Source organism: Caulobacter vibrioides (assembly GCF_002858865.1).
Lineage (GTDB): Bacteria > Pseudomonadota > Alphaproteobacteria > Caulobacterales > Caulobacteraceae > Caulobacter > Caulobacter vibrioides.
The window spans coordinates 110,085-167,527 of sequence record NZ_PJRR01000007.1; the positions used below are offsets into that span (position 1 = coordinate 110,085).

General features: G+C 66.0%; 47 protein-coding genes and 8 pseudogenes (2 of these 55 cut by a window edge). 36 read left to right on the top strand and 19 right to left on the bottom strand.

The features are described from left to right. Positions 1-95: the final stretch of a universal stress protein gene (locus CVUC_RS03640; protein ID WP_096033096.1), read on the top strand. The gene continues 718 nt to the left of window position 1, outside the view; the window shows 95 of its 813 coding nt (coding positions 719-813); its start codon lies beyond the left edge, outside the window; the stop codon is at positions 93-95. Between the two features lie 31 nt (positions 96-126). Next, complete coding sequence (locus CVUC_RS03645) at positions 127-501, top strand: hypothetical protein (protein ID WP_096033097.1); 375 nt, start codon at positions 127-129, stop codon at positions 499-501. Here CVUC_RS03645 and CVUC_RS20260 read toward each other — a convergent pair. From CVUC_RS20260 to flmG, 5 genes and pseudogenes are all read right to left on the bottom strand, one after another. Then, positions 493-597: pseudogene (locus CVUC_RS20260) on the bottom strand (hypothetical protein); the annotation flags it as partial. The gene CVUC_RS03645 and the pseudogene CVUC_RS20260 overlap by 9 nt on opposite strands. A gap of 38 nt (positions 598-635) precedes the next feature. Next, entirely contained in the window at positions 636-1,451 is an 816-nt protein-coding gene (locus CVUC_RS03650; protein WP_010919330.1) for a hypothetical protein, read from the bottom strand. Positions 1,452-1,549: 98 nt separating this feature from the next. Continuing rightward, positions 1,550-2,419, bottom strand: coding sequence for an AAA family ATPase (locus CVUC_RS03655; protein WP_096033098.1), 870 nt, complete (start codon positions 2,417-2,419; stop codon positions 1,550-1,552). 108 nt (positions 2,420-2,527) lie between these two features. After that, entirely contained in the window at positions 2,528-3,109 is a 582-nt protein-coding gene (gene pseH / locus CVUC_RS03660; RefSeq protein WP_164468112.1) for a UDP-4-amino-4,6-dideoxy-N-acetyl-beta-L-altrosamine N-acetyltransferase, read from the bottom strand. A 160-nt stretch (positions 3,110-3,269) separates the two neighbouring features. Then, positions 3,270-5,060: a glycosyltransferase FlmG gene (gene flmG, locus CVUC_RS03665; protein ID WP_096033100.1), complete on the bottom strand. Its 1,791-nt coding sequence runs from the start codon at positions 5,058-5,060 to the stop codon at positions 3,270-3,272. 198 nt (positions 5,061-5,258) lie between these two features. On the opposite strand from flmG, the gene flbT reads away from it, so the two are divergent. The 12 genes from flbT to CVUC_RS03725 all read left to right on the top strand — a co-directional run bounded on the left by flbT (position 5,259) and on the right by CVUC_RS03725 (position 15,994). Next, entirely contained in the window at positions 5,259-5,684 is a 426-nt protein-coding gene (flbT, locus tag CVUC_RS03670) for a flagellar biosynthesis repressor FlbT (RefSeq protein WP_010919334.1), read from the top strand. After that, the gene (gene flaF / locus CVUC_RS03675; protein WP_010919335.1) at positions 5,644-6,006 is read left to right on the top strand and encodes a flagellar biosynthesis regulator FlaF; all 363 of its coding nucleotides are present in this window, start codon (positions 5,644-5,646) and stop codon (positions 6,004-6,006) included. The genes flbT and flaF overlap by 41 nt, the downstream gene beginning before the upstream one ends. 247 nt (positions 6,007-6,253) lie before the next feature. After that, a complete protein-coding gene (gene fljL / locus CVUC_RS03680; protein WP_010919336.1) occupies positions 6,254-7,075 on the top strand; it encodes a flagellin FljL in 822 nt (273 codons plus the stop codon). A 276-nt stretch (positions 7,076-7,351) separates the two neighbouring features. After that, positions 7,352-8,173 carry a flagellin FljK gene (fljK, locus tag CVUC_RS03685; RefSeq protein ID WP_010919337.1) on the top strand — a complete coding sequence of 274 codons (822 nt, stop codon included), beginning with the start codon at positions 7,352-7,354 and terminating at the stop codon, positions 8,171-8,173. A 112-nt stretch (positions 8,174-8,285) separates the two neighbouring features. Continuing rightward, positions 8,286-8,654, top strand: a complete 369-nt coding sequence (locus CVUC_RS03690) for a flagellar protein FlaG (protein WP_010919338.1) — start codon at positions 8,286-8,288, stop codon at positions 8,652-8,654. 179 nt (positions 8,655-8,833) lie between these two features. Further along, positions 8,834-9,670 carry a flagellin gene (locus CVUC_RS03695; RefSeq protein WP_012640244.1) on the top strand — a complete coding sequence of 279 codons (837 nt, stop codon included), beginning with the start codon at positions 8,834-8,836 and terminating at the stop codon, positions 9,668-9,670. 65 nt (positions 9,671-9,735) lie between these two features. Next, the gene (gene pseH / locus CVUC_RS03700) at positions 9,736-10,290 is read left to right on the top strand and encodes a UDP-4-amino-4,6-dideoxy-N-acetyl-beta-L-altrosamine N-acetyltransferase (protein ID WP_096033101.1); all 555 of its coding nucleotides are present in this window, start codon (positions 9,736-9,738) and stop codon (positions 10,288-10,290) included. Between the two features lie 79 nt (positions 10,291-10,369). Beyond that, complete coding sequence (gene flaEY, locus CVUC_RS03705; protein ID WP_096033102.1) at positions 10,370-13,234, top strand: regulatory protein FlaEY; 2,865 nt, start codon at positions 10,370-10,372, stop codon at positions 13,232-13,234. Between the two features lie 61 nt (positions 13,235-13,295). Further along, entirely contained in the window at positions 13,296-13,985 is a 690-nt protein-coding gene (locus CVUC_RS03710; RefSeq protein ID WP_096033103.1) for a hypothetical protein, read from the top strand. A gap of 17 nt (positions 13,986-14,002) precedes the next feature. Further along, positions 14,003-14,401, top strand: a complete 399-nt coding sequence (locus CVUC_RS03715) for a hypothetical protein (RefSeq protein WP_010919342.1) — start codon at positions 14,003-14,005, stop codon at positions 14,399-14,401. A gap of 256 nt (positions 14,402-14,657) precedes the next feature. Beyond that, positions 14,658-15,161 carry a single-stranded DNA-binding protein gene (locus CVUC_RS03720; protein WP_096033104.1) on the top strand — a complete coding sequence of 168 codons (504 nt, stop codon included), beginning with the start codon at positions 14,658-14,660 and terminating at the stop codon, positions 15,159-15,161. Between the two features lie 152 nt (positions 15,162-15,313). After that, positions 15,314-15,994, top strand: a complete 681-nt coding sequence (locus CVUC_RS03725; protein ID WP_164468113.1) for a hypothetical protein — start codon at positions 15,314-15,316, stop codon at positions 15,992-15,994. A 353-nt stretch (positions 15,995-16,347) separates the two neighbouring features. On the opposite strand, the gene CVUC_RS03730 is transcribed toward CVUC_RS03725, so the two are convergent. Next, positions 16,348-16,884 carry a GNAT family N-acetyltransferase gene (locus tag CVUC_RS03730; RefSeq protein ID WP_096034762.1) on the bottom strand — a complete coding sequence of 179 codons (537 nt, stop codon included), beginning with the start codon at positions 16,882-16,884 and terminating at the stop codon, positions 16,348-16,350. A gap of 321 nt (positions 16,885-17,205) precedes the next feature. On the opposite strand from CVUC_RS03730, the gene ppdK reads away from it, so the two are divergent. Both ppdK and CVUC_RS03740 read left to right on the top strand, forming a co-directional pair. Beyond that, on the top strand, positions 17,206-19,896 hold the full coding sequence (gene ppdK, locus CVUC_RS03735; RefSeq protein WP_096033106.1) for a pyruvate, phosphate dikinase: 2,691 nt from the start codon (positions 17,206-17,208) through the stop codon (positions 19,894-19,896). 116 nt (positions 19,897-20,012) lie between these two features. After that, positions 20,013-20,499: pseudogene (locus CVUC_RS03740) on the top strand (hypothetical protein). Here CVUC_RS03740 and CVUC_RS03745 read toward each other — a convergent pair. Further along, positions 20,453-21,151: a pirin family protein gene (locus tag CVUC_RS03745; RefSeq protein WP_096033107.1), complete on the bottom strand. Its 699-nt coding sequence runs from the start codon at positions 21,149-21,151 to the stop codon at positions 20,453-20,455. The pseudogene CVUC_RS03740 and the gene CVUC_RS03745 sit on opposite strands and share 47 nt — an antisense overlap. Before the next feature lie 125 nt (positions 21,152-21,276). Between CVUC_RS03745 and CVUC_RS03750 the strand changes: the two genes are divergently transcribed. Next, complete coding sequence (locus CVUC_RS03750) at positions 21,277-22,173, top strand: LysR family transcriptional regulator (RefSeq protein WP_096033108.1); 897 nt, start codon at positions 21,277-21,279, stop codon at positions 22,171-22,173. Between the two features lie 6 nt (positions 22,174-22,179). Here the strand turns inward: CVUC_RS03750 and CVUC_RS03755 are convergent, their stop codons facing one another. Together CVUC_RS03755 and CVUC_RS03760 are read right to left on the bottom strand one after the other, a co-directional pair. After that, positions 22,180-24,450, bottom strand: a complete 2,271-nt coding sequence (locus CVUC_RS03755) for a hypothetical protein (protein WP_096033109.1) — start codon at positions 24,448-24,450, stop codon at positions 22,180-22,182. 89 nt (positions 24,451-24,539) lie between these two features. Further along, complete coding sequence (locus CVUC_RS03760) at positions 24,540-25,880, bottom strand: Hsp70 family protein (RefSeq protein ID WP_096033110.1); 1,341 nt, start codon at positions 25,878-25,880, stop codon at positions 24,540-24,542. 153 nt (positions 25,881-26,033) lie between these two features. On the opposite strand from CVUC_RS03760, the gene CVUC_RS03765 reads away from it, so the two are divergent. Continuing rightward, entirely contained in the window at positions 26,034-27,215 is a 1,182-nt protein-coding gene (locus tag CVUC_RS03765) for an NAD(P)/FAD-dependent oxidoreductase (protein WP_096033111.1), read from the top strand. A 131-nt stretch (positions 27,216-27,346) separates the two neighbouring features. Here the strand turns inward: CVUC_RS03765 and CVUC_RS03770 are convergent, their stop codons facing one another. Together CVUC_RS03770 and CVUC_RS03775 are read right to left on the bottom strand one after the other, a co-directional pair. Beyond that, positions 27,347-29,572 (bottom strand): DEAD/DEAH box helicase, encoded by a 2,226-nt coding sequence (locus tag CVUC_RS03770; protein ID WP_096034763.1) that lies wholly within the window; start codon positions 29,570-29,572, stop codon positions 27,347-27,349. Positions 29,573-29,844: 272 nt separating this feature from the next. After that, positions 29,845-30,258, bottom strand: a complete 414-nt coding sequence (locus CVUC_RS03775) for a DUF1761 domain-containing protein (protein WP_096033112.1) — start codon at positions 30,256-30,258, stop codon at positions 29,845-29,847. Positions 30,259-30,429: 171 nt separating this feature from the next. Between CVUC_RS03775 and metG the strand changes: the two genes are divergently transcribed. Together metG and CVUC_RS03785 are read left to right on the top strand one after the other, a co-directional pair. Then, a complete protein-coding gene (metG, locus tag CVUC_RS03780; protein ID WP_096033113.1) occupies positions 30,430-32,139 on the top strand; it encodes a methionine--tRNA ligase in 1,710 nt (569 codons plus the stop codon). A gap of 1 nt (position 32,140) precedes the next feature. After that, positions 32,141-33,355 carry an MFS transporter gene (locus CVUC_RS03785; protein WP_096033114.1) on the top strand — a complete coding sequence of 405 codons (1,215 nt, stop codon included), beginning with the start codon at positions 32,141-32,143 and terminating at the stop codon, positions 33,353-33,355. A 13-nt stretch (positions 33,356-33,368) separates the two neighbouring features. Here CVUC_RS03785 and cysN read toward each other — a convergent pair whose 3' ends face one another. Together cysN and cysD are read right to left on the bottom strand one after the other, a co-directional pair. Beyond that, positions 33,369-35,276, bottom strand: a complete 1,908-nt coding sequence (cysN, locus tag CVUC_RS03790) for a sulfate adenylyltransferase subunit CysN (protein ID WP_096033115.1) — start codon at positions 35,274-35,276, stop codon at positions 33,369-33,371. After that, positions 35,276-36,256, bottom strand: a complete 981-nt coding sequence (gene cysD / locus CVUC_RS03795) for a sulfate adenylyltransferase subunit CysD (protein ID WP_164468114.1) — start codon at positions 36,254-36,256, stop codon at positions 35,276-35,278. Before cysD ends, cysN begins: the two co-directional genes overlap by 1 nt. A 218-nt stretch (positions 36,257-36,474) precedes the next feature. On the opposite strand from cysD, the gene CVUC_RS03800 reads away from it, so the two are divergent. From CVUC_RS03800 to CVUC_RS03810, 3 genes are all read left to right on the top strand, one after another. Then, complete coding sequence (locus CVUC_RS03800) at positions 36,475-36,693, top strand: hypothetical protein (RefSeq protein WP_010919358.1); 219 nt, start codon at positions 36,475-36,477, stop codon at positions 36,691-36,693. Between the two features lie 172 nt (positions 36,694-36,865). Continuing rightward, on the top strand, positions 36,866-39,514 hold the full coding sequence (gene tipN, locus CVUC_RS03805; RefSeq protein WP_096033117.1) for a polar localization protein TipN: 2,649 nt from the start codon (positions 36,866-36,868) through the stop codon (positions 39,512-39,514). A gap of 14 nt (positions 39,515-39,528) precedes the next feature. Further along, positions 39,529-40,089, top strand: a complete 561-nt coding sequence (locus CVUC_RS03810; RefSeq protein WP_096033118.1) for a sugar transferase — start codon at positions 39,529-39,531, stop codon at positions 40,087-40,089. On the opposite strand, the gene CVUC_RS03815 is transcribed toward CVUC_RS03810, so the two are convergent. Further along, positions 40,086-41,534 (bottom strand): mannitol dehydrogenase family protein, encoded by a 1,449-nt coding sequence (locus CVUC_RS03815; protein WP_096033119.1) that lies wholly within the window; start codon positions 41,532-41,534, stop codon positions 40,086-40,088. The genes CVUC_RS03810 and CVUC_RS03815 overlap by 4 nt on opposite strands. Before the next feature lie 86 nt (positions 41,535-41,620). Further along, positions 41,621-43,129 carry a UxaA family hydrolase gene (locus CVUC_RS03820; protein WP_096033120.1) on the bottom strand — a complete coding sequence of 503 codons (1,509 nt, stop codon included), beginning with the start codon at positions 43,127-43,129 and terminating at the stop codon, positions 41,621-41,623. A gap of 160 nt (positions 43,130-43,289) precedes the next feature. Here CVUC_RS03820 and CVUC_RS03825 point away from each other — a divergent pair, with 160 nt between their 5' ends. The 9 genes and pseudogenes from CVUC_RS03825 to CVUC_RS03860 all read left to right on the top strand — a co-directional run bounded on the left by CVUC_RS03825 (position 43,290) and on the right by CVUC_RS03860 (position 52,953). Beyond that, positions 43,290-44,363 (top strand): LacI family DNA-binding transcriptional regulator, encoded by a 1,074-nt coding sequence (locus CVUC_RS03825; RefSeq protein ID WP_010919363.1) that lies wholly within the window; start codon positions 43,290-43,292, stop codon positions 44,361-44,363. Positions 44,364-44,470: 107 nt separating this feature from the next. Next, positions 44,471-45,934 carry a glucuronate isomerase gene (gene uxaC / locus CVUC_RS03830; protein WP_010919364.1) on the top strand — a complete coding sequence of 488 codons (1,464 nt, stop codon included), beginning with the start codon at positions 44,471-44,473 and terminating at the stop codon, positions 45,932-45,934. Between the two features lie 24 nt (positions 45,935-45,958). Beyond that, positions 45,959-46,798, top strand: coding sequence for a 5-dehydro-4-deoxy-D-glucuronate isomerase (kduI, locus tag CVUC_RS03835; protein ID WP_096033121.1), 840 nt, complete (start codon positions 45,959-45,961; stop codon positions 46,796-46,798). Beyond that, a pseudogene (locus tag CVUC_RS20775) lies at positions 46,783-46,896 on the top strand (hypothetical protein); the annotation flags it as partial. The gene kduI and the pseudogene CVUC_RS20775, both read left to right, overlap by 16 nt. A gap of 55 nt (positions 46,897-46,951) precedes the next feature. Beyond that, complete coding sequence (kduD, locus tag CVUC_RS03840) at positions 46,952-47,719, top strand: 2-dehydro-3-deoxy-D-gluconate 5-dehydrogenase KduD (protein ID WP_096033122.1); 768 nt, start codon at positions 46,952-46,954, stop codon at positions 47,717-47,719. 186 nt (positions 47,720-47,905) lie between these two features. After that, positions 47,906-50,635 (top strand): phosphoenolpyruvate carboxylase, encoded by a 2,730-nt coding sequence (gene ppc, locus CVUC_RS03845; RefSeq protein WP_096033123.1) that lies wholly within the window; start codon positions 47,906-47,908, stop codon positions 50,633-50,635. 154 nt (positions 50,636-50,789) lie between these two features. Then, positions 50,790-51,172 (top strand): annotated as a pseudogene (locus CVUC_RS03850) (hypothetical protein). Next, positions 51,166-51,840 carry a bifunctional 4-hydroxy-2-oxoglutarate aldolase/2-dehydro-3-deoxy-phosphogluconate aldolase gene (locus CVUC_RS03855; RefSeq protein WP_010919369.1) on the top strand — a complete coding sequence of 225 codons (675 nt, stop codon included), beginning with the start codon at positions 51,166-51,168 and terminating at the stop codon, positions 51,838-51,840. The pseudogene CVUC_RS03850 and the gene CVUC_RS03855 overlap by 7 nt, the downstream one beginning before the upstream one ends. 6 nt (positions 51,841-51,846) lie before the next feature. Then, a complete protein-coding gene (locus tag CVUC_RS03860; RefSeq protein WP_096033124.1) occupies positions 51,847-52,953 on the top strand; it encodes a sugar kinase in 1,107 nt (368 codons plus the stop codon). Here the strand turns inward: CVUC_RS03860 and CVUC_RS03865 are convergent. Further along, positions 52,943-53,188, bottom strand: a complete 246-nt coding sequence (locus CVUC_RS03865) for a hypothetical protein (RefSeq protein ID WP_096033125.1) — start codon at positions 53,186-53,188, stop codon at positions 52,943-52,945. The two genes, CVUC_RS03860 and CVUC_RS03865, sit on opposite strands and share 11 nt — an antisense overlap. Here CVUC_RS03865 and CVUC_RS20265 point away from each other — a divergent pair. After that, positions 53,165-53,319, top strand: a pseudogene (locus CVUC_RS20265) (hypothetical protein); the annotation flags it as partial. The gene CVUC_RS03865 and the pseudogene CVUC_RS20265 overlap by 24 nt on opposite strands. A gap of 137 nt (positions 53,320-53,456) precedes the next feature. On the opposite strand, the pseudogene CVUC_RS20270 reads toward CVUC_RS20265, so the two are convergent. The 3 genes and pseudogenes from CVUC_RS20270 to CVUC_RS03875 all read right to left on the bottom strand — a co-directional run. Then, a pseudogene (locus tag CVUC_RS20270) lies at positions 53,457-53,576 on the bottom strand (hypothetical protein); the annotation flags it as partial. Beyond that, a pseudogene (locus CVUC_RS20780) lies at positions 53,571-53,726 on the bottom strand (hypothetical protein); the annotation flags it as partial. The pseudogenes CVUC_RS20780 and CVUC_RS20270, both read right to left, overlap by 6 nt. Positions 53,727-53,986: 260 nt before the next feature. Then, complete coding sequence (locus tag CVUC_RS03875) at positions 53,987-54,298, bottom strand: DUF1244 domain-containing protein (protein ID WP_096033126.1); 312 nt, start codon at positions 54,296-54,298, stop codon at positions 53,987-53,989. A 210-nt stretch (positions 54,299-54,508) separates the two neighbouring features. Between CVUC_RS03875 and pip the strand changes: the two are divergent. The 3 genes and pseudogenes from pip to CVUC_RS03890 all read left to right on the top strand — a co-directional run. Continuing rightward, positions 54,509-55,594: pseudogene (gene pip, locus CVUC_RS03880) on the top strand (prolyl aminopeptidase). A gap of 154 nt (positions 55,595-55,748) precedes the next feature. Then, positions 55,749-57,113: a cation:proton antiporter gene (locus CVUC_RS03885; protein ID WP_164468115.1), complete on the top strand. Its 1,365-nt coding sequence runs from the start codon at positions 55,749-55,751 to the stop codon at positions 57,111-57,113. A 111-nt stretch (positions 57,114-57,224) separates the two neighbouring features. Then, positions 57,225-57,443, top strand: partial view of a helix-turn-helix transcriptional regulator gene (locus CVUC_RS03890; RefSeq protein WP_010919375.1) — the start only. 504 nt of this gene lie beyond the right edge of the window; the window shows 219 of its 723 coding nt (coding positions 1-219); its start codon is at positions 57,225-57,227; the stop codon falls past the right edge of the window.

The following is a 57,443-nucleotide window of genomic DNA, read 5'->3' on the forward strand; positions in this document are numbered from 1 at the left end:
CGTTCGGTCACCCGCGACTGCAGGAGTTCATCTTCGGGGGCACGACCAGAACCTTGCTGAACAGCGACGGTCCGTCCCTGTTCCTGTCGCACTAGATTATTGAAATCATAAAAGAAAGGGAGGCTTATGTCTCTTTCCCGGATCGTCATGCGCCTGGCGCGCAATCCCGGCACAGAGTTCGCCGGCGGCGACGACCATCGTGGCTACGCCCTGACCGCGCCGCTCACCGAGGACGGCCATATCGATGAGGGCGAGTACGCCAAGCTCAAGGCGTCCTGCAGCGTCCGCCGGTTTGCGCCCGACGAGGACGCGGTCGATGGTCGCCTGAACAAGCGCGGCCAGCGCTGGTTCTTCGACTATGACGCCGCCGACGAGGCGGACGACGAGCCGCTGCATCGCCTGGGCGAGCACCGGTTCGCGCTCGGCGAATATGTCACCGTCACGGACGAGGACGGCCGTCCGCTGACCTACAAGGTGATGGAGGTCGCGCCGCTACAGTAGGCGTGGAAAGCCCTCTTCCTTCGACAAGCTCAGGATGAGGATTTCGTGTGAACCGGGGCTGACAGCCGCCCTCACCCTGAGCTTGTCGAAGGGCGAGCGCGTTTCTGGCGGCGAACCGGGCCCCTGGCGCCGGCTCAGCCGCCGACGTTGTGGCGGACGAGCGCCTTCATGTCCTTGAACAGGTCATGGTCGTCGGTGTTGCGGTTCTTGGCCTTGACCACCGCAACGGCCAGGGGGCCGCCTTTGGGGCCGCGGGCCTCGTAGCCCGCCACGCGGTAACCGTTCGGCGCCTTGTCATTGGCCAGGATCAGCGTGGAGCGCACCGCATCGCCGCTCTTTGAGGCGCGGATTTCTGCGCCATTGTCGTTGGCCTTGATGGTGACGTCGCCCTCTTGGGCGTCCTGGGCGTTGACATTGACCGAGGCCTGACCGCCGTCAGTCTTGATGTTGACGTTCTTGTTGACCTTCACCTCGGCGGTCTCGCCATCGCTGTTGATCGTCAGGTGGCCGATGCGGATGTCAGCGGTGTCGCCATGGGCGTCGATGTGTACGCCCGGCAGGTGGATGCTGGTCTTGTTTTTGCCGTCCTTGCCGCCCTGGGCTTCAGGAGGCTTGGCTGGCGCTGAAGGAGTCGGAATCACGCCCTTCAGTTCAGCCTCGATGGGAGCCAGGGCGGCCTCGGCGTCGCCGCCGTTCAGGCGAACAAGGCGCAGATCGACCGTTCCCTCACTCGAGGTGTACGAACACGACTGTCCGTCAGCGGCGGCGCTGATCCGAGTGAGCCCGCCCTGGCGCTCGGGACAATCCAGGCGCTCGATGGCACGGATGGCGTCCCGACCCAGGTGGGGCTCAGCGCGGTGATCCTTGTCGGACGCCGCAGGCTGACAAGCGCTCAAGGCTGCGCCCACGCCGATCAGCAGCGTCGCAAACCGCCAGTTCGAATGACGCATGGTGTTTCCTCGGCCGTCCCCTGATGGGCGGGAAGGTGGCCGCGCGTCTGGCGCGCGTCCAGTGAAATCCCGGTAACGGCCGTTTCGCCGCGGACGCCTTACTGGCCCGGACGAGCGCCCGAGCCTTCGCGGCGGGCGAGGAACGCCAGACGTTCGAACAGATGGACGTCCTGCTCGTTTTTCAGCAGCGCGCCATGCAGCGGCGGGATTAGCTTGGTCGGATCCTTCTCGCGCAGGACCTGATCGTCGATATCCTCGACGAGCAGCAGCTTCAGCCAGTCCAGCAGTTCCGAGGTCGAGGGTTTCTTCTTCAGGCCCGGCACCTTGCGCATGTCGTAGAAGATGCGCAGCGCCTCGGCGACCAGCTTCTGCTTGATGCCCGGGAAGTGGACATCGACGATGGCCTGCATCGTCTCGGCTTCCGGGAAGCGGATATAGTGGAAGAAGCAGCGGCGCAGGAAGGCGTCAGGCAGTTCCTTCTCGTTGTTCGAGGTGATGATCATCACCGGCCGCACCTTGGCCTTGATGGTCTCGCCGGTCTCGTAGACGAAGAACTCCATGCGATCGAGCTCCTGCAGGAGGTCGTTCGGGAATTCGATATCGGCCTTGTCGATCTCGTCGATCAGCAGCACCGGGCGCACGTCGCTCTCGAAGGCCTCCCAGAGCTTGCCCTTCTTGATGTAGTTCTTGACGTCCTTGACGCGCTCGTCGCCCAGCTGGCTGTCGCGCAGGCGGGTGACGGCGTCGTATTCGTAGAGGCCCTGCTGGGCCTTGGTCGTCGACTTGATGTGCCAGGTGATCAGCGGCGCGCCCATCGCCTTGGCGACCTCATAGGCCAGGACGGTCTTGCCGGTGCCCGGCTCGCCCTTGATCAGAAGCGGGCGCTCCAGCGCCACGGCGGCGTTGACCGCGACCTTCAGGTCGTCGGTGGCCACATAGTCGGAAGTACCTTCGAAGCGCTGGCTCATGCCTATCTCCGCCGGAATCGGATCCGGTTCGAACAGTTGTTCAAATTTAGCGGATCAAACTACCGGCGCTCGCGCGCTTGGCAAGGGTGTCGATAGGGAAGGTGGCGTTCAGGCCGCGCGGCAGGTGAGATCGGGGATCGCGTAACCCTTGGTGCGCAGGCGCTCGGCCATGGCGTCGCGTCGGGCGGCCCAGTCGCTGGCCAGCAGCCCCAGGCCGATCACATCGACCTCGTGGCCCTGCTTCATCACATGTTGCCGGAACAGCGCCTCGCGCTGGAAGCCGTACAGTTCGTGCAGCCGCCAGACGCTCTCGTTCGAGATCAGCACCTCGCACCACAGCTTGTTCAGGTGCAGTTGGTTGAACACGTATTCGATGATCTGGAACTCGACGAATGATCCAACGCCGAGGCCGCGCACCTTGGGGCTGGCCAGATAGTAGGCCCAGGCGCAACGACGGTGAACGAGATCGATATCGGCCAGATTGGCCAGACCCACGGGCTCGCCGTCGGCCTCAATGATCCAATAGCGTCGGCGCGGATCGTGCCGCGCGACATCGAACCAGTGGTCGTGCTCCTCGTGGCCGATCTTGTGGTCGGAGTACATATAGGCCGAGACGTCCGGGCTGTTGCGCCAGATCAGAAGCCTCTCGCGATCGCTCTCGACGAGATTCCGCAGTCTCACCGCCACCATGGTCCTCATCCTGAACCCTCGCGCTGTCGGCGGTTCGGGGTTCGGGCCAGGAACACGCCGCCAAACGCTGTTGCGAACAGTCGAGGCAAAGCCCCGACCGCGCACCAGTCTGTCGCGTCCGACGGGGCAGGCTTTGATCCGTCTCAAGTAGGGCGGGCGGTCAGGATGCGGCGAAATCGCGCAGAGCGGCGGCGACGCGACCCATGGTCGGTTCCCAGACCCCGTACTGCTCGGTGACGAAGCAGCGAACGCTCGGATACCAGGGGTAATAGTCGGTGCCGAGGCGGGTCCAGGACGAGGCGCCGGTCAGCATGAAGATCGGCGTCCCCACCGCACCGGCCAGATTGATCGTGGCGTTGGAGAACCCGATCACCAGGTCCACCGCCGCGCAGAGAGCGGCCACGTCGTCGAGGTCGGCCTTCAGATCAATGCCTTCCGGCTGCCAGATCTCCACGCCCAGCTCTTGCTTGGCGAAGGCGATCTCTTCCTCGCAGTCGCCATACTGCAGGTTCACGAACACCAGGCCTGGCGTGTGCAAAACCGGCTCCCACAGGTGGAAGGGCGAAAACTGCCGCGCGCGTTCCGCGTTCAGTTTCAGGCTCTTCCAGAGCAGGCCGACTTTCGGGCCGGGGCCAAGCTTCTCGAGCTCGGCCTTCCAGTGGGCCACCCGCGCCGGATCCGGCTGCAGGAAGGCGTTGCGCTTGGGAAACGCCTCGGCGGTGGGGCGAAGGCTCGGCAGGAAGTCGCCGATGGCCGCCCAATAGTCGAAGCGGTCCCAGTTCTCGATATAGGGCGCGGCCCGGAACACGCGGCCTTCGTAGGCGATCGTACGGTGGGCGGTCACCTCGACCTTCGGGAAGGTGCGCTCGAACAGCGGTGCCAGACGGCGCTCGACCGCCAGGGACAGGAAGCCGTCTGGGCCCAAGGCTTCGACGATGTCGGGCAACATGTTAGCGAACATCACCTCGTCGCCCAGGCCCTGCTCGGTGGTGATCATCAAGCGCTTGCCTTTGAGGTCCTGTCCTGACCAGCGGACGCCAGGAATTTGGAACCGAGGCGCGTCGCTCAGCGCCGGCGAGAAGCGTGACTCATAAGCCTCCCAGCCTTCGCCGACGCGGCCTAGAGCCAGTAGAATCGTGGCGCGGGCGAACTGCATCATCGCCAGATCTTCCGGCGAGCCGGGGCTGCGCATGGCGGCTTCGCAATCGGCCAGCGCGGCCTCTATCTCGCCCAGATCGAGCCTGGCGAAGGCGCGGTTGTGATAGGCTTTCGAAAAGTCGGGCGCGAGGCGCAGGGACTCGTCGAAGAACACGATCGAGCCCGCCGCGTCGCCGATATTGCAAAGCACCGTGCCCAGCGTGTTCCACAGCACCGCAGCCTCGGGGTTGGCGCCCAGGGCGGCCTTGAGGACTTCGATGGCTTCGCTTTCGCGATTAAGCTCGCGCAGGGCGCACGCCAGGTTGTTGGCGCCCTCGACATCGTCGGGCCGAGCGAGACGGTAGTGTGCGAAGAACTTGGCCGCCAGCTCCGGCATGTTCATGCGGAAGGCCAAGCGGCCCAGGTCGCCGGCGACGGGGCCATGGTCGGGCAGCAGAGCCAGCGCGGCTTCATAGGCCCGCAGCGAGGAGGCGAAATCGCCGGTCTTCTCGCGTGCAATCGCCAGGATGTGCCAGGCTAGGCCCAGTCGCTCGTCCTTCTCCAGCAGCTTCAGGGCCAGCTTGTCGGCCTTGGCGTAGTCCTGCAGTTGCACGGCCTGGATCGCGCGCGCCAAGTGCTTGGCGTTGTCGACGTTCTTGGTGTCCTGCGCCGCCCGATTCAGGCGCTCCAGCGCCTCGGCGGACGCCGAATCGCCCATGGCGTCGGCGATAACACTGGGGTGGATGCCCGAAGCGCCGACATCGGCCTGGGCCAGGACGCTTGCCGAGGATTCCAGGGCGCTTTTACGGGACATGGCGGAGGCCTTAGACTTTGCTGTTAACCATGTTTTGAGGCGCTATGCTTAACTGAGTCCTAAGCTGCGTCTTACGGTCGCAAGCGCGGTCGTTCGGGGTGGCAAGGTGGCGTTAACACGTGTTCGCCTAGCTTGCTGTCCAAGCCGCCGCCCTGGCGGATCTGGGCTCGCAGCGTCAACGAAAGGGAGCGGCATCAAGTGCCTTTGAAGCTGTCGCTGAAGCCTGGGGAAAAGTTCGTTCTTAACGGCGCTGTCGTGCAGAACGGGGATCGACGCGGTGTTCTGGTTCTCCAGAACAAGGCGTCCGTCCTTCGGGAGAAGGACATCATGCAACCGGATCAGGTGACGACGCCTGCGCGTCACATCTATTTTCCGGTGATGATGATGTATCTCGACGAGGTCGGGGCGGAGAAATTTTACGAGGAATTCGCTACGCGCCTTAACGAATTCATGGGCGTTGTGCGGAATCCTGTGGTCCTCCAGGACTGCATCGCCATCTCCAAGCACGTGATGGCGCGAGAATACTACAAGGCTCTGATGTTGAGCCGGAAGCTTATCGAGTACGAAGACGAGAGGTTGGGGCATGTCTCTTCGGGCGTATCAGCAGGCGGCGACGCGGGCTGAGAATCCCCGTGAAATGGAGTACCGCCTGTTCGGGCAGGTGACGCGCGCCCTGATGGATGCGTCGCAGGCCCCGGCGGACGACATCGCCACGCGGATCGATGCGTTGGACTGGAACCGCAAGGTCTGGTCCGCGCTCGCGACCGACTGCGCGCTTCCTGAGAACCAGCTCCCGATGGAGCTGCGCGCCAGCATCATTTCGCTGAGCCTCTGGGTGGGGCGTCACTCCAGTGCGGTCATGCGCAAGGAGGAGGATTTTGAGCCCCTCATCGAGATCAATCGCATGATCATGCAGGGGCTGGCTGGCCGCGCCGACGCGGCCTGATTCTGCCTTTCGGGCAAGGCTGTATGTCTTGCCCAGTCATTCTGGAAAAAGCTGCCGCCCGGCGAATTTTGCATTCGCCGGGCGGTTTTGTTTTTGGCCGATAGCCCCCAAAAAGATCAGCAAAAACAAATAGATATTTTTCCTCGATTTTGGCGCGGGGCTGGCCCGCCGCTTGCGATGGTTCGCGCGGGCAAAACGCCAGCCCGGCAATACGCCGGAAAAATCCCACCAAAACGGTAGGTATCAAATGCTGAACTCGATCAACACCAATCCTGGTGCGCTGCTGGCGCTCCAGAACCTGAATTCAACTAACACGGAGCTCGCCGCCACTCAGGGCCGTATCAACACCGGCAAGAAGGTCGCTAACGCCAAGGACAATGGCGCGATCTGGTCGATGGCCAAGATGCAGAGCGCGACCGCGTCATCGTTGAACTCCGTGAAGGACTCCCTCCAACGCGGTCAGTCGACGATCGATGTGGCGCTCGCTGCAGGGGACACCATCACCGATCTGCTCACGAAGATGAAGGAAAAGGCCCTGGCCGCTTCCGACACCTCGCTGAACACCGCCTCGTTCAACGCTCTCAAGGCGGACTTCGAGTCTCTTCGCGACCAGCTTCAAAAGGCCGCGACGAACGCGAAGTTCAATGGTGTCAGCCTCGCTGACGGCAGCACCACGAAGTTGTCCTTCCTCGCCAACGAGGATGGCAGCAACTTCACGGTGACTGCTCAGACCCTGTCCCTCACGGGCATTGGTCTGACGGCGACCTCGACCTTCACCGACGCCGCTACGGCCAAGACGATGATCGCGACGATCACTACCTCGTTGCAGACGGCGACGAACAAGCTGTCGTCCCTGGGTACGTCCTCTGTCGGTCTGGACACGCACCTGACCTTCGTGGGCAAGCTGCAGGACAGCCTGGACGCCGGTGTGGGCAACCTGGTCGATGCGGATCTGGCCAAAGAAAGCGCCAAGCTCCAGTCGCTGCAAACCAAGCAGCAGCTGGGCGTCCAGGCGCTCTCGATCGCCAATCAGACGCCGCAGACGATCCTGTCGCTGTTCAAGGGGTGACCCCGATACGCCGGACGGCTGTCAAAAGCCGTCCGGCGCCTCTTTCCTGCTGGGTGCGCAGATAGTGCCCGGCAACAATTTCCCATGGCGAAAGGCTCTCGGCAGAAATTGCCGGGAGCCTTCGTCGTTAATGGAACTATAACGCATATTTTTCAGTGATTTAGCGCAGCTTTGCTGGTGGGCAGAATTGGCCCGGCAATTGCTTCAGGTCCTACCGAGCAAAATGCTCCCGGCAGCCAAAATGGCGTCGGACACCTTGAAAAGGACTCTTTCGTTATGGCGCTGAACAGCATCAATACGAACGCGGGCGCGATGATCGCCCTGCAAAATCTGAATGGCACGAATTCCGAGCTGACGACCGTTCAGCAGCGGATCAATACCGGCAAGAAGATCGCCAGCGCCAAGGACAATGGCGCCATCTGGGCGACCGCCAAGAACCAGTCGGCCACCGCCGCCAGCATGAACGCCGTGAAGGACTCGCTGCAACGCGGCCAGTCGACGATCGACGTCGCGCTCGCCGCCGGCGACACCATCACCGACCTGCTCGGCAAGATGAAGGAAAAGGCCCTGGCCGCTTCCGACACCTCGCTGAACACCGCCTCGTTCAACGCCCTGAAGTCGGACTTCGACTCGCTGCGTGACCAAATCGAAAAGGCCGCGACGAACGCCAAGTTCAACGGTGTCAGCATCGCGGACGGTTCGACCACCAAGCTGACCTTCCTGGCCAACTCGGACGGCAGCGGCTTCACGGTCAACGCCAAGACCATCTCCCTGGCGGGTATCGGTCTGACGACCACCTCGACCTTCACCACGGCCGCCGCCGCCAAGACGATGATCGGCACCATCGACACGGCGCTGCAGACGGCGACCAACAAGCTGGCCTCGCTGGGCACCAGCTCGGTCGGTCTGGACACTCACCTGACCTTCGTCGGCAAGCTGCAAGACAGCCTGGACGCGGGTGTGGGCAACCTGGTGGACGCCGACCTCGCCAAGGAAAGCGCCAAGCTGCAGTCGCTGCAAACCAAGCAGCAGCTGGGCGTCCAGGCGCTGTCGATCGCCAACCAGTCTTCGTCCTCGATCCTGAGCCTGTTCCGTTAAGGGGCAGGGACGGGGGCGAGTCGTCTGGTTCGCCCCCGCCTTCTCCGGTTCGGTTGCGGGATCTTCCTCAACAGAAAAGGAGGGCCGACCGATAAACGTCGGCGTTTGAAAAATGGAACCTAAAGCCGCACTGTCGGCCATCAGAGACTTTATAGCCCCTGTCGCGCCGTCGAACGCCCCGGACCTCTCCGAGGGCGCTAAGGTCGTTGTGGGTCAGCCCGAGAAGGCTGTTGAGGCCGAGACGGCGCTCAAGGCCGAGCGTCAGCTAGCCGCCGAGCCTGAGAAGCCCGTCGATAACGGTCCCCAGCCGGGCGATCTGCGCCTGGTGATCGAGCATGACGACGCCTCGGGCGCCTATGTCTACAAGACCGTGGATCGTCGCACGGGCGAGACGCTTCAGCAGTTTCCCCGCGAAGAAATCCTGAAGATGCGTGACGGCCCAGACTACGAGAGCGGAGACGTGTTCGACGGGCAGGCTTAGGGCCGTTTGGCCGGCCGCTCGCCCCGACCCGCGACCGCCTGTCGCGGGTGTTAAGAGTTATGGTTTATAAGCGTTAACCATAATCTTACTTTCTGAGACCAATCTCGGCTGCGATTTGATCGCACGCCGAATCGCGCGCGATCGCAACCAACGGCAAAATCGCCGATCGGAGGCCGCGCATGGCGCTTAGCGTCAACACGAACCAGCCCGCGCTGATCGCGCTGCAGAATCTCAACCGCACCAACGACGACATGCAGGCGGTGCAAACCCGTATCAATACGGGTGAAGCCATCTCGACGGCCAAGGACAACGCCGCCGTCTGGTCGATCGCCCAGGCGCAGCGCGCCGATATGAGCGCTCTGGGCGCCGTGAAGATGAGCCTGGATCGGGCGACATCGATCGCGGACGTGGCCCTGGCCGCAGGGGAGTCGGTTTCGGATCTCCTGAAGCTGATGCGCGAGAAGGTGGTCGCCGCCAAGGACACCTCGCTGACCACGACGTCGCGTCAGGCCTTGAACGCAGACTTCCAGGGTCTGATCAAGAACCTGAATCAGGTGCTCAGGAGCGCAACGTTCGACGGCGCCAATCTGCTCGACGGCAGCCAGGCCGCCGACATGAGCTTCCTCGCCGACGCGGATGCGGGGCAGGCGATCACCCTGACCCTGCAAAACCTGTCGCTGGGCGGTACGATCAACACCCTGACCGCCACCGACGACATCCTGGACCCGGTCAACGCCGCCGGCGTGCTCACGCGCCTCGACGCGACGCTGAGCGCCGTGAACCAGGCCGTCGGCAACATCGGCACCCAGGCCAAGCAGATCGACGCGCACAATACCTTCGTGGCCAAGCTGAACGACGTGCTTGAGACCGGCGTCGGTAATCTGGTGGACGCCGATCTCGCCAAGGAGAGCGCCCGGCTCCAGGCCTTGCAGGTCAAGCAGCAACTGGGCGCCCAGGCCCTGTCGATCGCCAACGGCGCCCCGCAGATCATCCTGTCTCTGTTCAAGGGCGGGTAAGGCTAGGTCCCGTCGCGCCCAGGGGCTAAGCTGCCGCTGGGCGAACCGGGGATTCGGCTACGGGCATGATCGAGCTGCGAGACTTGTTGGACGAGGACGAAGCGGTTCTCTTTCAGTGGCGGTCCGAACCCGAGGTCGACCGCTGGATGTCGGATGCCGATCTTCCGAGCCGAGAGGCGCACGCCGTCTGGTTCCAAGCACTGCGTGGCGATCCCGACATGCGGGGCTGGATGATCACCCGAGGCGGAGCCCCCATGGGCCTTCTCACGCTCACCGGGCTGACCAGTCATCATCGTCGCGCCAGCTGGAACTGGTTTCTGGGCTCGGCCGAGGCGCGAGGCAGGGGGGTCGGTCGCGCCGCTCAGGTCCTGGGCCTGGATCGCGCCTTCCTGGAGCTGGGTCTGCACAAGGTGTTCGCCGAGGTGATGGCCGACAATGACGCGGCTCTGAAGGCGCAATCGGCCGCCGGTTTCCGTCGCGAAGGCTACCTGCGCGGCCATGTTCTGAAGGACGGTCGGCCGCGTGACGTGGTGCTGCTTGGCATCCTCGCCTCCGAATGGTCCGAACTGCGCGAAGTGGCGCGTCGCGCACTGTCGGACGCGCACCTTATCGCCGCTTAATCTCAAGCCTTAACGAGTCGTCAGCGATCCTGCGGCAAGGGTATGACCGGGGAGATTCGCGCCCCGGTCGGGACTCGCCGTGATCACTTTCGATTCCAGCGCGCTGCTCAGCTACTATCAGGCCCGTACGGGCCTGACGGGCGCTGGCGCGTCTGGTGTCTCGGCCTCTCCGTCGCGATCCAAAGCCGTCGTGCCCAACGCGCCCTGGCTGAGCAACACCTCGCCGCCGGCCAGCGATCTCGTCCGAACCGCTCTGGCCGGCCGAAAGTTCATCGACGAGGGCGCCAACACATCGAGCCTGAAGGGCGTCAGCGCAGACTACAAGAAGCTGTTCGCCACCTATCAGGCGCTCAACACCCTTTCGGCCTTGGCGACGCGCGCCGGCGAGAAGGGGGTGACCGACGGCGAGGTTTCCCGCTTGCAGACGGCCTTGAGCAAGGGCCTCGGCGAGATCAGCGGCTATGTCCAGAACCTGTCGCTAGACCAGATGCGCCTTACGACCGGCGCGGTCATGACCAGCGACAAGGGCACGGTCGGCGTGCCGAAAGCCACCTACAGCTACACGACCGATACGCTTTACACCGGCCAGTTCGACGACGAGATCCCCCGGTTCAAGGGCAATGTCTCGTTCGACATCTCGGTGAAGAGCTTCGGGGTCACCTCGAGCGTCACCATGGACCTGTCCGAGATGGGCGCGACGCCCCGGACCATGTCCAATGTCGTCAGCTATATGAACGGCAAGATGAAGGCGGCTGGGTTCAACACCGACTTCTCGGTTCAGCGGACGGTGGGTCAGGAGCGCACCGTACAGGTCAACGGCAAGCCGGTGAAGCTGCCGGCCACCGGGGATGACTTTGCGCTTCGGGTCAACGGCGACTCTGTCGAGCAACTGACCTTCAGCGCGCCGACGACGGCGCCGGCGGTTTATGTCACGACCCGAGCTGGCGATCCGGATCCCGACAAGAAGGCCGAGACCGACGATGGCGTGTTCGAGACCACGCTGACCAAGTACAGCGCCGCCGGAGCCGCCGGTGGGCCTGGCGCGGGAGCGCCCGGCGGCAAGGTCTTCAGCGAGACGCTTCAAGGCACCATTTCCAGTGTCCGCAAGTCGGTCACCGGCGCGGACGGCTCGGTCTACATGCTTGCCGATGTGTCGACCGCCGTCGACGGCAAGACGGATATCAACGGCCAGCCGATCAAGGGCGAGAGCGATGTCGCCCTGCTCAAGTACGACAGCGCGGGTCATCTTCTCTACGCGCGTTCGCTGGGCGCCACCGACAACGCCAGCGGCCTGTCGCTGGCTGTCGCCAGTGACGGTAGCGTCGCCGTGGCGGGTTCGGTCAGCGGCAGGCTGCAAGGCGCGGTCAATGGGCCGATCAACAACAGCGACAGTTCGAGCACCACCGACAGCTTCGTGACCCGCTACGACGCTAAGGGCGACGAGCAGTGGACAGTGCGTCGCGGCGGTCTGCAGGAAGACGAGGCCACGGCCCTGGCGTTCGGCGCCAACGGCGTCCTCTATGTTGGCGGTCGCAGTAAGTCTGATCTGCCAGGCTCGGTGGGGACGGACCCCTCCGGCGGCTGGGACGCCTATCTCTCGGCCTTTGCGACCGACGGCAACGGCCAACCCAAGGCGCTGTTCACCCAAAAGTTCGGCACCGCCGAGAACGACTCTGTGTCGGATATTGTCGTCAACGGTTCGCAGGTCATCGTCGGGTCCAAGGAGAACGGCCAAGCGATGCTGCGCAGCTTCGAAGTCACCCCATCGGTGGTGACCGAGAATGTGACCAAGCTGAACCAGTACGGCGCCTATGAAAGCGTGCCTGTCACCTACACCAAGACCGCGACCCTCACCGCCGGCGCGACCCGTGATCTGGGCTCGCTGAAGGGGGGCGAGATCGCCGGCCTGAAGATCGATGGCGGCCAGCTCTATGTCGGCGGCTACACGGCCAACAATTTGATGTCTATCGGGGGCGCGACGACCGCGCCGTCGGGCGGCATGGACGGCTTTGTCGGCCGGATGTCGCTCGACATCTCCGACACCAGCGACGACACGCTCACCTACTACGGCGGAACCGGCGACGACACGGTGACGGGTTTCGCGGTCTCCAACGGCACGGCCTGGCTGGTCGGCGCGGCCGGCAAGAACCTGGACGGCGAAGAGACGGTCGGGACCAAGGACGGCTATGTCGCCCAGGTCAATGTCGGCACCGGCGCCGTTGACTGGAGCCAGCGCGTCACCGGCAAGGACGGCTACGCCACGCCGACCTCCGTTGCGGTCTCGTCGTCCGGCGCTTCGGCCCTGGACGCTTTTGGCCTGCCTGGCGGGACGATGGATTTCAGCCAGTCCAACCGCATCGTGTCGGCTACGGCGGCGCGGGCCGGCGACACCTTCCAGATCCGCACGCGTGAGCGCGGCGCGCTGACGACGGTCACGATCGACGCCAACGACACGCTCGAGACCCTGGCCGACAAGATCAAACGCGCGTCTGGCTTCCGCGCCAAGGTCGAGACCGCCACGAACGGCAACAGTCGCGTCCTGAAGATCAGTCCCGCCTCCAATAACGCCACGATCGAAATCATGCCCGGCAAGGGCGGAACCGACGTCCTGCGCTCGCTGGGCATAGCCGGCGGCGTGGTGCGCGCGACCAAGACCGAGGATGGCAAGACTGTTTCAGCGGACGGCAGCGGTCCCGTCTATGGGCTGCAATTGCCGCCTGAGCTGGACCTGACGACCGAAGCAGGACGCAAGAACGCCAACATGGTCATTACGCGGGCCATGTCGCAGGTTCGCACGGCCTATCGCGAGATCGCCGACACGGCGCTGGGCATCAAGAACGACGGGACGACCGGTTCGGGCAAGACCGGCGGTACGGTTCCGGCCTATCTGAAGAACCAGGTCGCCAACTATCAAGCTGCGCTCAATCGCCTGACGGGCGGCTAAGCTTACCTTTTCCACGGCCGCCACGCTTGAAAGCGTCATCATCGCGTCGTAGCCAAGTGTCATGGACTTTCTAAAAGATCGACGGATCATCCTGGGCGGCGGCGCGGCGCTGGCGCTCGTCGCGGGTCTGGGCATCGCCGTGGCCCTGATGTCGGGTCATGACAAGAAGCCGGCGGAGGACCCGCCAGCGTCTCGCGCGGGGCTGATCGTCGAGACCGGACGCGCCGACGACACCAAGCTGGATCCGGCCCGTCCGCTGCGCTGCTTCGTGGGCGGCGCCTTTGTCGGCGAGATCACCCTGGCCGAATGCGCCAAGAAGAACGGGGTCGCCACCGGCGCGCTGGACGTCGGGGTCGACGAGACCGGCGCGCTGGCCGCAGCCGATCAGGCCGGCATGGTGTTGACCCCGCTGCCGCCGACCCCGACCGACACCGCGCCACCGGTGACGACGCCCACGGCGACCACCGCGCCGGCGACCCCGTCGTCCGCCTCGGCCAATGCCCCGCTGGCGGCGTGCTGGCGCTATGCCGGCAACGAATGGCGCAGACTCCCGGGCGACATCACCCTGAACGCCTGCGCTCAGCAGTTGTTCGGCGGTCGGTGTGAAAAGCCGGGCGGCGCGACCTATGGCCGTTGGGGCGAGGAGACGCTGCGTCTGGTCCCGGGCCGCGTCGAGATTTCGTCGGATAACCGCAGCTTCCACACCGCTTTCGAGCAGGCCGCGAACTGCTCTATCCCGAACGTCGGATAGGTTTATAAGTGTAATCCATGAAGAAGATCGTCCTCGCCGCCGCTGTCCTCGCCGCTTCGGGCCTCGTGCTCGCCGGCTGTCAAAAGCAGACCAAGGCGCCGTTCGAGTCGGGCGTCTGCTTCCACGTGGCGACCAACAAGGACAAGACGCTGCGCTTCAATCCGGTCAGTCGGAACGTGACCCAGTTGGAGGAATGCGCAGCGACGCTTGAGGGTATGCGCATCCGGTTCGTGCGCCTGGGTCAGTCCAACAACCGCGGCATGGTTGGCGCCTACCAGGGATCCTTCATCTTCCTCGAGAAGGAAGGGATCTATGTGGGTCAGACCTACGAAGGACCGCGCTTCATGTCGCTCGTGCGCACGGGCGATGGCCGTCTGGCGGTCCCGGGCGCTGTTCGGCGCGTTCCAGCCGAGTAGGGCGGCTCCGGAGCGTTCTTCGATCAGCGTGAAATGGTGATCGGGCTTAAGATCGCTCTAAACTTTTGAAATTGCGCTCTTTTCATCCGATCTGATCGACCCGATCAGATCGGGCGCGGTGATCGTCCGTCCACAAGGCTCTTTCTTGCCCACAAGAACGTTATGGGAACAAAACTTGCTTCCGGGTTAGCGGGTCGTTAACGTCTCGCTCCAGATTCCGGCGCATGGGTCGCCGGGCGAGAGCAAGGTCCAAGCGATGGCTGGCAGCGTCAACAAGGTCATTCTGGTGGGCAACCTCGGGGCCGATCCCGAGATCCGCAGTCTCGGTTCAGGCGACCGCGTCGCCAATTTGCGTATCGCGACGTCGGAGACTTGGCGCGACCGCAACAGCGGCGAGCGCAAGGAAAAGACCGAGTGGCACCGCGTGGTCATCTTCAACGACAATCTCGTCAAGGTCGCCGAGCAGTATCTGCGCAAGGGCTCGACGGTCTACATCGAGGGCGCGCTGCAGACCCGCAAGTGGACCGACAACACCGGTCAGGAGAAGTACTCCACCGAGATCGTGCTGCAGAAGTTCCGCGGCGAGCTGACCATGTTGGGCGGCCGTGGCGGCGACGCGGGCATGTCGTCGGGCGGCGGCGATGAGTACGGCGGCGGCTATTCGGGTGGCGGCTCCAGCTTCGGCGGCGGCCAGCGCAGCCAGCCCAGTGGTCCGCGCGAGAGCTTCTCGGCGGATCTGGACGACGAGATCCCGTTCTAGGTCGAGGCGCCAAGGGGAGCGATCATGCTCTCTCGGGAACATATCGGCGGGTGCTTCGAACGGAGCACCCGCCGTTCTCGTATCTGCGGGAATATTCCCTAGACATCATTCTAGGGTTGTGTTTCGCTTCCGTTCTGAAGCGGAGCACGGTCATGAAGAACGTGATTTTCGGTCTCGCCATCACCGCCGCCTTAGCGGTGGCGCCCGCGGCCATGGCGCGACAGGCTGATACGCTCATAGGCGACGCTCGACGTCAGAGTGGTCTTGAGGCGGAGATGGCCCGCCTGCGGCAGACCTCGCCCGGCAGCGCTCGAGACGGGGTGTGTCCGCTGGTTCGCGGCGCCTCCGCCGAGGTCAACGCCTATGTGGCCGCGCGCCTGCATCAGGTCGCCCGGCAAGCGGGCGCGACCTATGCCAAGCGCGCTTGCGAGCCAAACGTCGTGGTCCTGTTCTCAGCCGAGCCCGATCAGTTGATCCGCGAGGCGGCGCAATCGAAGCGCTTTAACTATCGCGGCGCGCCCGCTGACGCCGTCCAGGCGTTCAAGGCCGGCGGCCAACCGGTGCGCTGGGTCCACGGCGGTGATGTGCGCGGCTCGGCGGCGGGCGATGCGCGGCCTCATAACGCTCTGGTCGTCGTGGACGCTGCAATGGCTCAGAACGTGAAGGTTTCGGCGTTGGCGGACTACCTGGCGATGGTGTCCCTGGCGGATGTTCGCGTTCGCCCCGCGCCCGCAAACTCGATCATGAGTCTGTTCGACACCAGCGGGGCGTCGCCGGCGGCCTTGACCCCGGCTGACCAAGCCTATCTCCGGAGCGTCTACCGCGCGCGATAGGACTTGGTCGCGCCGTTAGAGCCTGTCTGGTTTAGATGGAACCATCTAAACCAGATCAACAGGGCCTAAAATCAAACACTTAGAGTCCTTTCAAACGCTTTAGATGATTCCATCTAAAGCTAAAGGGCTCTAGGCAGCCGATATTCGGCGGTGTGCGAAACGTCACATCGCCAGGGGGGCGCGGGCGTCTACCAACGACTTGTCTGCTCTTGTGGGAGTCGGACCGGTGGGGCGATGGGCTCCGCGTGCAACGGCCGTCAGAGCTGAAGACGCGAACCGATCGGGGGCGGGCGGTGGAGACCTGAAGGGGTTCCGCCGTCCTCTTCGCGCTCTTCGCGTCTTGCGCCCGGGGGTTAAGGCAGCAGCTCCTTAGGCTTTGACCACATGAAGCGCACGACCTCGACGTCGTGACCGCCCGGCGGGGTCTCGCGATAGCGGGCCACTTCGATACCGCCCTTGCGCGCGTAGAAGCCCAGGGCGTCCTGGTTCGGCACGTAGACCTCCAGGTGCAGAGGCGCACCGGCGTGCTCATCAACCAGCCACCGGGCGACCGTCGCCAGAAGGCGCGAGCCCAGGCCCTGACCCTTTCGCTCGGGCGCGACGTGCAGATTGTCGACCAGCAGGCCGACGTCCGGATTGACGCGGAACGAGGCGTAGGCCAGGCCGACGGGCTCACCGCTCTCCATGCTGGCCAGGATCAAGTCTTGAGCGGGCGCATAGGTTTCGAAGCGCCGGCGCCAGACCGCCCGGGAAACAGCCGCGAGTTCATGGTCCAGGTAGTGATCGCCATAGAGGCCGCGATAGGCCACCTGGCGACTGCGCGTGTGCAGGTCGGCGATGGCGTCAGCATCGCCGAGCGAGGTTCCGAGTCGGATGATCCGTGCCGCCATGGAGCGATCGAAAGCGTTTCGCAGCGCGAAGACAAGGCGCAACAATCGTCCGTCTCCGGTCCAAGTCGAGCGATTGAGCCGGAATTGCCGAGAACATGGCCTTTTGCGTCAGTCGGACAACGTTGTCATTGGAATTATTTGCCGAATTCTCCTGTTATCGCCCGGAACGCTAACCGCCAGTGGACGCGTTCTTGACCGAAGTGCTACTGAGACGCCCGGATATTGCACTGCGGGATCGCAACAAAGCAGCGCTGTTCCAAGGCGAGACGACCCCCAAAAGAGGGGCGCGGCCTTTTCACTTATCGCAGGGTGAATTCAAAGATGCCGGTTGAGACGCTGACCAAGGCCCAGTGGGTTTATGCATTCGGCGGAGGCGGCGCGGATGGCGACGCCTCGATGAAGAACCTCCTTGGCGGCAAGGGGGCCAATCTCGCGGAGATGTCGTCCCTGGGCCTGCCCGTGCCGCCCGGCTTCACGATTACGACCGAGGCCTGCGTCCACTACTACGCCAACGGCAAGCAGTATCCGGCCGAACTGGCCGAACAGGTGCAGGCTGGCCTCGCCAAGATCGAAGAGATCACCGGCAAGCAGTTCGGCGATGTGACCAACCCGCTGCTGGTTTCGGTGCGCTCGGGCGCCCGGGCCTCGATGCCGGGCATGATGGACACGGTTCTGAACCTGGGCCTCAACGACGAGACCGTCGAAGGGCTGGCCAAGCTGTCGGGCGACCGGCGCTTCGCCTATGACAGCTATCGCCGCTTCATCCAGATGTACTCGAACGTCGTGCTCAACCTCGAGCACCACATGTTCGAGGAGATCCTCGACGATCACAAGGATCGCCTGGACGTCCATGTCGACACCGGTCTGACGGCCGACGACTGGGCCGCAGTGATCAAGGACTACAAGGCCGCCGTCCGCGAGCAGCTGGGCAAGCCGTTCCCGCAGGACGCCCAGGAGCAACTGTGGGGCGCGGTGGGCGCCGTGTTCGCCAGCTGGATGAACGACCGCGCCAAGTTCTATCGCCGCATGCACGACATCCCCGAAAGCTGGGGCACGGCCGTGAACATCCAGTCGATGGTGTTCGGCAATATGGGCGAGACCTCGGCGACGGGCGTCGCGTTCACCCGCAACCCGTCGAACGGCGACAACCGCCTGTACGGCGAGTTCCTGATCAACGCCCAGGGCGAGGACGTGGTGGCGGGCATCCGCACCCCGCAGTCCCTGACCAAGGCCGCCCGCGAGGAGATGGGTGACACCGCCCCCTCGATGGAAGAGGCGATGCCCGAGGTGTTCGGCCAGTTCAAGACGGTCGTGGAGACGCTGGAGCGTCACTACCGCGACATGCAGGACATCGAGTTCACGGTAGAGCAGGGCAAGCTCTACATGCTGCAGACCCGCAACGGCAAGCGCACCGCCAAGGCTGCGCTCAAAATCGCGGTCGACATGGCGGCCGAGGGCGTGATCTCGACGTCGGAGGCCGTCGGCCGCGTCGAGCCGGCCTCGCTGGACCAGCTGCTGCACCCGACCATTGATCCGTCGGCCCATCGCGATGTGATCGCCAAGGGCCTGCCGGCCTCGCCCGGCGCAGCGACCGGCAAGATCGTCTTCAACAGCGACGCCGCCGAAAAGGCCGCCGCCAATGGCGAGTCGGTGATCCTGGTGCGTGAGGAAACCAGCCCCGAAGACATCCACGGCATGCACGCCGCGCGCGGCATCATCACGGCGCGGGGCGGCATGACCAGCCACGCCGCCGTCGTGGCGCGCGGCATGGGGCGTCCTTGCGTCTCGGGCGCCGGCGATGTGGCCATCTTCGAGAAGGAAGGCCTGTTCCGCGTTCGTGGCCGCGATTTCAGGGCCGGCGAGATCATCACCATCGACGGCTCCACCGGCGACATCCTGGCCGGCGCGCCGAAGATGATCGAGCCCGAGCTGACCGGCGATTTCGCCACCCTGATGGGCTGGGCCGACCAGGTCCGTCGCCTGAAGGTGCGCGCCAACGCCGAGACCCCGCTGGACGCCAAGACCGCCCGCCAGTTCGGCGCCGAGGGCATCGGTCTGTGCCGCACCGAGCACATGTTCTTTGACGACACCCGGATCGCCGCCGTGCGCGAGATGATCCTGGCCGATGACGAGAAGGGCCGCCGCGCCGCGCTGGCCAAGATCGCGCCGTTCCAGAAGGCCGACTTCGTCGAGCTCTTCACGATCATGGAAGGCCTGCCGGTCACGATCCGCCTCCTGGATCCGCCGCTGCACGAGTTCCTGCCGCACACCGAGGAAGACGTTCAGGCTGTGGCCGTGGCCACGGGTCTGGACGCCGCCAAGCTGATGCGCCGCGCCAAGGAACTGCATGAGACCAACCCCATGCTGGGCCACCGCGGCTGCCGCCTGGGCGTCTCGTACCCTGAGATCTACGAGATGCAGGTCCGCGCCATTCTCGAGGCGGCCTGCGAGATCGCCAAGTCGGGCAAGGCTGCTCCTGTTCCCGAGATCATGCACCCGCTGGTCGCCAAGGGTGAGGAGATGAAGTACCTGCGCGACCTGACCGACCGCGTCGCCAAGGCGGTGCTGGAAGAGCAGGGCGTGGCGCTGGAGTACACCGTCGGCACCATGATCGAGCTGCCCCGCGCGGCTTTGCGCGCCGGTGATCTGGCTGAGAACGCCGAGTTCTTCAGCTTCGGCACCAATGACCTGACCCAAACGACGTTCGGCATCAGCCGCGACGACGCCGGCAAGTTCCTGAACGCCTATATCGAGAAGGGCATCTTCGAGAAGGACCCCTTCGTCAGCCTCGACCAGGACGGCGTGGGCGACCTGATCCGTATCGCCGCTGAGCGTGGCCGCGCTGTGCGTCCGAACGTCAAGCTCGGCATCTGCGGCGAGCATGGCGGCGATCCGGCCTCGATCGGCTTCTGCGAAAAGGTCGGCCTCGACTATGTGTCGTGCTCGCCCTACCGCGTGCCGATCGCACGTCTGGCCGCCGCTCAGGCGGCTATGGCCAACAAGGTCGAGTAGAAAACGGCGTTATCTAAGCGTCGTGCTCAAGGTCTAAGCTCCCTTCGTACCCGCGTGAGACGGGACGAAGGGAGAAACGACCAATGCGTATTGCAATGCTCGCCGCTGTGGCGGCGATGACGGTGGCGAGTGCGGCCGCCGCCGATCCGATGGCCAGCGCCTACAACAACACCGTGACGATCACCTATCCGAACGGCGCGATGACCAAGATGCACATCGACGCCGATGGTTCCTACGTCGCCAAGGCGCCCGATGGATCGACCGCCAAGGGCGCCTGGAAGATCGAGAACGGAACGACCTGCTTCACCCAGACCGAGCCTGCGCCCCCGGCCGGGACGCCCGCCAACTGTAGCCCCACGGTTGAGCACAAGGTGGGTGAGACCTGGACGGCGCCGGGACCCAACGGGTCGACGCTCAACGTGAGCATCGTCGCGGGCCGCTAGGGTCAGGCGACGCGTTTGGAGGTCCAACGCCGATGGCGTCGGACCTCCTGGCCCGTGCAACTTGGGCCGCCGTGTTCCGCGACGGTTTCAGCCCCTTTTTGGGCCAAAGGGGGCTAGGCTGCGTCGACCAGCACCAGCTCGGCGTCCTCCAGGGCGGTGATGGTGATCACGGCCTCGTCCTTGATCCCGGCGCCGTCACGGGCGTTCAGCCGCACGCCGTTGACCTCGACCACGCCGGCGGCGGGCACCAGATAACCGCTACGATCCTTGCCCAGGGCGTAGGTCGTCGTCTCGCCGGCCTTCAGCGTCGCGCCCAGCACGCGGGCGTCGGTGCGGATCGGCAGGGCGTCGGCGTCGTCGGAAAAGCCGCTGGCCAGGGTCACGAACTTGCCCGAGCGGTCACCTTTCGGGAACGGCTTGGAGCCCCAGGAGGGCGCGCCGCCGAACGACTTCGGCTCGATCCAGATCTGGAAGATCCGGGTGGTTTCCGGCTCAAGATTGTACTCGGCGTGACGGATGCCAGAGCCTGCGCTCATCACCTGGACGTCGCCGGCGACCGTGCGACCCTTGTTGCCCAGGTTGTCCTGGTGGGTGATCGCGCCGTCGCGGACATAGGTGATGATCTCCATGTCGCTGTGCGGGTGCGGCGGAAAGCCCGTGTTCGGGGCGATCTCGTCGTCGTTCCAGACCCGCAGGGCGCCCCAGTTCATGTTGCTGGGGTCGTAGTAGCTGGCGAACGAGAAGTGGTGCTTGGCCTTCAGCCAACCGTGGTCGGCGCCGCCAAGCTTGTCGAACGGTTTGCGGTCGATCATGGCTCTACCTTTCTAGGGTCTGGCGCGCCGCGTCGGCGCGTCCTGTTGAGAAGAAGATAGGCGCGGCGGCGCGATTATAAATCGAAACTATTGAAATCCATCGTTTCGAAAAATAGCATCCAGTGATGTCCAAGCTCCCCGATCTGGAAGGCCTCGCCGTGTTCGCCAAGGTGGCCGAGCTGCGCTCGTTTGCGGCCGCCTCCGAAGCCTTGGCCCTCTCGAAGGCCACCGTGTCGAAGGCGGTGACGCGGCTTGAGCTGCGCCTTGGGGCTAGGCTCCTCAATCGCACCTCGCGACGCCTGGCCCTGACCGACGCCGGCCAGGCGCTCGTCGAGCGTGCCAGCCGGGTGCTGGCCGAGGCCGAGGCCGCCGAGGAGGAGGCCTCCAGCCAGTCTGCAGCGCCACGCGGGCTTGTTCGCATGGCTGCGCCGATGTCGCTGGGCGTCGCCAGTTTGGCTCCGGTGTTGCCGGCCTTTCTGGAAGCCTATCCGGACGTCTCCATCGACCTGCACCTGTCGGACGCCACCGTCGACCTTATCGGTATGGGGTTCGACATCGCCCTGCGCGTCGCGGACTTGCCCGACAGTTCGCTGGTGGCGCGGCGGCTGCGGGCGGTGCAGCGCCACGTCGTGGCCGCACCGGCCTATTGGACGGCGCACGGGCGTCCGACGCACCCGGCGGACCTCGCCGAGCATCGCGGATTGACCTATGGCCACCAGGCCTCGCCGGAAACCTGGCGCTTTCAGCGGGCGGGGGGCGAGGAGGCGGCGGTGCGGCCGCGCTCGGTGCTGCGGGCCAACAATGGTGATGCGCTGTTGCCGCCGCTGCTGGCGGGCACCGGCGTGGCCATGTTGCCCGACTTCATCGTGGGCCCGGCCCTGGCCGACGGGCGTCTTGAGGCGGTGCTGACCGAATGGAGCGCCGCGCCGATCGCGTTACACCTTGTCATGCCACCCGGTGGCCCGCGCCCGGCGCGCGTTACGGTGCTGGCGGACTACCTGGCCAAGACGCTCGGGCGCTGACGTTCGTCAGCCCAGGCTCTCGACTTGAGCCGGCGTGAAGGCCCCGACCTGAAGCGGCGTCATGGCCGCGATGTTGGTGGTCGACAGCCAGTCCAGTTGGTTGATCGTCAGGCCGGGGATCTGGGTCGGGGTCAGATAGCCCACCTGGGTCGTGGTCAGGCTGGCGATCACCGCCGTGGACAGCGAGCCCAGCTGGCTGGCGTTCAACGCCTGGACCTGGGTCTGGCTGAGCTGGCTGAAGGCGCCGGGCGAAATGTTGCGCAGCTGGAAGGACGACAGGCCCCTCAGCGCGCTGGGCGTCAAGGCGCCGTACTGATCGGCCGACAGGGCCGCCAGATTGGTGACGGAAATCGCCATCATCTGGCTTGGCGTCAGAGCGGCCATCTGGGTCGTGGTGAACTCGCCCATATCAGTCGTGGACAAGGTGCTGAGCTGGCTCGCGCTCAGGCCCGAAACTTGCCCGGCCGTCAGGGCTTGGAAGGCTGTTTGGTCCAGGCTGGTCAGGTGTCGCGTCGAAAGACCGCCGATCTGTGTTCCAGTCAGGGCGGCGAACTGGGTCGTCGACAGTTCGGCCAGATCGGTGTCGGTCAGGCCCGCCATCTGGGTCGCGCTGACGCCGGCCAGCTGAGTTGAAGACAAGGCCGCGATCTGGCTTGGGCTGAGGCCGTTGAAGCTGGTCGTCGACAGCGCGCCGATCTGTTCGCCGCTGAAGCTGGCCACCTGGGTCGTCGTGAAGCGCGCGAAGTCCGTCTCGCTCAAGGCGTTGAGCTGGGTGGTGCTGATCGCTGAGAGCTGGGAGGCCGATAGAGCGTGGATCGTGCTGGCGCCCAAGCGATTGAAGTTGGTGGCCTCCAGGGCCGCCAACTGCGAGGGCGCGAAGGCCTTGAGCTGAGTGCTTGAGAACTTGTCGAAGCCAGTTGTCGACAGTCCCGCGATCTGCGTCGTGGTCAGTCCCGCCAATTGGGTGGCGGTCAGCGCCTGGACTTGGCTGGCGCTCAGGCTGTTGATGGCGCGCGGCGACAGGGCGTTCAACTGCGTCGTGCTGAAAACCTGTACCTGGTCAGGCGTGAACGCGGCCATGCTGGTTTCGGACAGGCCGCCGATCTGGGTTCTGCTCAGGCTTTTCAACTGTGTCGCGGTCAGCGCATGGACTTGGTCGCGGCCGAGGCCGTTGAGGACGGTCGGCGACAGCGCGGCCAGTTGCGTCGTGGCCAGCACCTCGACCTGGGTCGGGGTGAACTCGGCCAGATCATCGCCGGTCAGGCCCGCGATCTGCGTGGTCGTCAACGCCGTCAACTGCGTCGCATCGAAGACTTGGACCCGGTCGGCGGCCAGGCTGTTCAACCCCGTCGTGCTCAAGGCCGAGAGCTGAGCGGTGCTGAATTGGCGCATCTGAGCCGCCGTGAACTCGGCGAGATTATTCTCGCTCAACGCGCGCAGCTGGGTCGGCTTCAACCCCGCCAGCTGAGTGCCGGTTAAGCCCGCGACCTGGGTCGCGGACAGGCCGGACAGCCCTTGGGTGCTGAGCGCGCCAAGCTGCGCTCCCGTCAGGCCGGCGACCACGGCGTCCGAAAGCACGCCGGTCTGGGCTGAGGACAGGGCGCCGATCTGGGTGTCGCCGAGCGCGGTCAGGGTGTCGCCCAGACTCTTGATCTGGGTCGTCGACAAGGCGGCGACCTGGGTTGCGGTCATGCGCTGGAGCTGTGTCGTGCTCAGCGCCGACAGGCGGGCGCCCTGCAGGGACGGAACGAGATCAGCGGGCAGGGCGGAGATCTGGGTTCCGGTCAGAGACGCGATCTTTTCGGCCGACAGCTCCTCCAGATCGGTGGCGCTGAAGGCGGCGATCTGCGTGGTGGTCAGCTGCGCCAGCTGCGTCGTGCTGAGCGCGGCGATCTGGGTGGCGTCCAGGGCGGTGAAACGGGTGGCGTCCATCGCGCCGATCTGGATGGCGCTGAGCGCCTGCAGGCGATCCGCGTCCAGCTTGGCCAGTTGGGTCGAGGTCAGGGCGTTGAGCTGCGCGCCGCTGAACGCCTGAAGTTGATCGACATCGAACAAGAGGTTCTGGGCGAAGGCCGGAATCTGCGTCGCCGTCAGGCCCTTGACCTGGGTCGATGTCAGGGCCGAGACCTGCGTGGCGTTCAGCACGCCGATCGCCGAGTCCGACAGCGCGCCGACCTGCGTTCTGGTCAGCCCCTCCATCTTGGTGGTCGACAGGGTCTGTACCGTCGTCGTCGCCAGGGCGGCGATCTGGGCGGCGGACAGATACGAAATCGGCACTGGACTCGTTGCCTCACAAGGTCGCGACGCGAATCGTTCGCGTTAACCCTAAGCCAAAGCGTCGGGCGCCACCATGCGGCGAAGAGGGCCTAGCCTGCGCGCATCGTCCAGAGATCAAGATCCGCCTCGCGGCCGATCAGGGCCAGGCCCGAGGCGATCGACTCGAACTCGCCGCCGGTCTCGATCTTGTCCGCCCCGAAGCGGCGCAGGAAGATCTCGCGCACCGCCGGCACGAACGAGCTGCCGCCCGTGAGGAACACGCGATCGACGCCCGCCTCGGTGAGGTCGGCCTGGTCCAGGGCCTGGCCGACCGCCGTCTCGATCGCGGCCAGCTCGGGCGCGATCCAGGCCTCGAACTCCACGCGCGCCACGGGCTTTTCGATCCGCACTGAGCCCGCCTCGAACCGGAACGTCGCCTGGTCCTGGCTCGACAGCGCCTCCTTCAGCGCCGAGACCGAGCGATACAGCGCATAGCCGTGATTGCCGTCCAGCACCTCGATCAGCGCGGCGATCTTGTCAGGCTCGACAGCCGTACGCTCCAGGGCGCGGATGTCGCGCATGTCCTTGGAGGCGCGCAGCAGGGCCAGCTGGTCCCAGCGCGCGAAGGCGGCGTAGTAGCGCTGCGGGATCGGCAGGCTGTTGGAGAACGACCGGTAGTCCGAACCCTTGCCCAGCTCCGGCGAGACCAGCTGGTCGATGATCCGGTAGTCGAAGGCGTCGCCCGCCACGCCGACGCCCGAGCGCGACAGCGGCGTGGAACGCAGTGTCCCGTCCGCGGCGCGCTCGAACCGCACGAGCGAGAAGTCGCTGGTGCCGCCGCCGAAGTCGGCCACCAGCACCGTGGCGTCCTGCTTCAGTTGGCGGGCGAAGAAGAAGGCCGCGCCGACCGGCTCATAGGCGTAGCGGATATCGGTGAAGCCCAGGCGCTCGAACGCGGCTTCGTAGCGGGTCAGGGCCAGCGCCTCGTCCGGCGAGGAGCCGGCGAAGGTCACGGGGCGGCCAACGATGATCCGTGGCGGCAGGTCCGACAGCTGCGCGCCCGCATGGTCGCGCAGGCGCAGCAGGAACGCGGCCAGCAGGTCCTCGAACTGGTAGCGCTTGTTGAGAATGCGCGTCTCGGTGAAGGCGGCCGAGGCGGCGAAGGTCTTGAACGACTGGATGAACCGCGTCTCCAGCGGATCCTCCAGATAGGCCTCGATCGCCCAGGGGCCGGCCTCGACCACACGCTCGTTCGCCGCCTCGCCCACGCCCTGGACGCTGTGGAAGCTGAGCGCCGAGCGGAAGGCGAAGAGGTCGCGGTTGTTGATCGAATAGCGGACCAGCCGCGCCTGATCATCGCCCAGGGTCAGCGAGACCACGGTGTTGGTGGTGCCGAAGTCGACGCCGATGGTCGGCGCGCCAGGGGCCGAAACGGAAGAAGCGGCCGTCATGGAGGGGCTCGATCAATTCTGGGCGGGAGGGGGCGAGCGTCGTAACGCCTTCCGGCGGAAGGTCAAGCCGATGTGGCGGTTCGCCGCCCTTGGATCAGTTGACTTGCGTGGCCGCCTCCGCTCGAAGGAGGGCCAGCAGAGAACGGAAAAGCCTTGGAAACCTTCGACGTTGTGGTGATCGGCGCGGGCGCGGCCGGCATGATGTGCGCCATCGAGGCGGGCAAGCGCGGGCGCTCGGTCCTGGTGATCGACCACGCCAAGGCCCCCGGCGAGAAGATCCGCATCAGCGGCGGCGGGCGGTGCAACTTCACCAACACCGGCGCGTCGATCCATAACTTCCTGTCGGCCAATCCGAAGTTCGCGCTGTCGGCCCTGCGTCGCTACCGCCCGCGCGACTTCATCGCCCTCGTGGAGCGCTACGGCATCGCCTATCACGAGAAGACCCTGGGACAGCTGTTCTGCGACGGCTCGGCCAAGCAGATCATCACCATGCTGCTGACCGAGATGAAGGCCGCCGGCGTGACGCTGCGGCTGGAGACCAGCGTGGAGAGCGTGGCCAAGGCGGTGTCTGGATTTGAGGTCTCCCTCTCTTCAGGCAAGGTCGCCTGCGCCTCGCTGGTGGTGGCCAGCGGCGGCAGGTCGATCCCGAAGATGGGCGCGACGGGGCTGGGCTATGACATCGCCAAGCAGTTTGGCCTCAATATCATCGAGACCCGCCCGGCGCTTGTGCCCCTGACCTTCGAGGCCGGCATGCTGGCGCGCCTGACGCCGCTGTCGGGTGTGGCGCTGGACGCCGTGGTCGGCCACGGCAAGACGAAGTTCCAGGAGGGCATGCTGTTCACCCACCGGGGGCTGTCAGGCCCCTCGATCCTGCAGATCTCGTCCTATTGGCGTGAAGGCGACGAGATCCGGGTCGACATGGCGCCGGGCGTCGACGCCCTGGCGGCGCTGAAGACCGCGCGCACGGCCACGCCGCGTCAGGCGGTGGCGACGGTGCTGGCGACCCTGCTGCCCAAGCGCGTTGCGCAGGTGATCGCCGAGGAAGAGGCGTCCGATAAGGGCAATATCGCCGACTGCTCGGACAAGGTGCTGGGGCGGTTGGCCTCTGCGGTCAACGCCTGGACGTTCAAGCCTGTCGGATCGGAAGGCTATCGCACCGCTGAAGTGACGCTGGGCGGGGTCGACACCGAAGCGCTGGACTCCCGCACCCTGGAGGCCAAGGCCGTGCCCGGGCTGTTCTTCATCGGCGAGGTCGTGGACGTCACCGGCTGGCTGGGCGGCTACAACTTCCAGTGGGCCTGGGCGTCGGGCTGGAGCGCGGGGCAGAGCGTCTAGTAAAAATCCTCCCCCACTGGGGGAGGTGGCCGAAGGCCGGAGGGGGAAGTGCTGGAGAGCCTGCCGCTTCCCTCTCCGTCGTCTCTTCGAGCCGACACCTCCCCCTAGAGGGGGAGGATTTAGATCGCTAACTACTTCTTCTTGAACGGCTTACCGGCCGGCTTGCCGCCGGGCTTGGCGTCGAAGCTCTTGGCCTTGAAGGGCTTGGGGCCCTTGAACGGCTTGGCGGGGCCATCACCGTCGCGCTTGCCGGCATAGGGCTTGGCATACGGCTTGGGACCGGCGGCGTTGTCGCTGAAAGCCTTCTTGAACGGCTTCTTGGGCGCGTCACCGTCAGCGCGCGGAGCGCGGGGCTTGTACTCGCGCGGCGCGTCGCCGGTGGCCTCGTGACGCGGCTTGAAGGCGCGCTTGGGAGCGCCTTCGGAGTCCTGCGGCGAGTACGGACGCGGCGCGTCGTTGTCGCGCGGCGCCCGGCGCGGCTTGTAGTCGCCCTTGGGCTCTTCGCCACGGCCATAGGGTTTGGCGTTGCTGAAGCCGTCGTCGCCGAAGCTGGACGGGCGCGGGGTATGGTCGCGCGAGCCGGGGGCGTTGGCGCGCGGCGAGCGCGGGGCGTCGTCACGGTCACGCGGCGGGCGCGGCTTGTACTCGCGCGGGCCGTCGTTGTCGCCCCTCGGCGGACGCGGGGTGAACTCCCGGCGCGGGCCGGCTTCGCGCGCCGCCGGCGCCGTGGTCGGGGTGATCGAGACGTCTTCGCGGACGGTGGTCTGGACCGCCGCACCGAACTTCACCGCCGCCTCGTTCGAGATCTCGAACTTGGTGTCGTAGTCGAAGATCCGGATCGCGCCGATGTCCTTCTTGGTGATGTGGCCTAGGCGGCAGATCATCGGGATCAGCCACTTGGGATCGGCGTTGCCGCGACGGCCGACGCTGATGCGGAACCACTCCGAGCCTTCCATGCTGACGCGCGGTTCGCGCTCGGGGCGCTCCCCAAACTCGCGCGGCTCACGCGGCTCACGCGAACGCGGGCCCGGATCAGCGCCGTGGCGCGGATCGTCATAGATGTCTTCCGGCGAAGGCAGCTTGGCGCGGCGGGTGCGGATCAGCGCGGCGGCGATCTCGACCGGCGTGCGCTTGGCCAGCATGGCCTCGGCCAGGGCGACATCCTCTTCGGTCGAGGCTTCGCTGAAGATCGGATCCTCGAGCAGACGCTCCTGGTCCTTTTCGCGGATCGAGTCGGCGCTGGGCGCGCCGCCCCAGTCGGCTTCGACGCCGGCGGCGTAGAGCAACTGCTCGGCCTTGCGGCGACGGGTGTAGGGGACGACCAGGGCGCTGACGCCCTTCTTGCCCGCACGGCCGGTACGGCCCGAACGGTGCAGCAGGGTGGCCTTGTTGATCGGCAGCTCAGCGTGGATCACCAGGCCGAGGTCGGGCAGGTCGAGACCGCGCGCGGCGACGTCGGTGGCGACGCAGACGCGGGCGTGGCCGTCGCGCAGAGCCTGCAGGGCGTCGGCGCGTTCACGCTGCGACAGCTCGCCCGACAGGCCCACTACCGCGAAGCCGCGCTCGCGCAGCTTGGCGTGCATCGAGCGGACGCTCTCACGGGTGTTGGCGAACACCAGGGCGCCGGGGGCTTCGAAGAAGCGCAGCAGGTTGACGACGGCGTGCTCGACCTCGTTGGGGGCCACGCGCACGGCGCGGTACTCGATGTCGCGGTGCGGCTCGTTGCGGCCGATGGTGTCGATGCGCACGGCGTCGTTCTGATAGCGCTTGGCCAGCTCGACGATGTCGCGGGCCAGGGTGGCCGAGAACAGCAGGGTGCGACGCTCGGCCGGCGCGGCGTCGAGGATGAACTCAAGGTCCTCGCGGAAGCCCATGTCCAGCATCTCGTCAGCCTCGTCGAGGACGGCGACCTTCAGCTTGGAGAGATCAAGGTGACCGCGCTCGATGTGGTCGCGCAGACGGCCGGGCGTGCCGACGACGATGTGGGCGCCATAGTTCAGCGCGCGCTGCTCGCGGCGCGCGTCCATGCCGCCGACGCAGTTGATGACGGCGGCCTTGGCCTCGGCGTAGAGCCAGCCCAGCTCGCGATTGACCTGCATGGCCAGTTCGCGGGTCGGGGCGATGACCAGGGCCAGCGGCTCAGCGGCCTGGCCGAACGTCTCGGCGTCGCCCAGCAGGGTCGGGGCGGCCGCGAGACCGAAGGCGACGGTCTTGCCAGAGCCCGTCTGAGCGCTGACCAGCAGGTCGCGGTCGGCGGCGTCGGCGGCCAGCACGGCGGCCTGAACGGGGGTGGGCTCGGCGTAACCCTGAGCGGCGAGAGCCCGCTCAAGAGCGGGGTGGGAGGCGGGGAAGGGCATATGGGTCCAGTTCACGTCTGCGACCGCGCACACAAAACGCGCGGCTCGCGCCATGACCAAATCGGGCCCCTTTGAAGCCTTGAACGCTTCCCTCGGACCGCTTCTTGGTCGAATTCCAACAAAAATAGCCCCCTTCCGCCGCCGAAGCGACACGAAGGGGGCTCGATGAGCGACCTTATGCGCTTGTTGCGGTGCAAAAAGCAAGCGCGGTCGTGTGAGGGGCGGATTTGTCGCGGGTTGGGCTGGGCCGGTCTCGCTCCTGCGGCGCGAACTCAAGCCGCCTTCGGCTTGCGCTTCAGACCACCCAGCAAGGCGCCGGCGACCGTGTAAGTCACGACCTGATAGCCGCCGTCGATCAGCAGCAATGAGAGCGTACCGGCTGCATAGATGTAGTTCAAAGCCGCCACTGTGAGCGCGAAGCAGACGCAAGCCGCCAGAGCGACCTTGGCCCCGGCCATGTAGCCGCTGGCCCCTAAACGGCGGATCAGCCAGTCCAGACCCAGCAGGATGACGATCATGTTCAAGACGCCCAGACCCATCTTCCAGTCCTGGCCCACGAAATCGGCCTCGGTCAGGCGCTGGGCCTCCATCCAGGCGGCGCTGAACAGGTTTCCGTACCAAATGACGCCGATCACCTGACCAGCGATAAGGGCGACGACAAGGCCCAGCCAGTTTACCTGTTTCATCGATGTTTCCCCCCGGAACGACTGGATCACGCATCATGGTCCCAGCTTTCGTCAGGCTGATCCCAAGAACGCTGTTCGGTCAATCGGCTTGCGCTTTCGTTTCGGGCGCGAGCCTTCTATATGCGGACCCTTCCAAGCGTTCCGTAGACTCCCCCGAAAGGCCGCGCCCGCATGGCTCGCATCCTGATTACCTCCGCCCTGCCGTACATCAACGGCATCAAGCACCTGGGGAACCTCGCGGGCTCCATGCTGCCGGCGGACGTCTATGCGCGCTTCAAGCGGGCCCAGGGCCACGAGACACTCTACATCTGCGCCACCGACGAGCACGGCACGCCCGCTGAACTGGCCGCCGCCGCCGCCGGCCAGGACGTGGCCGCCTATTGCGCCGAGCAGCATGTGCTGCAGCACGCGGTAGGCCGCGCCTTTGGCCTGTCCTGGGACCATTTCGGCCGCTCGTCCTCGCCGCAGAACCATCGCCTGACCCAGCACTTCTGCCAGGCGCTGGAAGACCATGGCCTGATCGAGGAGCGGGTCGACCAGATGGTCTATTCGGTCGACGACAAGCGCTTCCTGCCCGACCGCTATGTCGAGGGGACCTGCCCGCACTGCAAGTTCGAGAAGGCGCGCGGCGACCAGTGCGACAACTGCGGCAACCTGCTGGACCCGACCGACCTGATCGATCCCTACTCGGTGATCTCGGGCTCGCGGAACATCGAGGTGCGCGACACCAAGCACCTCTACCTGCTGCAGACCAAGATGCAGGACAAGATCCGCGCCTGGGTCGACGCCCACGCCGACTGGCCGCCGCTGGCCCGCTCGATCGCCTACAAGCACCTGGACGAGGGTCTGATCGACCGCGGCATCACCCGTGACCTGGCCTGGGGCATCCCGGTCGCCCAGGACGGTGTGCCGCGTCCGGGCTTCGAGGAGAAGGTTTTCTACGTCTGGTTCGACGCGCCGATCGAATACATCGCCGCCACCCAGGAGTGGGCCGAAGGCTCGCCTGATCGCGACTGGAAGCGCTGGTGGCGCACCGACGCCGGCGCCGACGACGTCCGCTACGTCCAGTTCATGGGCAAGGACAATGTGGCGTTCCACACCGTCAGCTTCCCGGCCACGATCCTCGGCTCGGAAGAGCCGTGGAAGAGCGTCGACATGCTGAAAGCCTTCAACTGGCTGAACTGGTACGGCGGCAAGTTCTCGACCAGCAACAAGCGCGGCGTCTTCATGGACGCGGCTCTGGAGATCCTGCCGCCCGACCTGTGGCGCTGGTACCTGACGGCCAATTCGCCGGAAGGCAGCGACACCGCCTTCACCTGGGAGCAGTTCGCCAGCGCCGTGAACCGCGACCTGGCCGATGTGCTGGGCAATTTCGTCAACCGCATCCTGAAGTTCAACGAGAGCAAGTTCGAGGGCGTGGTCCCGGCGGGCGGCGAGCCTGGTCCGCTGGAGGAAAAGCTGTTCGCTGATGTCTCGGCGCGTCTGGCGGATCTGACCGAACAGATGGACGCCATCGAGATCCGCAAGAGCGCCCAGGCGCTGCGGGCCCTCTGGGTGGTCGGCAACGAGTATCTGCAGGAGGCCGCACCCTGGACCGCGATCAAGACCGATCGCGACCGCGCCGCCGTCATCGTGCGCACCGCCCTGAACCTGGCGGCCCTCTACGCCAAGATCTCGGCCCCGTTCATTCCGTTCGCCGCCGAGAAGATCGGCGATGCGTTCGGTCTCGACTTCCCGGCCACCTGGCCGTCGAACGACGCCAAGGCCGAGCTCGACACCCTGAGCGTCGGCCGGCCGATCACCGTGCCGGAGGTCCTGTTCAAGAAGATCGAGGACGAGCAGATCGCCGAATGGACAGCCCGCTTCGGCGGCGCGGAGTAAGGTGACGGGCGGCGCGGACAGGACGGAGGGGCAGGGGCTTTCGACCCTGGTTCGCCTGTGCCTGTTCTACGCCGCCATCTTTCTGAGCTCGGGCGTCAGCCTGCCGTATATCGGCACCTATCTGCGCGATCGCGGGATGACCGGCGGCGAGATTGGCCTCATCCTGGCCATCCCCCTGCTGGTCAAGCCCTTCACGGGACCGGTGCTGGCGGTCTGGGCGGACGGCTTCACCCTGCGCCGCACGCCCATGGTGCTGCTGCTGCTGGGCGCGGCGATCGGTTATGGCGCTCTGCTGGGTCCGGCGAACCTCTGGTGGTTCATTCTGGCGTGGTTTGTCGGCCAGACCTTGCTGTCGACCGTTTCACCGTTGATCGACGTCATCACCCTGCGCCGGGCGCGGGTCGAGCGCTTCAACTACGGCATTCCGCGCGGCACGGGTTCCAGCGCCTTCATCGCGGCCAATCTCGCCATGGGGGCGATCCTCACCGTCGCGGCGCCGACCATCATCGCCGTCTGGATCGCGGCGGCCTGCCTGTTCGGAGCGGTGGCGGCTGCGACCCTGGTGCCGCCCGAACGTGTCCACGCCGAGGGAGCCAAGCCGCTGAAGTCCGAGCGCTGGAACGGCCTGTCGGAGCTGCTGCGTAACCGCACCTTCGTGCTGGCGGTGGTGACCGCCGGCCTGATCCAGGGTGCGCACGCCTTCTACTACAGCTTCTCGGCTATCCTCTGGCGCAAGCAGGGGATCAGCGAGCCGATGATCGGCGTGCTGTGGGGCGTAGGCGTCGCAGCCGAGGTGGCCTTCATGTGGTTCCTGGAGCCTCTACGCCGACGCTGGGGACCGGAGTTGTTCCTGGTGCTGGGCGCGGGCGCCGCTGTGCTGCGGTGGACGATCTACGCCTTCGAGCCGCCGCTTTGGGCGCTGTTTCCGCTCCAGATGCTGCATGCCCTGACCTTCGCCGCCTCGTTCCTGGCGTCGTTGCGGCTGATCGAAAAGCTGGCCCCGCCGTCCGCCGCCTCGCCGGCCCAGGCGATCAACTCGGCGCTGTCGTCGGGGTTCACCTTGGGCATCGCCACCCTGGCGTCGGGCCCGCTGTTCGACGCCTTCGGGGCGTTTGGCTATCTGGCCACCGCCGGCATGGCGCTGCTGGGCCTGGCCGGCGCGATCCTGCTGACGCGCAGGGCGCGGAGCCTGTCGTCCGACAGGCTCCGGTACTGACCCGGCGCCGCGCCTAGATGGTGTAGTCGATCTCCTGGCCCTCCAGCCAGGCGACGATCCGTTCGGCCGCCTCGACAGGATCGATCGTGGTGGTGTCGATGCGCAGCTCCGGCGACGCCGGCGCCTCATAGGGGCTGTCGACGCCGGTGAAGTTCTTGAGCTGGCCCGAGCGCGCCTTCTTGTAGAGACCCTTGACGTCCCGCGCCTCGGCGACGGCCAGCGGCGTGTCGACAAAGACCTCGATGAACTCGCCGGGCTCCAGCAGGTCGCGCGCCAGTTGGCGCTCGGCCCGGAAGGGCGAGATGAAGGCCGTCAGCACGATCAGGCCGGCATCGACCATCAGCTTGGCGACCTCGGCCACCCGGCGGATGTTCTCGACGCGGTCCTCCTCGGTGAACCCGAGGTCCTTGTTCAGCCCGTGCCGGACATTGTCGCCGTCCAGCAGATAGGTGTGGCGACCCAGGGCGTGCAGGCGCTTTTCGACCAGATTGGCGATCGTCGACTTGCCCGCGCCCGACAGGCCCGTCAGCCAGACGACCTGGCCGCGCTGGCGTTTCAGCGCCGCCCGCGAGACCTTGGTCACATCTGTGTGCTGCCAGTGGATGTTGTCGGCGCGCCGCAGGGCGAAGTTGATCAGACCTGCGCCGACCGTGCGGTTGCTCAGCCGGTCGATCAGGATGAACCCGCCCATCTGACGGTTTTCGGCATAGGCCTCGAACGGGATGGCTTGGTCGAGCGACAGATTGCAGACCCCGATCTCGTTCAGTTCAAGGCGCTTGGCGGCCGTCTTCTCCAGCGTGTTGACGTTCACGCGGTGCTTGATGTCGGTGATGCTGGCGCCGACCGTGCGCGCGCCGAGCTTCAGCAGATAGGTGCGGCCCGGCGGCAGCGGCTCGTCGTCCATCCAGACGAGGGTGGCCTCGAACTGGTTGGCCACCGGGGCGGGCGCGTCGGCGGCGGCGATGACGTCGCCGCGCGAGATGTCGATCTCGTCTTCCAGCGTCAGGGTGACCGACTGGCCGGCGACGGCCTGGTCGAGATCGCCCGGCAGGGTGACGATGCGGGCCACGCGGCTTTCGCGGCCCGAGGGCAGGGCGCGGATACGGTCGCCCGGCTTGATCGAACCCGAGGCGATCAGGCCCGAGAAGCCCCGGAAGTCGAGATTGGGTCGGTTGACCCACTGGACCGGCATGCGGAAGGGCTTGGCCTGAAGGTCGTCCTCGACCTCGACGGCTTCCAGCCAGTCCATCAGGATCGGGCCTTCAAACCAGGGCGTGGCGTCGCTGCGGGTCGCCATGTTGTCGCCGCCGAGGCCTGAGATCGGGATCGGGGTGAACACCGAAAGGCCGATCCGTTCGGCGAAGGCGCGGTAGTCAGCGACGATGGCGTCGAACACGCCCTTGTCCCAGCCGACCAGGTCCATCTTGTTCACCGCCAGCACTACGTGGCGGATGCCCAGCAGGCTGACGAGATAGCTGTGGCGACGGGTCTGGGTCAGCACGCCCTTGCGCGCATCGATCAGGATCACGGCCGCGTCGGCGGTCGAGGCCCCGGTGACCATGTTGCGGGTGTACTGCTCGTGGCCGGGCGTGTCGGCGACGATGAACTTGCGCTTCTCGGTCGAGAAGAAGCGGTAGGCCACATCGATGGTGATGCCTTGCTCGCGCTCAGCGGCCAGACCGTCGACCAGCAAGGCGAAGTCGATCGCGCCGCCTTGGGTGCCGACCTTCCTGGAGTCGGCCTCGAGGGCCGCCATCTGGTCCTCGAAGATCATCTTGCTGTCGTACAGCAGGCGACCGATCAGGGTGGACTTGCCGTCGTCGACGCTGCCGCAGGTGATGAAGCGCAGCAGCGACTTGTGCTGGTGCTGATGCAGGTAGGCTTCGATATCCTCGGCGATCAGGGCGGACTGGTGGGCCATCAGAAGTACCCTTCCTGCTTCTTCTTCTCCATCGAGGCGGACTGGTCATGGTCGATGACCCGGCCCTGGCGCTCGCTGGTGGTGGTCAGCAGCATTTCCTGGATGACCTGGGGCAGGGTGGCGGCGGTGCTCTCGACCGCGCCCGTCAGCGGGTAGCAGCCCAGGGTGCGGAAGCGGACGCTTCGCATCTGCGGGACCTCGCCGTCGCGAAGGCGGAAGCGGTCATCGTCGACCATGATCAGCGCGCCGTCGCGCTCGACCACCGGCCGCTCGGCGGCGAAGTACAGCGGCACGATCGGGATGTTCTCCAGGTGGATGTACTGCCAGACATCCAGCTCGGTCCAATTGGAGATCGGGAAGACTCGCAGGCTTTCGCCAGGATGCTTGCGCGTGTTGTAGAGGTTCCAGAGCTCGGGGCGCTGGTTCTTCGGGTCCCAGCGGTGCTCGGACGATCGGAACGAGAACACCCGTTCCTTGGCGCGGCTTTTCTCCTCGTCGCGGCGGGCTCCACCGAAGGCGGCGTCGAAGCCGTACTTGGAAAGGGCCTGCTTGAGACCTTCGGTCTTCCACAAATCGGTGTGGACCGCGCTGCCGTGGTCGAACGGGTTGATCCCCCGGGCCTGAGCATCAGGGTTCTTGTGCACGAGAAGATCAAAGCCCAGTTCCGAGCCGATCCGGTCGCGCAGCGCATACATGTCGCGGAACTTCCAGGTCGTGTCGACGTGCAGAAGCGGGAAGGGCGGCTTGCTGGGATAGAACGCCTTGGCCGCCAGATGCAGCATCACCGCACTGTCCTTGCCGATCGAGTACAGCATGACCGGGCGCTCGCACTCGGCGGCCACCTCGCGAAGGATGTGGATGCTCTCGGCCTCCAGTCGCTGCAGGTGAGTCAGGCGGGCCGGCGTGATCGCCGATTGGGTCAGATCGGGCGTCATCGGGTCCGGCGGAGAAGCGGCGGGAGCGTATTGGGTGAAGGCCAAGGCGAGCGTCCGCTAGGAAAGAGTGTTCAGGCGCAACCTGGGGGAAGGTCCCAAGGCCTAGACTGGCACCTAGGGCCGAGCGAGGGTTGCGACAACCATCGGAATTCTAAGGGCGCTGTCAGATGCCGTGGAGCCGTCTTGTACGCCCATCGGCCCTTCATGACCAAAAGTTCACTCGCCTGCTTTGCGAAATGCTCGCATAACGCCGCTATGGGATCGTGAGGCGAGCTATGGGCTTCCTGGCGGAAATGCTGGCGGTTGCGGTGGTCTGGCTGTCGACCTTCGCGCTTTGCCAGTTCGGCTTGGTTCTCGATCATGTCTGCCCCTCGAAGGCTGAGAGCACTCAAGCCCGCACCGTCAATCGCACGCGCGAAGCCGCCATGCGTCCCGCGCCTGTTGATGTGAAGCGACCGGCGGCGGCTCATAGCGACACGTGAAAGCCGCGCTCTGGCATCGCAACTCCTGAAAACGCAACCAAAGCCGCTTTTCGCCAAGGCTTTTCACCGTTAGGTTCATGCGACACGCGAAGGTGGGGTCCGGCGCGCGACTGTTTAGCGCGCCCCCTCGTCGACGCCCACTTTACGCCCCGTCTTGGGACCCCGGCTGTGTATGAAGCCTAAGAAGCGCCAACCGCTCGATTTCTCCGCGACCCCGACGGAGATCCCTCCCGAGGAACCCAAGACTGCGCCTGAACTTCCGGAGTCCGCGTCTTTCGCGGCGCCGGACGCCGAACCCAGCTTCGCAGAGCCGTTGACGTTGAGCGACGCCGCGCCGGATGACCTCGCGGTCCCGACGCCGACGACCGTGCGTTCGCGCCGGCGTCGCGAGGCGGAGACCGCGCGTTTCGCCGAGCCCGACATGAAGGTCGCCAATTCGCTTGCGGCGACGCCGCAGCCGCCGGCGCCTATCCTGGAGCCTAGTGCGCCATCGGCGCCGCCGGCCCGGTCGGAAACCCGCGAAGCCGCCCTGGATCTTCGGGGTTCGGTTTCGGCCTCCGCCGCCTCCCTTGAGGCGGAGGTTGTTCCGCGTCGCATGTCCGGCGTCCTGTTCTGGACGCTGGCGACGGCGGTCGCAGCGCTCTGGGCGCTTGCCCCCATCGCCTTCGCGCTCGGCTATGCGCGCGGCGTACCGGCCTTCAAGATCGAGGGCTTCGCGTTGATGGTCTTTGCGGGCCTCGCGATCGGTCCGGCGCTGCTGACCCTTCTGGGCGCCTATATGCTGCGCCAGGCCAACGGCATTTCCGACGAACTGCGTCGCAACCGTACCCTGACCGACCGCCTGGTGGCGCCGGCGGCTCTTGCCGCCGCCGGCGCCACGAACGCTGTCGACGCGATGCGCCAGGGCGTCGACGAAGCCGCCGCCGCCGCTGAGCGCGCGCGGGAGCACATCATTTCACTTCGCAAGGCTCTTGCCGAAGAAACGGCGCGTCTCGCGGAGGCCGCCGCTGAGTCCGCGCGTATGGCCAACCAGCTGGCGCAGGGCCTGAGCCATGAGCGCTCGGCCATGGAGACCCTGTCGCAGTCTCTGGACGCGCGCTCGACGGCGGTGGTCGATGCGATCGGCAGCCAGGCGCGAATGGTCGCCGAGGCCTCCGACCTGGCGGAGACCCAACTGCGCGAGGCCGAGGCCGCGCTGGCGGCGCGCGCCGCCGATCTGGCCGCTGCGGCGGCCGAGGCGTCGGACGCGGCTCGCGTCGGGGCCGAGGATCTGTCCCGCCAGATCGCCCGCCTGGAAACGGCCGGCGTCGGGGTCGGAGACCAGGTGGCGTCGGTCGAAAAGACGCTCGCCGCGCAACGCGCCGCGCTTGTCGAGATCAGTCAGGCGCTCCGCTCCGAGCAGGAGGATTTCGCCGCCGAAGCCGAGACCCGGACGGCTCAACTCACCGAGTTCGTGGCCTATACGCGGGTCGGCGCGACCGAGCTTTCGGACACCGCCGCCATGGGCGCGGAGATCCTGCGCGGCTTGATCAGCGCGGCGGCCGATCAGTTCCGCGAGATGGCGGACGGCGCCAAGTCGCAGCGCGACACGCTGGCCGAGGAGGCCAAGAAGACCCTCGAGACCATCGGCGATGTCGCCGAGAACCAGAGGACTCTGCTCGAAGAAGAGCTGAAGGCGGCCATGGAGGCCATGGCCGAGGCGGCGCTGAAAGCCAGCGAGAGCGTCGAGGCGCGGGTCGAGGCGGCGCGTAGCCGTGTCGATCAGCTGAACGAGATCGCCTTCGCCGCCGGCCAGAAGGCTGACGCGGTGTTCGAGTCGCGGATGGAAGAGGCGCGCGACATCATCGAACACTCGGCCCAGATGGTCGAGCAGGCCGGCGCGCGGACGTCCCAGAAGCTCCAGGACTCGGTCCAGACCGCCCGCAGCACGCTCGACGAATTGGAGGTGATGCTGGCCGAGATCGGCCGTCGCACCGCCGACCTGCCGGCTGAGGCGCTGCAGAAGGCTGGCGAGGTTCGCATCGCGATCGAGCAGGGCGTCGAGCACCTGATGAACGCCGTGCGCCGCACCGCCGAGGAGACGGCGGCGATCGACCAGGCCTTCCAGGAGCGCGTTCGTCGCAACTATGAAATGCTGAGCGAGGCGGCGGGCGCCGTCACGGCCTCGGGGATTTCGACGGTCGCAGCGCGCGCGACCCCCGCCGCGCCGCCGCCCAGCCGTTCACGCGCCGCGCCGCCGCCTTCCGCACTTCCGACCGTCGAGTTCGATGATGAGGACGAGCCGCCGTCGGACCGCCGTCGGCTACGTTTGACCCCGACGGCGACCGACCAGGAGTTCCGCTCGGTCTTCGAGCAGGCTTCCGCGCGCAAGCAGACGGGGACGCCGCCGACGGAAGCCGAAGCCGACGGCAACTGGAGTTGGCGTGGCCTGCTGTCGGGCATCGAGAGCAGCTCGCCGGGCGACGCGGGGCTGGGTGAGAAGCTCGCCGCAGAGATCACCGCCATGGGCATCGACCCCCACGCTCTGTTGCCGCGCGGACGGATCGACGAGATCGCCGCCGCGCTCCAGACGCGTGACGGAGAGGGCGCGCGAGAGGTGGTCAAGCGCCTGGCGCCGGCCGCGATCCGTCGCTTGGTCCGTCGCCTGTTCTCCGACGCGACGCTGAAGGGCAACACCGAGCGCTTCCTCAAGCGCTATGCGGGCATGATCGACGAGGCGGCCGGCCAGGATCGCGAAGGCTTCCTGCTCGCCGCCCTGCTGTCCTCCGACGCTGGGCGGGCCTATCTGCTGCTCGACGCGGCGAGCGGCGATCTGGCCTAGGCCGAGCCGGCTGAATGAAGCGTGTGTTTGATGTGCTGGCTGCAGCGATCGGGCTGGCGGTCCTGGTCCTGCCGCTGGTCGTGCTGTGGGCGCTTGTGCGGCTGACTTCGCCGGGGCCAGGTCTCTACTGGTCGCAGCGCGTGGGGCGCGCCTCGGCGCTGTTTCCGATGCCGAAGTTTCGCACCATGCGCATCGATACGCCCGAGGTGGCCACCCACCTTCTCGACAATCCTGATCAATGGCTGACGCCGATCGGCGGCCTGATGCGCAAGCTCAGTCTTGATGAGTTGCCCCAGCTCTGGAGCGTGCTCGTCGGTCACATGAGCCTGGTCGGACCCCGGCCAGCTCTGTTCAATCAGGACGACTTGATCGCCGCGCGCCGTACAGCCGGCGTTGACGCCTTGCGCCCCGGCGTGACGGGGTGGGCGCAGATCAATGGGCGAGACGAGCTGTCGATCGCCGACAAGGTCGCCCTTGACGCCGAATATCTGCGCCGCCGCTCGCTTCTGTTCGATCTGCGGATCCTGGTCAGCACCGTCATCCCGGTGCTGACCGCACGGGGCGTCACCCGTTAGCCGAGATCGGCGTAGGCCTTTTCCAGCGTCGAAACGAAGCGGGGATCGCCGGCCAGCGACGCCGGGAACACCGAGTCCAGGGCCAGGAAGGCGGCGACGTCTGCGCTGGCCTCTCCCGTGGCCGCCAGGCCCAGAGCCAGGAGGCGATCTTGCAGCGGGTCGACGATGGCTTCACCGGCCTTGGCGCGCAGGGCGACGAACCGCATCCAGGCCGCCAGGGGGACGGCAAGTCGCTCGATCGAGCGGCCGGCCTCCAGGGTTTCCGTGAGGGTTCCCAGGATCCGGAACGGGAGCTTTTGCGAGCCATCCCAGGCGATCTGGGCGAGCAGGTGCCGGATCTCAGGATTGCGGAAGCGGCCTAGAATGGCGTCCGCATAGGCTTGCAGATCCAGGCCGCGCGGCGGGGTCAGGGTGGGGATGATGTCCTTGGCCATCATGTCGCTGGCCAAGGCGGCCAGGATGGGATCGCTGACGGCTTCGAAAACGGTTTCGTGGCCGCGCAGGATGCCGACATAGGCCAGCGTGGAGTGCACGCCGTTCAGAAGGCGCAGCTTGGCCCGCTCGAAACCGCGCACATCGTCGGTCATGATCACGCCAACGCTGGCCAGATCCGGTCCGTCGGCGGGGAGCACGTCTTCAACCACCCATTGGGCGAAGGCCTCACGCTGGATGGGCCAAGCGTCCTCCAGGCCGGTCGCGGCCAGGGTGCGCGCCCGCAGCGCATCGTCCGTCGCCGGTGTGATGCTGTCGACCATGGTGCGGGGGAATCGGCCTTCGCGATCGATCCACGCGGCGAGCGATTCATCCAGCTTGGCGGCATAGGCGACGACGGCGGCCTTCAGGCGCCAGCCGTTGTCCGCGAGGTTGTCGCAGGCGACCACCGCATAGGGCGCGAGGCCGGCGGCGAAGCGGCGGCGGAGGCCTTCGACCAGGTAGCCTACGGCGCTCCTTGGTTCACGCGGATTGGCCAGATCGTGGACGATGTCAGGGTGGCTTTCGTCCAATCCGCCATTGGCGGAAAGCGTGTAGCCCTTCTCGGTCACGGTCAGGGTCACCAGCCGCGTGGTCGGCGCGGCGAGGCGCGCGAAGACCGAGGGCGGGTCCTCGGGCGCCACCAGGACTTCAAGGATGGAGCCGACGATCCGGAAGGTGGTTTCCGCGTCCAGCTGCGCCAGCGTATAGAGACCGTCCTGCGGCTTCAGGGCGTCCCGGACGCCCGGGCTTTTCAGCGACACGGCGCAGACGCCCCATCGCGGGTCGTGCGCCAGAAGTTGGTCGAAATAGTGAGCCTGGTGCGCACGATGGAAGGCGCCAGGGCCGAAATGCACCACGCCGATCTGCAGCTTGTCCCGGTCATAGGTGGGGATGGCCACGCCCGGGACGACGCCGGGATAGCTGGTGGCGTTCAGACGCAGGGCAGGGGAGGTCGCGGAATTAGCGGTCAACGGAGCACGCCTGGAGTTTCGTGGGGGGAGGATGGGGCGCTAGATGCGCCAACTTGGACACCGGTGGCAATCCGGCTTGCCGGTTTTCATAAGGTGACGCCGGATTTCCAGAGGGCGATCTCGCGCTCGCCGTTCAGTTCGGCCTTGGTGGTCTTGCCGGACGCGGTTTCGATCACAAGGTCCATCAGGTTCTCTGCGGCGACATCCATGGATACGCCTTCGAGGACCTGGCCCGCGTCGAAATCGATCCAGCCCGGCTTGCGCTGCGCCAAGCCGGAGTTCGAGGCGATCTTCAGGGTCGGCGCAGGAAAGCCCAAGGGCGTGCCGCGCCCTGTGGTGAAGAGGATCACCGTCGCGCCAGCCGCGGTCAGGGCGGTGGAGGACACCGCGTCGTTCCCGGGCGCTTCCAGCAGGGTCAGGCCATGGCGTCCGACGGTTTCGCCATAGCGCAGAACCTCGACCAGCGGCGCGCGTCCGCCCTTCTGCACCGCGCCCAGAGATTTTTCTTCCAGACTGGTGATGCCGCCCGCGATGTTGCCCGGCGAGGGGTTCTCATAGATGGGCTGGTTGGCTTCGATGAAGTAGCGCTTGAAGTCGTCGATCACCGCCACAGCGGCGTCGAAGACCTCACGGCTGGCGGCGCGCTGAAGCAGAACATTCTCGGCCCCGAAGATTTCGGGAATCTCCGTCAGCACGGGGGTGCCGCCGGCCTCAGCGACCTTGTCGGCGATCCGGCCGACCAGCGGATTGGCCGTGATCCCCGAAAAGCCGTCCGATCCACCGCACTTGAGGCCCACGACCAGTTCCGAAACCGGCACAGGCTCGCGCCGGTCCTTCTCGGCGATCTCGACCAGGGCTTCCACGGCGGCCAGACCATCCTCCAGCTCGTCCTCGACCATTTGGGTCGTGAAGCTCTTAAGGCGCTCTCGGTCGATGTCCGGAGCGCTCTCGAGCAGCGCCTTGAGTTGGTTATTCTCGCAGCCGAGGCCCAGGATCAGCACGCCTCCGGCGTTGGGATGGCTGGCCAGAGCGGCGATCAGTTTCCGCGTATGGGCCAGATCGTCTCCGAGCTGGGAGCATCCGAAGGGGTGGGGGAAGGCGTAGACGCCGTCCACGCGTCCGGCGAAGCGCTGGTTGGCCTTCTCGGCGATCCGGCGGGCCGTGTTGGCGACGCAGCCGACCGTGCACAGCACCCAGATCTCGTTCCGCGTTCCGGCCCGGCCATTCTTGCGACGGAAGCCTTGGAAGGTTCGCGTGTCCGCAGACGGCGCTCCGGCCGGCGGCAGGGGCGCGAAGGCGTAGCCTTCGACGCCTTCCAGGCGGGTGATCACGTTGTGAACGTGCACATGGTCGCCGACCGCGATGTCGGCTGTGGCGCGACCGATCGGCCAGCCGTACTTCAGGACGTCATCGCCGGAGCGAACGACGCGCGTGGCGATCTTGTGACCCTTCGGCACGTCTGCGCGGACAATGAAATGCTCGCCATGCGCCGAGACAGACTCGCCGCAGGCCAGATCACGTAGCGCGGTCGCAACGTGATCGCGGGGATCCACCGCGTGGATCGATTCGCCAGGAGCAGGGGTGTTTTTGGTCATCGGCTATGATCGTTGCCGCACCAGCGGCGGCCAAAACGGGTTGTCTGGGCAAGGGTAACCGGTGTCACCGATCTAGCAATCGAATGTTTGTCCATAGGTTGGCGAGGCTTGTCTGGCTGGAGTATGACAAAAGAAAACGCCCAAAGCTGCTGGAAACCCCGTGAGCCCCTCCAAAACGCCCTCCACGATCCCGGAAGAAAGTGAGACCGGCGTCGAAGGCGGACGGCGCCGGGCGACGATCAATGACATCGCGCGCCTGGCCGGCGTTTCGAAGAAGACGGTGTCCCGGGTCATCAACCAGTCGCCCTTCGTCCGCGACGAGACCCGCGAGCGCATCGAGGCGGTGATCGCCGAATGGGGCTATGCGCCCGATCCGCAGGCGCGTGGTCTGGCGTTCCGCCGCTCGTTCCTGATCGGCATGATCTACGACAACCCCAACCCGCAGTACGTCGTGAACATGCAGCTTGGGCTGCTGGACGGCATGCGAGGCTCTGGGTTCGAGCTCGTCGTTCATCCCTGCAATCGCGCCAGCCCCACCTTCTTGACGGACATCCGCGCCTTCGTTGAACGGCAGAAGCTTTTCGGCGTGGTCTTGCCGCCGTCGGTTTCCGAAGACGAGCGCGTGGCCAAGCTGCTGAACGAGATCGGCTGCGCCTACATCCGCATCGCGTCGGTCGAGCTGGACAAGCCCGAACACATGATCGTTGGCCAGGACCGGATGGGCGGCGCGCAGGCGGCCCGTCACATCGTCGAGTTGGGGCACAAGCGGATCGCGTTCATCTCCGGTCCGGAGACGTTCCGTTCGTCGCACGAGCGGCGAGGGGGCTTCGAGGATGGCCTGGCCGAGGCCGGGCTGAGCTTGTCGCCGAACGATATCGTGCAGGGCGCTTACACCTTCGAGTCGGGCGTCGCCTGTGGCGATGAGCTGCTTTCGCGCTCGCCGCGTCCGACGGCGATCTTCTGTGGCAACGACGAAATGGCCGCCGGTGTCCTGCAGTCGGCCCGAAAAGCGGGTCTGTCGGTGCCTCAGGACCTCACCGTGGTCGGGTTCGACGATTTCCAGATCGCGCAGGCGGTGTGGCCGCCCCTGACCACGATCCATACGCCGACGCGCGAGATCGGCAGGATCGCGGTCGAAAAGCTGATTGGCGATGAGCGCCGCGAACCGCGCGATGTCACCAAGATGGAACCAAATCTGGTTATCCGGCAGTCTTCCGGGCCGGTTCCGGCCTAGGTGAGCGCCACGCGCTGGTGCTTGCATCACGCGATGACACCGGTTACCAAGCGGACACGGGCAGCCGTCGCGAAGCTGCCAGAGCGTAAGGGAGCAGACGCAAAGTCATGGCCAGGCCTCTGAGCTTTCACGAGGATCGTCTTTTCCCGTCGGATCCGGCCACCCGGTCCTACGCGCGTGGCCTTTATGCGCTGGTCAAGGACCTGCCGATCATCAGCCCGCACGGCCACACCGATCCGTCCTGGTTCGCGACCAACGCGCCATTCCAGGACGCCACGGACCTTCTGCTGGCGCCGGATCACTACCTGTTCCGCATGCTCTACAGCCAGGGCGTCAGCCTGGATGCGCTGAAGGTCCGCTCCAAGGCCGGGGTTCCCGACACCGACCCGCGCGAGGCGTGGCGGGTGTTCGCATCGCACTTTTATCTCTTCCGGGGCACGCCGTCCTGGGTTTGGCTGAACCACGTGTTCAGCCAGGTGTTCGGCTTCACCGAGTTCCTCGAAGCGTCGAACGCCGACGACTATTTCGACCGCATCACCGCCGCGCTGGCCACCGACGCCTTCCGCCCCCGCGCGTTGTTCGACCGCTTCAATATCGAGACGCTCGCCACGACCGAAGGTCCGCACGAGAGCCTTCAGCATCACGCCGCGATCCGCGAAAGCGGCTGGGGCGGCCATGTGATCACCGCCTATCGTCCAGATGCTGTGATCGATTTCGAAGACGAGCGGAGCCCGCGCGCCTTCGAACGGTTCGCCGAGACCTCCGGCCAGGACGTCTACAGCTGGAAGAGCTATCTGGAGGCGCACCGCCTGCGCCGCCAGGCCTTCATCGACGCCGGCGCGACCTCGTCCGACCATGGGCATCCCACTGCCGCGACCGCCGACCTCTCGGACGTCGAGGCCGAGGCGCTGTTCAACAGCCTGGTGAAGGGGGATGTCACCCCGGAGAAGGCCGAACTCTTCCGCGCCCAGATGCTGACCGAGATGGCCAAGATGAGCCTGGATGATGGTCTGGTCATGCAGATCCACCCCGGCTCTCACCGCAACCACAATGTTGGCCTGCTGAACTCGCACGGTCGCGACAAGGGCGCCGACATCCCGATGCGCACCGAGTATGTCGATGCGCTCAAGCCGCTGCTGACCCGCTTGGGCAACGATCCGCGGCTGTCGATCATCCTGTTCACGCTGGACGAAACGACCTACAGCCGCGAGCTGGCCCCGCTGGCCGGACACTATCCGGTGCTGAAGCTGGGTCCGTCCTGGTGGTTCCACGACAGCCCGGAAGGCATGATGCGCTTCCGCGAGCAGGTCACCGAGACCGCCGGCTTCTACAACACCGTCGGCTTCAACGACGACACCCGCGCCTTCCTGTCGATCCCGGCCCGTCACGACGTGGCCCGGCGCGTCGACAGCGCGTTCCTCGCCCGCATGGTCGCCGAGCATCGGATGGATCTGGTCGAGGCCGAAGAGCTGATCGTCGACCTGACCTACAACCTGCCCAAGAAGGCCTACAAGCTGGACCAGCGTCCGGACTGGGCCCGTCCCGCCACCCTGCGCGCCGCCGCAGAATAGAACACCTTTTCCGGAGACTTCCCGATGTTCGCCAAGACCTATCACGCCACCCATCCGGACATGATGTTCGCGGTCAGCAATGACGACCTGCGCGACCGTTACCTGATGCAGGGGCTGTTCCAGGACGGCCAGATCGTCCTGACCTACAATCACGCCGAGCGCTTCGTTGTCGGCGGCGTGGTGGCCACCAGCCCGATCAAGCTGCCCGACCAGACCGAACCCGCTTCGGCCGCCGGCCACCCGTTCCTGGAGCGCCGCGAACTGGGCGTGATCAATGTCGGCGACACCACCGGCAAGATCACCGTCGACGGCGTCGCCTACGAGATCGTTCCGCGTGACGGCCTGTACGTCACCATGGGCGCCAAGGAAGTCACCTTCGAAGGCGTCGATGGCGCCGCGCGTTTCTATCTCGTCAGCCTGCCGGCCCACGCTGCTTTCGAAACCAAGAAGCTGGCCTTCGCCGATGCGATCCCGCTGGAGCGTGGCGCGCTGGAGACCAGCAACGAGCGCACGATCTACCAGTACATCGTGCCGACCACCTGCAAGTCGGCTCAGCTGCTGCTGGGCATGACCGTGCTGAAGCCGGGCAGCGTCTGGAACACCATGCCGCCCCACCTGCACGACCGTCGCTCGGAAGCCTATTTCTACTTCGGTCTGGGCGAGAACGACCGGGTCTTCCACTACATGGGCGAGCCGGACGAGATGCGTCACATCGTCATCGCCAACGAGGAAGCTGTGATGAGCCCGCCGTGGTCGATCCACATGGGCTCGGGCACCGCCAACTACACCTTCATCTGGGCGATGGGTGGCGAGAACCTCGACTATACCGACATGAACGTGCTGGACATCTGCCAGCTGAAGTAGGGCCTTTGGCCATCGCGCTCCCGTGTCATCCCGGCCGGAGCGCAGCGTAGAGCCGGGACCCAGGGGCGGCGCCTTGCCGTCGGCCCCTGGGTCCCGGATAGCCTCTGCGAGGCTTCCGGGATGACACGAATTTTGGATCAGGAAATCAGAACCATGGCCAATCCGTTCAGCCTCGAAGGCAAGGTCGCGCTCGTCACCGGCGCCAACACCGGGATCGGGCAGGGGATCGCCATCGCTCTGGCCGCCGCCGGCGCGGACATCGCCGCTGCGGGCCGCAGCGCACCGACCGAAACCCAAGCCGCCGTTGAGGCCCTGGGGCGCAAGTTCCTGTCGATCAAGGCCGACTTTGGTTCGATCGAACCGGTCCAGCGCGTGGTCGACGAAACGGTCGCCGCGTTCGGCAAGGTCGACATCCTGGTCAATAACGCCGGCATCATCCGTCGCGCGGACTCGATCGAGTTCAGCGAGGCCGACTGGGATGCGGTGATGGACACCAACCTGAAGGTGGTTTTCTTCCTGACCCAGGCCTTCGCCAAGCAGGCTTTGAAGCAGGGTTTCGAGGGCGGTCAGGCCAAGGTCATCAACATCGCCTCGCTGCTCTCCTTCCAGGGCGGCATCCGCGTGCCGTCCTATACGGCCTCCAAATCGGGCCTGGCGGGCCTGACCAAGATCCTCGCCAACGAGTGGGCGACCAAGGGGATCAGCGTCAACGCCATCGCGCCGGGCTATTTCGACACCAATAACACCGAAGCTCTGCGCGCCGACCAGGACCGCAACGCCGCCATCCTGGCGCGTATTCCGGCCGGTCGTTGGGGGCGTCCGGAGGATATCGGCGGCGCGGCGGTGTTCCTGGCGTCGTCGGCGTCTGACTATGTTCAGGGCATTACTCTGCCCGTGGATGGGGGCTGGCTGGCCCGCTAGCGAAACAAAAACGCGCAAAAAAACGATGGTAGCGCAACCATCGTGCCGGGCGGCTTTTCCCGCCCGGTGAAGCGCGCTAGAGGGCGCCGCGACGTAAAGCGCCCGGCGTCGTTCCGGAGCGTCGAGGCGTCTTCTTGATCCAATCCCGTTCGGGACCGCCGGTCGTGCGGCCCCTGGAGTCCGCGCATGCGCAACCCGGCCCTGTCGATCGACGTCGACCGTCCGACCAGCCGCCACGTCCGCCAGAACGCCCATCTGCTCAGCGATCTGCTGATCGAGGCGATCACCTATCTGGAGGGCGAGGAGAAGGCCGAGCTGGTGGCCAAGGCGCGCAAGGCCGCCTCGCGCGAAGACGTGGTCAACGGCGACACGCCGCTGCTCGACCACCTGTTCTCCGACCTGACGACCGAGCAGGCCGTGTTTCTGGCGCGGGCCTTCGCCAGCCACTCGCTGCTGGCCAATATCGGCGAGGACGTCGCCGGCCGCCGTCGCCACGCCGAGGCGGACGCCCAGCCCGGTGACGAGCGCCCCCGCACCCTGATCGACGCCGTGAAGGCGCTGAAGACCGCGGGCAAGTCTGACGCCGAGATGGCTAAGATCTTCGCGGCGATGAACGTCGTGCCGGTGCTGACCGCCCACCCGACCGAAGTGCGTCGCCGCAGCATGGTCGACCGCGAGACCGAGATCTCGCGCCTGATGGCCCTGCGTCGCCATCACCTGCCGCCGGACCTCGACGCCGAGATCCGCGAGAGCCTGTTCCGCGAGATCGCCCTGATGTGGCGCACGCGCCTCTATCGTCCCGAGCGGATCACGGTGAAGGACGAGATCCGCAACGCGCTGTCGATCGTCCGTACCTCGATCCTGCCGGCGATCATCGACCTCTACGGCGACTGGACCGGCAAGATCGGCCAGCACGGCCAATTGGCGCCGCTGCTGAAGATGGGCTCGTGGCTGGGCGGCGACCGCGATGGCCATCCCGGCGTCAACGGCCAGACGCTGAAGTTGGCCTTGAGCTCGCAGTCCCGCGTGATCCTCGACTGGTACGCCGGCGAGGTGCGCAAGCTGTGGTCCAACCTGGCGGTCTCGACCGCCTATACGCCGGTGTCGGACGAGCTGCTGGCCCTGGCCGCCCAGGCCAAGGACCCTTCGGTCCACCGGATCGACGAGCCCTATCGTCTGGCGCTGGAGCTGATCTTCGACCGCCTGACCGCCGTCTCGCAGAAGCTGACCGGCGCTCCGGTGGCCTTCGCGTCGGGGGTGACCAGCGTCGAGCCGTACGCGCATCCGGACGCCTTCGTCGCCGACCTGTCGGTGATCATCGACAGCCTGGAGCGCAATGGCGGCGAGCGCCTGGTGGGCTCGGCGTTGCGCACCCTGGTCGAGGTGGCCAAGGCCTGCGGTTTCCATCTGATGAGCCTGGACCTGCGCCAGAACGCCGATGTCCATGAGCGGACCCTGGACGAGTTGTTCCGCCGGGCCGGCACGGGCGTGGAGTATCTGAAGCTCGACGAAGACGCCCGCTGCAAGGTGCTGATCGACGAGCTGTCGCACCAGCGCCCGCTGGTCTCGCCGTTCACCGCCTATGGCGAGGAGACGAGCAAGGAGCTGGCCACGATGGAGGCGGCCGCTCAGGCGGTGCGCGACTACGGCCACGGGTGCCTTGGCGCCTACATCATCTCGAAGTCGGCGACCCTGTCCGACATGCTCGAGCCGCTCGTTCTGCTCAAGCAGGTGGGACTGGTCTGGGGCGGGGCCGCGCCGCGCGCCTCGGTCAAGGTCGCGCCGTTGTTCGAGACCATCGGCGACCTCGAAAACGGTCCGGCCGTGCTGCGCCAGTGGCTGGAGCTGCCGCTGAGTCGGACGATCCTGGGTGATCGGCCGGTGCAGGAGATCATGCTCGGCTATTCCGACAGCAATAAGGACGGCGGCTATGTCGCCAGCCGGCGGGGCGTGGCGACGGGCGCTTCGGCCCTGGCCCACGAGGCCGATCGGATGGGCGTCGGTTTGCAGCTGTTCCACGGCCGCGGCGGCAGCGTCGGACGGGGCGGGGGACCGGCCGCCGAGGCCGTGCTGGCCCAGCCCGCCGGCACCGTCCAGGGGCGTATCCGCATGACCGAGCAGGGCGAGATGATCGCCCGCCGCTTCGGCGACCAGCCCACCGCGCGCCGCAATCTCGACGGCCTGGCCGCCGCGGTCCTGATGGCCAGCGACCGCCCGATCCCCAAGCGCGATCCCATGGTCGAGGGCGCCATGACCGCCCTGGCCCAGAGCTCGTTCGAAGGCTATCGGGCCCTCGTCTATGACGATCCGGCCTTCGAGGACTTCTTCTGGTCGGTCACCCCGATCAGCGAGATCGTCGGCCTGAATATCGGCAGCCGTCCGGCCAGCCGCACCGCCAGCCGCAAGATCGAGGACCTGCGGGCCATCCCGTGGGTGTTCAGCTGGTCGCAGGCGCGGTTCATGCTGCCCGGCTGGTACGGCTTCGCCTCGGGCGTCGAGCGGGCCGGCCTTTCGGTCGAGCAGCTGCGCGATCTGGCTGGAAATTTCGACTTCTTCGCCTCCCTGCTGTCGAACATGGAGCTGGCCCTGGCCCAGAGCCAGATGGGCATCGCCGCGCGATATGTCGGCCTGTCGCCCGACAAGGCCAATGCCGAGCGCATCTTCGCGACCATCCGGCGTGAGCACGAGGCCGCGACCGGTCTGGCCCTGGCGATCCGGGGTGGCGCCGCGCTGCTCGATAACCAGCCTGATCTCGCCGAGTCGGTCGCCTTGGCCAGTCGCTCGGTCGATCCGCTGAACCATCTGCAGCTGGAGCTTCTGTCGCGCCGCCGGGCGGGGGACAGCGACGAAGAGCTGCGTCTGGCGATTCAGCTCACCGTCGCCGGGATCGCGGCGGGCCTGCGCAATACGGGCTGAGGGAGCGGTGTTTCTTCAGGTCTCGGAAGGCTCGTGAATCCAAGGGGTTAGGACTAGAAAATTCTCGCGTAACGGTGCTTGCGCTCTTCTTCGGTTTCTGATTATCTGCCGATGACACCGGTGGCAAAGACGGCTCTGCTGCTCTCGGTAACCGGTGTCATTACGTTTCGGTTCGGCGTTGTGGTCGGTCCGTCTCGTTTTGCGGCTCTTTGAGCTCGCTCCTGCGCAAACTTTCGGGGCGTCGGCGGAGTCCGACGCCTCAATTTTGTGTCGGGCGGCGAGCGCGGCGGGCCGACGGAAAAGGTCAGGGGAAGGAAGCGTCCATCGGAAAGCTTTCGCGCGAAGCCGGCTGCCAAGGCCGATTTCAGCGCGGTCGCATCCCTTAGTTTGACGTTGCGGCAAGCCCGGTGTGGCGCGCGAGCGCGACGCGGTCTAAGGGAACGCCCTGAGCCAATTCCGGCGAAATATTGCTCGCGCGGCGGCCCATGCGGTCCTTCGCGCAAGAACGATCCTTCGGGAAGGAGTTTGAGATGGTGAAAGACCGTATGGCGGTGCTGACCGCCCTGATGGACCAGGGCGTCATTCCGGTGTTCTACCACCCGGACGTCGAGGTCTGTAAGAACGTGATCCAGGCCTGCGCCGACGGCGGCGCGCCCTGCATCGAGTTCACCAACCGCGGCGATTTCGCCAGCCACGTCTTCTATGAAGTGACCCGCTATTTCGCCGAGGCGGATCCGCGCGTGATCATGGGCGTGGGCTCGATCGTCGACGCTCCGACCGCCGGCATCTACATCGCCAACGGCGCCAAGTTCGTCGTCGGCCCGATCCTGAACGCCGACGTCGCCAAGGTCTGCAACCGTCGCAAGATCCCGTATTCGCCGGGCTGCGGTTCGGCCTCGGAAATCTCGTACGCCGAAGAGCTGGGCTGCGAGATCGTCAAGGTGTTCCCGGGTTCGTCGGTCGGCGGCCCCGATTTCGTCAAGGCGGTGCTGGGCCCGATGCCCTGGACCCGCATCATGCCGACGGGCGGCGTCGATCCGGACGAGGCCTCGGTGAAGAAGTGGTTCGGCGCGGGCATCGTCGCCGCCGGCATGGGCTCCAAGCTGATCACGCAAGAGATGCTGGACGCCAAGGACTACGCGGGCATCTCCAAGAAGGTCCGCGAGACGGTAGACCTGATCAAGAAGGTTCGTGGGAAGGCCTAAAACCAAATGACCGACAATATCCTCAACATCCGCCCGGCTTCGGAAACGAAGTGGGATTGCGCCAGCTTCGGTGAAGTGATGCTGCGTTTCGACCCGGGCTTTGGCCGGGTGCGCAACGCCCGTCAGTTCCAGGTCTGGGAAGGCGGCGGCGAATACAACGTCGCCCGCGCTTTCAAGAAGTGCTGGGGCAAGCGCTCGACGGCCGTCACCGCTCTGCCGGTGAACGATCTGGGCTGGCTGGTCGAGGATCTGATGATGCAGGGCGGTGTCGACACCTCCCACATCATCTGGCGCGATTTCGACGGCCTGGGCCGCAACACGCGCGTTGGTCTGAACTTCACCGAGAAGGGCTTCGGCGTTCGTCCGGCCCTGGGCTGCAGCGACCGGGGTCACTCGGCCGCCTCGCAGATCCGCCCCGGTGAAGTGAACTGGGAAAAGCTGTTCGGCGAAGAAGGCGTGCGCTGGTTCCACACCGGCGGCATCTTCGCGGCCCTGGCCAGCAACACCGCCGAAGCCGTGATCGAAGCGGTCGAAGTGGCCCGCAAGTACGGCACCGTGGTGTCCTACGACCTGAACTACCGCGCCAGCCTGTGGAAGTCGCAGGGCGGCAAGGAAGGCGCTCAGAAGGTCAATCGTCACATCGCCCAGTACGTCGACGTGATGATCGGCAACGAGGAAGACTTCACCGCCTGCCTCGGCTTCGAAGTGGAAGGCCTGGACGAGCACATCAGCTCGATCGACCCGGCCAACTTCAAGAAGATGATCGAGACCGCTGTGAAGCAGTTCCCGAACTTCAAGGTCGCCGCCACCACCCTGCGCAACGCCAAGACCGCCTCGGTCAACGACTGGTCGGCGATCCTGTACGCGGGCGGCCAGTTCTACGCCTCGATGATGCGTGAGAACCTCGAGATCTACGACCGCGTCGGCGGCGGCGACGGCTTCGCTTCTGGTCTTGCGTTCGGCTTCATGGAAGGCAAGGGCCCCCAGGCCGCCGTCGAGTACGGCGCGGCTCACGGCGCCCTGGCCATGACCACCCCGGGCGACACCTCGATGGTGCGCAAGGAAGAGGTCGAGGCCGTGATGAAGGGCAAGGGCGCGCGGGTCATCCGCTAAGCGTCTCTCGTTCTTTGAAGAGCAAAGAGAAGTCCTCGGTCGCAAGGCCGGGGACTTTTTCTTTGGCGCAGGGCGGGTTGTAGATGTCGGCCTCCTCGCGCTCCTTCTCCGCGAGGAGCTCGGCGAACCGCGTGAAGCGCTCCTGAAGCTTGCGGGTCAGCCAGGCTTGCTCGTGGCGACGACGACGCGCCGAGCGCGATCCGCCGGAGCGATGAGGTTTTCGAGGGGAGGGCATTTGGGGCTCCTGAAATCCTCCCCCCAGCGGGGGAGGTGGCGCGAAGCGCCGGAGGGGGAAGTCCTACCGCGCCTGCCTCTTCCCCCTCCGTCGTCCCTTCGGGCCGACACCTCCCCCGCTGGGGGGAGGATTGGAGCGCACGGAAGCCGCTCAGCGGTGTGACCGTGAGGTGCGGGGAGGGATGCGGAGCGCCGGGCGACGCCCGGAGTTCTGTTGTGTTGTTACCGTTTCGACGAAGACCGACGCTCCGCGCGATCGTTATCCGCCAGCGTCCCGTCAGGTGGCCCTCTTCAGGCCTTACCGGGACCTGGGCGCACTCGTTTCCGAGAGGCCCAGCGGTCGGAGAGGACGAGCCAATACAGGCTAAGACACATCCCTTTATCCCCAACCACGCCGACGGCGGGCGGGTCTGGCCAGCAACCAGATCCCCGGACCGTCCGAGTATCCCCCTCGAACCTGTCCCCGCTCGACCGCCCCTCAAAGCCGCGAAGGTCGCTGGCCGCGCGCCCTCCCCAGTGCTTCGAGGTGGGAAGAGGATAGGGCAGGTTTCGGAGCCGGGGATGAAATCGCAGGAGCGCTCGTCGAATGCTCACAAAAGCCCTCTCTCTTAGAGAGAGGGAGGGGCCCATGCGCAGCATGGGAGGGTGAGTGGTTTCACCTTCTCCGGACAGGGCAGGGAAGTGGAAGGCATTGAATTGGCGGAGGGTTCACGGCTTGCCCCGTAACCACTCACCCTCCCACGCCTTGCGGCGCGGGCCCCTCCCTCTCTCTAAGAGAGAGGGACCCAATCCCCGTCCCCTACGAGCGTTCAGCCCGCAGTTTCGCGTTCAGCGCCAGGCTCTCTTCCATCCGCGCCAGCTGCTCCTGCGTGGCGGGCGACTGGTGCTGGGCCTTCCACTCGGCGGCGGGCATGCCGTGGACCGCCTCGCGGGCGGCCTCCTTGCTGATTGCGCCGTCCGAGGCCTCGTGGACCCAGTCGCCCAGGCAGTTGCGGCAGAAGCCGGCCAGGCCCATCAGGTCGATGTTCTGGGCGTCGCTGCGCATCTGCAGATGCTCGACCAGGCGGCGGAAGGCGGCGGCGGCGAGGCGGTCTTCGATGTCGAGGGTCATGGGCGTTCCAAATGTCGTGTCATCCCGGCCGAAAGACCGCGAAGCGGGCTGTAGAGCCGGGACCCAGGGGCCACTGCAGTGCGCCGGCCCCTGGGTCCCGGCGCTCCGCTGCGCTACGGCCGGGATGACACGGAAAAGCGTCGGTTTCGAGCCTAGAGATTCCGATCTTTCAGCGCGAGAGTGCCCAACCCCTTTCGGCAGGATTCGACCATGGACTTCTCGAAGCTTCGCGCCACCAGCAAGGTCACCACCGAGTGGAGCTATCCGCAAGGCGCGCCGCTGCGCACGGGCTGGCTGCGGGTCGATACGGCGCCCGACCATGAGCTCTACTGGGAGGAATACGGCCGCGCCGACGGCTAGCCGGTGATGTTCCTGCACGGCGGTCCCGGCGGGGCCTGCGCGCCGGTGATGTCGCGCTTCTTCGATCCGGACCGCTATCGGGTGATCCTGTTCGACCAGCGTGGCTGCGGCAAGAGCCGCCCGACCGTGGCGGCCGATGGCCCGGACAAGGCCCTAGCCAACAACACCACCGACCATCTGGTCTCCGACATCAACGCCCTGCGCGAGGCGCTGGGGATCAGCGGCAAGATGCATGTGTTCGGCGGCAGCTGGGGCAGCACCCTGGCCCTCGTCTATGCCATCCGTCATCCGGAGAAGGTCGCCTCGCTGATCCTGCGCGGCATCTTCCTGGGGCGGAAGGAGGACCTGCTCTACATGTATCAGGGCAACGCCGCGACCTATCAGGCCCAGCCCTACGCCCTGACCGCGCCGGGCGCCTACATCACCTATCCGGACGAATGGAAGGCCTTTGTCGAGGTGATCGCGCCCGAACAGCGCGGCGACATGATGGCCGCCTATAAGGCGATCTTCGACACGGTTCCGACCACCGACACCGAGCGCGCGGCGCAGCTGAAGGCGGCCCTGGCCTGGTCGGTGTGGGAAGGCACGATCTCGAACATGATCCCGGCCGCCGAGGACGCGGGCAAGTTCGGCGAGGCCGAATTCGCGCTGAGCTTCGCCCAGATCGAGGCCCACTTCTTCGCCCACGACCTGTTCCTGAAAGAGGACGAGATCACCGACGGCGTGGCGGCGCTCACGGGCGTGCCGGTCCATATCGTGCATGGTCGTTTCGACCAGGTCTGCCCGCTGACCCAGGGCTCGCGGCTGGTCCAGGCCCTGGAGGCGGCGGGGCTGCCGCCGGCGACCTATGTCATCACCGACGCCGGCCACAGCGCCATGGAGGCCCAGACGGTGATCGCCCTGACCGCGATCATGGATGGGCTGCCCAGGCTGTAGTCGTCTGCTCGGCCATCGGGGGTCTCGGCGCCGGGAATTCGTCGGGTGACAAGGCTGTCAAATTGAGCGATCGGTGGGTTGCGTCCGCGACTTGACTCAGCGCGGCATGCGGCAAGGCGCAAAGCCAGTACGATATTTTGGGGAGCGTACAGACGTGTCAGACCTGCTCGCGCACACACTGCAGACCGTGGGCGACATCCTTGGGCCGCACGGCCCGGCGACCAAGGCGGCCGAGCACAGCTATACGCCGAACGATTACTCGATCCATTTCTTCCTGCAGCTGGCGGTGATCCTGCTGGCCTGCCGCGTGACGGGCTGGTTCGGGAAGAAGTTCCTGGCCCAGCCGCAGGTGGTGGGCGAGATGATCGCGGGCGTCGTCCTGGGCCCGTCGCTGCTTGGGCTGCTGTTCCCCGACTTCCAACTCTCGCTGTTCCCCAAGGAGACGCGGAACATCCTCTATGTCGGCGCCCAGCTGGGCGTGGGTCTCTACATGTTCCTGGTCGGGGCCAGCTTTCAGGCGGGGCACTTCAAGACCAAGGCCAGGAGCGCGATGAGCGTCTCGTTCGCCGGCATCGCCGCCCCGTTCGCCATCGCCGTCATCATCACGCCGTTCCTGCTGAAGGTTCCTGGGCTCTTTGCGCCGACCATCACGCCGGGGGCGGCGACGCTGTTCATGGGGGCCTGTATCGCCCTGACCGCCTTCCCGATGCTGGCGCGGATCATCAATGAGCGCGGTCTGCAGAAGACCTCGCTGGGCACCCTGTCGCTGACCGCAGGCGCCTTCGATGACGCGGTGTCCTGGTGCGTTCTGGCCGTCGTGCTGGCGATGTTCGGCGGCGGACCCGGCGTGGCGGTTCTGGCGATCGGCGGCGGCCTGCTGTGGGTGCTGTTCGTGCTGACCCTGGGTCCGAAGATCCTGGCGCCGCTGGGCCGCATGGTCGAGCGCGAGGGGGAGCTCAGCGCTCACGCCCTGGCCCTGGTTATCCTGGCTTTCTGCGTCTCGGCCTTCCTGATGGACGCGGTCGGGATTCACGCCATCTTCGGCGGCTTCATCATGGGTGTGGTCATGCCGCGCGGCCTGTTGACCCAGGAGCTGAAGAAGAAGGTCGAGCCGCTGGTCGTGGTGCTGCTGCTGCCGATGTTCTTCACCTATTCGGGCCTGAACACCCGGCTGGACATGGTCAACTCGCTGGATCTGCTGCTGATCGCGCTGGGGATCCTGGCCTGCTCCATCCTGGCCAAGTGGGGCGCCTGCTATGTGGCCGCCCGCGCCACCGGCGAGGATCACGCCACGGCCATGGGCATCGGCGCCCTGATGAACTCGCGCGGCCTGATGGAGCTGATCATCATCAATATCGGCCTGCAGAAGGGCATTATCGGCCCGACCCTGTTCGCCATGCTGGTGCTGATGGCGATCGTCACCACGATGATGGCCAGCCCGCTGTTCGAGATCGTCTACGGCAAGAAGGCCCGCGAGCGCGGCGAACTGGACGCCGTTCCGGACGCTAAGCGGGCTTAGAGGTCAGACGGGGGCTCGCTTCGGCGGGTCCCTGTCCGTCTCCCGGGTAAATTTCTGCGCCGCGCCTCCAAAGCGCTCCGCCAAGGCCTCTAACAGACAGGAGGCCGCCTCATGCCCGTCAGCATCACCCTGTCCGCATCGTCCGATCATCGGTGGGTCCTGTCCCATTACGCCCCCGGCGAAGTCTGCCGCGCCCATCGACACGCCGAGGCGCAGACCTCGCTCCTGCTGGCGGGAGACTATGTGGAAGAGAGCCTTGAAGGCGTCGTGCGGGTCGAGGGACCGCACCTGAGCCGCAAGCCGAGCCTGTTTGAACATCAAGATCAGTTT

Coding starts and splice junctions, on each gene's coding strand:
- CVUC_RS03645 (WP_096033097.1), top strand. CDS start 127: ATGTCTCTTTCCCGGATCGTCATGCGCCTGGCGCGCAATCCCGGCACA.
- CVUC_RS03650 (WP_010919330.1), bottom strand. CDS start 1,451: ATGCGTCATTCGAACTGGCGGTTTGCGACGCTGCTGATCGGCGTGGGC.
- CVUC_RS03655 (WP_096033098.1), bottom strand. CDS start 2,419: ATGAGCCAGCGCTTCGAAGGTACTTCCGACTATGTGGCCACCGACGAC.
- pseH (WP_164468112.1), bottom strand. CDS start 3,109: ATGGTGGCGGTGAGACTGCGGAATCTCGTCGAGAGCGATCGCGAGAGG.
- flmG (WP_096033100.1), bottom strand. CDS start 5,060: ATGTCCCGTAAAAGCGCCCTGGAATCCTCGGCAAGCGTCCTGGCCCAG.
- flaF (WP_010919335.1), top strand. CDS start 5,644: ATGTCTCTTCGGGCGTATCAGCAGGCGGCGACGCGGGCTGAGAATCCC.
- fljL (WP_010919336.1), top strand. CDS start 6,254: ATGCTGAACTCGATCAACACCAATCCTGGTGCGCTGCTGGCGCTCCAG.
- fljK (WP_010919337.1), top strand. CDS start 7,352: ATGGCGCTGAACAGCATCAATACGAACGCGGGCGCGATGATCGCCCTG.
- CVUC_RS03690 (WP_010919338.1), top strand. CDS start 8,286: ATGGAACCTAAAGCCGCACTGTCGGCCATCAGAGACTTTATAGCCCCT.
- CVUC_RS03695 (WP_012640244.1), top strand. CDS start 8,834: ATGGCGCTTAGCGTCAACACGAACCAGCCCGCGCTGATCGCGCTGCAG.
- pseH (WP_096033101.1), top strand. CDS start 9,736: ATGATCGAGCTGCGAGACTTGTTGGACGAGGACGAAGCGGTTCTCTTT.
- CVUC_RS03710 (WP_096033103.1), top strand. CDS start 13,296: ATGGACTTTCTAAAAGATCGACGGATCATCCTGGGCGGCGGCGCGGCG.
- CVUC_RS03715 (WP_010919342.1), top strand. CDS start 14,003: ATGAAGAAGATCGTCCTCGCCGCCGCTGTCCTCGCCGCTTCGGGCCTC.
- CVUC_RS03720 (WP_096033104.1), top strand. CDS start 14,658: ATGGCTGGCAGCGTCAACAAGGTCATTCTGGTGGGCAACCTCGGGGCC.
- CVUC_RS03725 (WP_164468113.1), top strand. CDS start 15,314: ATGAAGAACGTGATTTTCGGTCTCGCCATCACCGCCGCCTTAGCGGTG.
- CVUC_RS03730 (WP_096034762.1), bottom strand. CDS start 16,884: ATGGCGGCACGGATCATCCGACTCGGAACCTCGCTCGGCGATGCTGAC.
- ppdK (WP_096033106.1), top strand. CDS start 17,206: ATGCCGGTTGAGACGCTGACCAAGGCCCAGTGGGTTTATGCATTCGGC.
- CVUC_RS03745 (WP_096033107.1), bottom strand. CDS start 21,151: ATGATCGACCGCAAACCGTTCGACAAGCTTGGCGGCGCCGACCACGGT.
- CVUC_RS03750 (WP_096033108.1), top strand. CDS start 21,277: ATGTCCAAGCTCCCCGATCTGGAAGGCCTCGCCGTGTTCGCCAAGGTG.
- CVUC_RS03760 (WP_096033110.1), bottom strand. CDS start 25,880: ATGACGGCCGCTTCTTCCGTTTCGGCCCCTGGCGCGCCGACCATCGGC.
- CVUC_RS03770 (WP_096034763.1), bottom strand. CDS start 29,572: ATGCCCTTCCCCGCCTCCCACCCCGCTCTTGAGCGGGCTCTCGCCGCT.
- CVUC_RS03775 (WP_096033112.1), bottom strand. CDS start 30,258: ATGAAACAGGTAAACTGGCTGGGCCTTGTCGTCGCCCTTATCGCTGGT.
- metG (WP_096033113.1), top strand. CDS start 30,430: ATGGCTCGCATCCTGATTACCTCCGCCCTGCCGTACATCAACGGCATC.
- cysN (WP_096033115.1), bottom strand. CDS start 35,276: ATGGCCCACCAGTCCGCCCTGATCGCCGAGGATATCGAAGCCTACCTG.
- tipN (WP_096033117.1), top strand. CDS start 36,866: ATGAAGCCTAAGAAGCGCCAACCGCTCGATTTCTCCGCGACCCCGACG.
- CVUC_RS03810 (WP_096033118.1), top strand. CDS start 39,529: ATGAAGCGTGTGTTTGATGTGCTGGCTGCAGCGATCGGGCTGGCGGTC.
- CVUC_RS03820 (WP_096033120.1), bottom strand. CDS start 43,129: ATGACCAAAAACACCCCTGCTCCTGGCGAATCGATCCACGCGGTGGAT.
- uxaC (WP_010919364.1), top strand. CDS start 44,471: ATGGCCAGGCCTCTGAGCTTTCACGAGGATCGTCTTTTCCCGTCGGAT.
- kduI (WP_096033121.1), top strand. CDS start 45,959: ATGTTCGCCAAGACCTATCACGCCACCCATCCGGACATGATGTTCGCG.
- kduD (WP_096033122.1), top strand. CDS start 46,952: ATGGCCAATCCGTTCAGCCTCGAAGGCAAGGTCGCGCTCGTCACCGGC.
- ppc (WP_096033123.1), top strand. CDS start 47,906: ATGCGCAACCCGGCCCTGTCGATCGACGTCGACCGTCCGACCAGCCGC.
- CVUC_RS03855 (WP_010919369.1), top strand. CDS start 51,166: ATGGTGAAAGACCGTATGGCGGTGCTGACCGCCCTGATGGACCAGGGC.
- CVUC_RS03860 (WP_096033124.1), top strand. CDS start 51,847: ATGACCGACAATATCCTCAACATCCGCCCGGCTTCGGAAACGAAGTGG.
- CVUC_RS03865 (WP_096033125.1), bottom strand. CDS start 53,188: ATGCCCTCCCCTCGAAAACCTCATCGCTCCGGCGGATCGCGCTCGGCG.
- CVUC_RS03875 (WP_096033126.1), bottom strand. CDS start 54,298: ATGACCCTCGACATCGAAGACCGCCTCGCCGCCGCCGCCTTCCGCCGC.